This window comes from Tessaracoccus bendigoensis DSM 12906 (genome assembly GCF_900141915.1).
Lineage (GTDB): Bacteria > Actinomycetota > Actinomycetes > Propionibacteriales > Propionibacteriaceae > Arachnia > Arachnia bendigoensis.
On the sequence record NZ_FQZG01000018.1, the window covers coordinates 1 to 57,671 of the forward strand.

Genomic DNA, 57,671 nt, shown 5'->3' on the forward strand with positions numbered 1-57,671 from the left:
GGATCTACTGCTCAACGCGACGAATCCCGCATCGTCTGCTGACGATGCGGGATCGGCTTCAATGAACTCAAATCCTGCTCAAACCCGGGGCCAACCACCACCCCCCGGGAGAAGGCGTGGGGACGGCGACGTTGACGTCCCCACGCCGGGTCTTCAGAGGCGGGAGCGGAACTCCTCATGCTGACGCTTGACGGCGTCGGGCACCTTGGTGCCCATCCGGGCCAGGAAGACATCCGTATCGTCGGCCTCTGCGTTCAACGCCTCGGGATCGATCGCGAACAACGCCTCCCAATCCTCGCTGCTCACCCCGGCCGCCACATAATCGATGGCACCGTCGACCGGAACCAGCCCGAAGGGCGACTCCACCGCGTCCGTGCGACCCTCGATCCGCTCGGTGATCCACGCCAAGGCCCGGGAGTTCTCCGAGAACCCCGGCCACAGGAAACGACCGTCCTCACCGCGGCGGAACCAGTTCACCTGGAAGACCAGCGGCGCGTTGCCCGTATCGTTCAGCCTCTCGCCGACGTTGAGCCAGTGCTGCCAGTGGTCGGCCATGTGCGTGCCGGAGAACGGCAGCATCGCGAACGGATCGCGACGCAGCTCGCCCAGGACTCCTTCGGCGGCGGCGGTGCGCTCGGAGGCGAGCGTCGCACCCATGTAGACGCCGTGCTCCCAGTCGCGGGCCTGCGCCACGAGCGGCACGTTGGTGGCGCGACGACCGCCGAAGATGATCGCGTCGATGGGAACACCGGCCGGGTCATCCCAGGTGTCGGCGATCGAGGGGCACAGGTGCGCGGAGACGGTGAACCGGGAGTTGGGGTGGGCCGCCGGGCTCTCAGAGTCGGGGGTCCAGTCGCGGCCCAGCCAGTCGATCAGGTGCGACGGCGCCTCATCGGTGAGCCCCTCCCACCAGACGTCACCGTCGTCGGTCAGCGCGACATTGGTGAAGACGGTGTCGCGCTCGAGCGTCGCGATCGCCGTCGGGTTGGTGGAGTGACCGGTGCCGGGGGCCACGCCGAAGAAGCCGGCCTCCGGGTTGATGGCGCGCAGGCTGCCGTCCGGTCCGGGAGCGAGCCAGGCGATGTCGTCGCCGATGGTCTCGACGGTCCAGCCGGGGATCGAGGGCTGCAGCATCGCGAAGTTGGTCTTGCCGCAGGCGCTGGGGAAGCCGGCGGCCACGTGGAAGGAGCGACCCTCCGGGTTCGTCGCCTTCAGCAAGAGCATGTGCGCGGCCAGCCAGCCCTCGCGCTCACCGATCTTGGAGGCGATCCGCAGCGCGAACGCCTTCTTCGCCAGGATCGCGTTGCCGCCGTACGCCGAGCCGTACGACCAGATCTCGCGGCTCTCCGGGTAGTGGACGATGTACTTAGTCTCGTTGCACGGCCAGACGACGTCCTCCTCACCCGGCAGGAGCGGCGCGCCGATCGAATGGACGGCGGGCACCCACTCGGTGTCCGGGCCGATTTGGGCCAGCGCACCGGCCCCCATCCGGGTCATGGTGCCGGTGCTGAGCACCACGTAGGGCGAATCCGTGACCTGGACGCCGAGGCGGGCGAGCGGGCTGCCGACCGGGCCCATGGAGAACGGCACGACATACATGGTGCGGCCACGCATCGCGCCTTCGAAGAGCCCGTTCAGCGTCTCGCGCATCTCGGCGGGCGCGGCCCAGTTGTTGGTGGGGCCGGCATCGTCCTCGTGCTCGGAGCAGATGAAGGTGCGCGACTCAACCCTGGCGACGTCGCTCGGGTTCGACCTGGCCAGGTAGCTGTTGGGCCGCTTCTCGGGGTTGAGCTTGATGAGCGTGCCCGCCTCGACCGCCTCGTCGAGCATGCGCTGACGCTCCTCGTCGGACCCGTCACACCAGACGATCCGATCGGGCTGCGTCAGCTGGGCGATGTCCTCCACCCACTCGACGACGCTGGAATCGGCGTTGGCGGGTGCGTTGCCGGTGAATGTGACGGTGGCGGTCATGAGTTTCTCCAAACCTGGTGGGCGGGCGCTTCGCTGCGGGATGTACTCTTGCATTCACTCTAAGCAACTATCCCCGCATACACAGTGGTCAAACCTTGTGAAATTTGCCTCTTCTTCACGTATTGTGAACTGCATGGCTGATCTCTCGACGCTCGGACGCCGCATCCGGCATTTCCGCACCAAAGCAGGCTTGACGCTTGAAGAACTGGGAGACCTCACAGGAACCGCCCCCAGCCAGCTCTCCATGGTCGAGAACGGGCATCGCGAACCCCGCCTCTCCCTGCTGGAGTCGCTAGCGGCGGCGCTGAAGGTCTCGGCGTCCGACCTGTTGGCCGACGAACCCCCGACCCCGCGGGCCGCACTGGAGATCGAGTTGGAGAAGGCGCAGGCCTCGCCCACCTATCGGGAACTCGGGCTGCCTGTCCTTCGGCCCACCCGCTCCATGTCGGACGCGACGCTGGGAACGATCGTCGGCCTACACCGCGAGCTTGACCGTCGCGCCCGAATGTCGATCGCGACGACGGAGGAGGCCCGACGCGCCAACACCGCACACCGCGCGACCATGCGCGCCCGAAACAACCACCTCACCGAGATCGAACTGATCGCCGAGCAGGCGACCAAGGCCGTGAAGCACGCCTCGGGCGCGCTCACCCACCGCACCGTCGCGGAGATGGCGAAGCGGGTCGGGCTGAGCATCGTCCACACCGACGACCTGCCGCACTCGGCGCGCGCCGTGGTCGACCGCGAGGCCGGCCACATCTACATCCCGCCAGCCTCCATCCCCGGTGGCCACGGGCTCCGCTCTCTCGCGCTGCAGGCCGTGGCCAACACGGTGCTCGAGCACCACGAGCCGGTCGACTACGCCGACTTCCTGCGTCAGCGTCTGGAGGCCAGCTACTTCGCCGCGGCCTGCCTGATGCCGCGGGCCGCGTCGGTGGACTTCCTGGAACGCGCCAAGCGCGACCGCAACATCGCCATCGAGGACTTCCGGGACACCTTCGGCGTCACGCACGAGGCCGCGGCGCTCCGGTTCACCAACCTCGCCACGCAGTATCTGGGGATCACGCTGCACTACCTGCGCGTCGACGGCACCGGCGCCGTCGTCGGAGCCTACGAGAACGACGGGCTGCCGCTGCCCGAGGACGCGACCGGCTCGACCGAGGGCGAGGTGGTCTGCCGCTACTGGAGCGCCCGCCAGGCGTTCGCCCGGACGACGCGCACCAGCGAGCACTACCAGTACACGGACACCCCGGCCGGCACGTTCTTCGAGTCGACACAGACCGGCACCGGCGCCACCGCCGAGTTCTCCATCACGCTTGGGGTGCCCTACGCCGAGTCGAAGTGGTTCCGGGGCCGCGAATCACAGACGCGGACGGTGTCGACCTGCCCGGACGCGCGATGCTGTCGTCGGCCCGAGGACGGGTTGAAGGAGCGGTGGAGCGGCCGGGGTTGGGCGTCACCGCGGGTGCGCACGCACCTGTTCGCTCCCCTGCCGCAGGGCACCTACCCGGGCGTCGACGACCGGGAGTTGTACGAGTTCCTGGAGGCACATGCCCAGGACTGAATCCCAGCATGACACCCCTACGGAGACACCCTCACGTCTGCGCACCCTCGGATGTCGGGAAAAGTGCGGCGAGACGGGCGGCGAACGGAGCATCTCGAGATTTCGTCGTTGTGACCGCACTTATCCGCCACTTCGCAGGGGTTAGCCTCGGTTAGCCTCGGTTAGCCTCGGCCCTCTCGCAGCCACGCGAGGTCTGTCGTCGCCTGGCGACGTTGCACGGCTTCACGTTCGTGAAGGTCAGGACGCTTGGCGAGGTGCAAGGTGTAGGGCCGACCCTTTCGGATCGTGTGATGGGTGACCGGCAGTTCGGCCGCCTCAATGCGTTGATGGATGTGCTGGCGTCCGTCGGTTCGCAGGGGCCAGTCGAACTCGGTGGCGCCGCGGTCGGCCAGGAAGCCCCGCAGGGTCTCGCACAGGTCGCACCCGCAGCCGGACCACACGATCGACCAGTCATCGGCAGGTCGAGGCGGCGCTGCGAGCATCACCTCCAGCCGTTTGACGGCGTCCTCGACCAGCGAGGCGGGTGCGTCGCTGCCGAGGCGACGCAGCATCGGAAGCTCCAGATCAAGCACACCGTCACCGGTTGCGGCGAGGGTGGCGACGAACTCGTCGACCACCTCCGCCTCTGCCACCCTGAAAAGCGACTCCGCCGGTTCCACGATCGACGACACGTTAGCCGCCCAGGCCCTCGGACCTTCCACGAGTGCCAGACCGATCGAGCCCGAAAGGTTCGCCCAGATCCGTCGGCAGATGTCAGTGACGACGCCGTCCGCACCGGCCCGCCTCAGCGCCAGTGCCACGCCTGGCAGGGTGTCGGTCGCCCATTCCCAGCGTCCGAGTCGGTGCCCTCGGGTAGGGAACCACGAACCGATCAACCTCTGACTCCAGGGCCTTCCGTATCGGTTGACGACCGCGGCGAGCGCGGGTGCGTGCTCGGCGGTCAGCCCTTCGCTGCCCAGCGGGGCGAGGAGGTCGTGGGCCAATTCGGCGTCGTCAAGGGACTCGGCCACTGCCAGGAGCGGAGCAAGCAGCTGTCCGCCGACGCGGAGGAGGTTGACGACCGCACGCGCATCGGTTCGGGCCCGATCGAGGTCGTCACCATCTTTCAGCCGACCAATGAGCTCCGCGATCGCGTGTGGCAGGTCGGCCTCAGCGCGGGCGATGAAGTCCCGCTCCTTGGGCCAGAGGACGATCGCCGCCCGGCGGTACCAGCGGTCGACGGTGTTTCCGTAGTTGCCCATGTAGCCCTCGTACTCGGACTGGTACGGCGTCAACGAGTCGGTCGGCGTGACAGCGCAGACCTCGCCCTGATTGACTCCCAGCCGGATCGGCTCCCCGTCGCCGACCCCGGAACGCTTCCACCATCCCAGCGAGATCTCATCCTCGATCAGCTCACCCAAGTCGTACGACTCCGACGACCCGTCGTTGGCCAAGCTCTCATCGTCGTCGTACCGGTAGCGCCACGAACGGTGTTCCTCGTACGCGTTCCACGTCTGCCGGATCTCGGCGAGAGCCAGCGCGCTCAGGCAGTCGGCACGTCCAGCAGCCACGCGCAGCCTGTTCACCCATTCGACGTCACGCCCCTTGAGACGGCCCGCAGCCAGCCCGCGCTCGCTGTATTGGTGATCCAGCAGGACAACCAGGTGGTTGGGCACCGAAGTCACCTCAGTCGACCAACGTGGGGTCATCGGGGTGGCGAAGTGCTCGCCGACAAGGGACGCCAGTTCTTCGTCGGGGTCGATCTCCTCCTCGGATTCGCGGGTTACGAGCAGGTTGAACGTCAGCGTCACGCGGCGCCCTGAACGGACCGGAAGCACCTCGTGGATGCAGTCGGCGTAGAAGGCCACGAAGCCGATGGAATCCCGGGCGGAGTGGCGGTACGTCCGACTCTGCCCGCCGTGGCTGACCACCAGCTCGCCGCCGGTGTGGATTGAGGGCAGCGAGACCACCAGGGTCGCCACCATCTCGTCGTCCTTCTCGGAGTCCTGATGCGGGGCGAAAAACTGGTCGGGACCGTAGACGAGCAGCGCGTGCGGCTCGGCCCGCAGACGCGAACCCTGCGGCAACCCGAGCCCCTCATGGACTTCAAGCAGCACCGCTTCGAGCACCTGCTCCCATGCCCCACCCAGGCTGACCTGGTCGGCGGTGAGCTCCCAGGTGTCACGCACCGAGGGATCGGTCAGCGTCTCCTCACCGTGCCCGAACATGGCCGGGCGGGCGACCGACACCAGCATCCGCTCCTGGGCCGCTCCGATCGGGAGCTTCACCGGGCCGACTCCGTCGACCGCCAACGTCACGCCTGCGGCCGGTACCGTGGCCTCGGCGCTGAACGACCCCGTCGACTCGCCACCCTGCAACAACAGGGCGATCCTCTCCCGCGCTGGCTTGACCATGAGCTAGAACCTACCGGCAGGACGGCCGAGGCCAATCGTTTCGAAGCGGAGAACATCGGGTCGCGCTGCCGATCCATTGGGCGCCAACATCTCCCGCGGCCGCCAGATCGGTTGGCACTGCGCTCGGCCCCGATCTCGTCCGGGCCGTGCCTTCAGGCGAGAAGCGGAAGGTCGAGGTCGTAGGCCAGTACCACATCAGCACGATCGCGTCCGGGAGGTCCGCCCAGTCGTCGATTATGACGGCTCCGGCGCTCTGGACCACCACGATGGTGCGGGGGCTGGCCGCGCAGGCGGCACGGATGAGCGCGACATCTGCCGAGGGAAGCCGGAGGTCGCGGCGGTCGCCTCCCGCCTCCGGTTTGCCCTTGGCCACCTCCAGTCGCTGCATCATCGTGGCGTAGACGCGACGGTCCTCATCGGTGGCAGGCTCGGGGTAGAGACCCATCAGGTCGTCTCGCCCATAGACCCGGCCATTGACCCACTCCCCCTCCTCGGCGGCCGTGTAACCGACCACGACGACGGTGACGTCGGCACCCGCGGCGACCTCTGCCGCACGATCAAGGTCGCTGCCGTCGTGAGCATCGACCGTCGCCTGGGGGAGGCCTGACCGGATCCCGTCCAGGACGGTCACGACGCTCGGCGGATTCACGTTGGAGGACCCCTTGTCGCCCAGATTGACGGCATCGGCAAGCTTGCCGAGGACCGCGACCCTGCCGTCGAAACCTGCATCGATCGGAAGGGCTGGGTCACCTGCGACGTCCTCGTTACGCAGGAGCACCATAGAGTGCTGTGCGACCTTGCATGCCAACGCGCGGTGGGCGGGCCCGGCAATCAGGTCGGCGGATGGCTCGATCCGGTCGCGCTCGGCGTAGTACCTGAGCTGCGCGGTGAGGATGTGCACCACCGCCCGGCGGACGGCGTCGAAGCTTGTTCGTCCCTCGCGGATCTCAGCGGGTAGCCGGTCGGCACGCAACTGGGCGAACGGCGCTTCCAGGTCCATGCCCGCCTCAAGAGAGGCAGCCGCGTCGCGGATCGCCCAGATGAAATCACTAAGGACGAACCCGTCGAAGCCCCACTGGGTGCGCAGGATGTCGGTGAGCAGCTCGGTGCTCTCGCTCGCCCAATGCCCGTTTACCGAGTTGTAGGCGCACATGACGGCTTCTGCGCCCGCGTCAATGGCCTCCTTGAAGTGAGGCAGAAAGTCCTCGTGCATCGTGGTTTCGTCGCACGTGACGTCCACGTCGAAGCGGGCGTTCTCCATGGAGTTGAGCGCGAAGTGCTTTACGCAGGCCATGGCGTTTGGCTTCACACCGCGCACGAGGGCCGCGCCCATGCGACCCAACAGCACCGGCTGGTCGGAGTAGGTCTCCTGTGCCCGGCCCCATGCCGGGTGCCTCGGGAGATTGATGCAGACGCCACCGAAGAGGTTGCCGCCGCTCGCGCGAACCTCGACACCGATCGCGCGGCCGACCTCCTCCTCCAACGCTGGGTCCCATGAGGCACCGCGAGCCATCGAGACCGGGAATGCCGTCGTCGGCCCGACAACCGCACCCCTTGGGCCGTCGATGAACGAGATCTCCGGCACGCCCAGCCGGGGTACCCCCGACATCTCGAACGGCACGAAGTTGTAGCCGTGCTCCATGATGCGTCCGCGCCCGGGCCAGAAGGGCACGGTGCCATGCAGGCAGGCGAGCAACTCGGCCTCGGTCATCTCTGCGGCGAGGGTCTGAGCCGCCGCCCGGGCGTCAACGCCGGATCGAACGGCCTCTACCTGGGTGTCGAATGACGATGGTGTTGTCTGCATCTGCGCATCTCCTCATCGAGTCGCTAACTTTATACTTAGCGGGTGCTTAATTAAGCGTAGGCTCGACGGTGCACGGAAGTCAAGACATCGGTGGGGCAAGCCATCGGATAACGTGGGGCCACCAACAGCGAGAGGGGCGGCAAATGGTCGTGCGCGGGCGCGGTACGGGGACCAGGATGAGCCGGATGGATCGCCGAGCCCAGATCATTGAGGTCGCCACGACCCTGATCTCCGCAAACGGCTACTGGTCGGTCTCTCTTCACGACATCGGCGTGGAGTGCGGTATCACGGACGCCGCGGTCCTGCATCACTTCGGATCCAAGGAGAACCTGCTCCTCGCTGTCATGGAGCACAGGGACGAGGCCGACCGGTCGGCCCTGGCCGAGGCCCTGGACGTCCCACTGGAGCAACTGTATGAGTCGATCCCGGCGCTGGCCCTGGCCGACGTTTGTACCGCCATGGTGGGCCGCAACGCGCGACAGCCCGAGATCGTACGCCTGTACACCGTGCTGAGCGCCGAGTCGCTGCAGCCCGACCATCCGGTCCACGGGTACTTCCGGGAACGCGACCAACGCGCGGTACGGACGTTCGCTTCTGCCCGCGTACCGGGGGGCGGGACCCCGCGCTTGGCCCGCCTGGTGCTCGCGACGATGGATGGGCTGCAACTCCGGTGGCTCCGGGACCCAGACGGCGTCGATCTTGTCGGCGAGTGGGAGGCTGCGGCCGCTGCAATCATTCCGCGATAGGGGTGACGGGAGACTTACATGCGAGGCACCAGGGAAATCCAGCAGGTGAAGAGCGATAACACTGGTAGCCCGGACAAACCGCTGGTAACGAGGACGACCACGAAGGCGGTCAGCGCGGACACCAACGAAATAGCGCGACACCAGCGAAATACAGCAGGTAACGGGCAATAGCGCTGGTATCGCGGACAAACCGCTGGTGTCGCGCGACAACGCTGGTAACGCGGACAAACCGTTGGTGACCAGAACAAACCGCTGGTAGCCGCAGCGTCGGCCGACGGTTGCCGCGCCGTCCCAGGTGACGCGCGCGGGCGTCCAACCGCCAACGCGGCTCGGTCCACACCCGACACCCTGAACGACACGCGTGTGATTATCCCCAGTGTTGACAACCCTGTGGATAACCGTGTGTGCAGACCGTGGATATCCCCTCCCGGCTGTGGACGGCGCCCACGGACACGGTCAAGGCCCGCGCGGCTGCCGGATGTCCCCTGTGGACGGCGACTGCGACACACCGCTCAGGCTGGGTCGGCGTGCACCGCCGCCGAGTAGTTGCTGCACCCCACAGACCCACACGTGACCTGCCGTTTGCGGCCAGGCTCCTGACGGTTGCTGCTCGCCGGAGATTTGTCCCGCCTCACCTGGGCAATGATGAGTTCGTTCCTGATCGGACCCTCTGGTGCGGCGACTCGGAACCAGGCCAAGACCGTCGATGCCCCGAAGAGCACCGAGGCGAACAGACCGGCAGTCGGCGTGCTCCGGAACTCAAAGAGCACCCAGCCGCAGCCGACGAGAATCATCGCTGCGATGCTGAGGTCCACGACTACTCGCTGAAGCCTGGACGGCGAGAACGTCGCAAAGGCAGCCATCCTGATGACTGCGACGAAGTGCCCGACAAGGACGATGCTCAAGAAGCGCGCTCCGCCGCCGCCGATGAACACCGCCCCCAAAGCCAATGTAATAGGGACTACCAGCAGCACCGCCTCCCGGAGAGCCGGACCACGTCGAGATGCTGCCGGTTCAGAGATGCCTTCCGAAAGCCCAACGAAACGCTGGGCGACTGCCTTTAACACCCATACGCCCCCGGCCCCCAGGGCAAGAGCCACTCCGAGAACAAGGTGGACTAGAACAGTCACAAGGACCGCCCATGGCCCGGCATTTCCCGAATCCCCCCGGGCCATGACCATCAGCTCGAAGGACACCACCACCACGGCCAACAAGGCTGCCATCAATACCGGCGCTCCTCGGCTGATCCCTGCCTCAGCAACGCCGGATGAGGCAACAACCGGCAGGATCCAGAAGAGGAGGACCGCGGTGAAGATTGCCACTTCAACGCCGATCATGGCCATCCGCCACTCTCCCTGCAGACCGTGCGCGAAGAAGAGCGGTACCGCAGGCGTCAAGACCCAAGCGGCGCTCCAGCCAATGATCCACCAGCGTGAACTCGCGCGAATCCCGTCCAATCTCTTGTGGATCTTCCTCGTGAATGCCTCGTCAAGGATCGCTCGGAGGCTGTTGGAGCGTAGCTGATTCTGACCCACGACGATGAGCTGCGATCCCGACCACCCGACGCACAACACGGCGAGCGTCAGGAGGGTCAGCCTCTCCCCTTCACCTCCGACGCGTAAAGCCACCCCGGCCATTGCCCCAGCGAAGACGATGGCGGACATCGTGAGCGAGAACTCGACCCCCAACCGACCATCAAGGCGCCGTAGGTTGGTCAGCCTCGTCAAGACCACCCTGCCGTCAGCCCTGATGCCCTCAGCGTCCTGCTCATCGATCTGGGCCGAGGTCTGTCCAAGAGCCAGTGTCATCGCGACCATCAATGTAGCCAGGACGCCCAGCGCACCCAGAACCAGGGCCCCGTCCCGGTCCCCGTTGAACCAGTCAGGCGGGGCCTGAGTCACAACAAATGCAAACGCGGAAGCAGCCACCACAAAGGAGACAAGGACACCCAAGCCCGAGTCCCGTGCGCCGCGTTTCCCCGTCTCAGCAATGCAGTCGACGCAAAGGACGTAATCGGCCTCCCCATCAATGACGCGCCGACAGTTCGCGGACAGCTCAGGCACCTCGGGAACCTCTGCGTCCTCAGCCGAATGGGCCTCAGCGACTCCAGGCCGGACCCCCTCCGAGCCTGCCACCCCGGCCCCACGCCCACAGCTCAGGAGCCGATCGACCAAGCGCAACAACTTCATGGACCGGCACGCTACCCCCGGACCGGGATCAGACGAACCGGACCCAGTTCGGGCCCTTCCCCGTCTCAACCCGGTCAAGCTCGACCAGCCGCCCGGCGACTAACCGGTACAACGCCGCATGGCCGGACAACTCTCCGACCACGACGACGTGCACACCGTCCGGCGCGACCGTCAGGCTCCGCGGCTGCGGCTCCGTCCGATTAACCACCGTGTGCTGCGTCAGGTGACCCCTGGGGTCCAGTTCGACCGCCGTCACCGTCGATTCGGTCCGCTCGGTACACAACAACCACCGACCGTCGCCCGCCAGCGCCAAGTCTGCACCCCAGACGAGGTGCCCGTCCCTCGGGTTCAGCCCGTAGCCGCTCGTGCGGAGACCCGCATCGACGTCGAAGGCCGCCACGTCTTCCTCCCGTGTCAGACGGCCGCCCTCACTACGGTCGAACCTGATCGCCTCGCCGGTGAACTCAGTGATCAGGTACGCATTTCGGTCATCCGCGGAAAGCACCAGGTGTCGCGGGCCGGAACCGGGCGTCACCTTCACCGTCGGCGCCGAGAGTTCCACCAGTTCACCGGCCGACCCGAGGGAGAACTGCGCGATCAGGTCTTCACCCAAGGACACGAAGTAGGCGTTGCGGCCCAGCGGGTCGGTGACGGCGGCGTGCATGTTGCGATGTTCGAAACGCGACACCTCCCGGCCGACCTCGCCGTCGGAAATGCGCCAACTCGCGCCCCATCCTCCGTGGTAGGAGGCGCCGATGAGCGCGTGGGGGGTGATCGACAGGTAGGCCAGAGGATCGTCGACGTCGCGGCGACCCACCTCCGTCAGCGCGCCCGACTCCTTGTCAAGGGTCAGCGTGACGATCGCAGGCGACGGTTCCTTGGTCGCGCAGTAGACGAGGCTGCGGCGGGGGTTGATCGCGAACGTGCTGCAGCCAAGCCCCACCTCGGACACAACTTTGACGGCCAGGCGTTCGCCGTCGAGCTTCAGGGCAGAGATGGTGCCGCCCTTGTCGTTTCCAACCAGCAGGAGGTCTCCAGTCATGGCCCCATGCTAGCCAGCATCGTCAACGGGCGCGTGAAGGTGACTAACCAGGTGGGAGGTGGCCGATTCTCGACACCAGACACAGCAAAATCGACCACTCGTCGATTTTCACGACCCCGCTCGGAACCACCGAACCCCAGCCAGCAAGGCAGTGGCCGATCCTCGACACCAGACACAGCAAAATCGACCACTGGTCAATTCTCACAGCTCCAGCGGCGACGGCGACGGGCGACGGGCGACGGCGGCCGCGACGCGGGTCCTCCCCCACTTCACGAGTCATCCCCGGTCCCGCTCACCGATCAGCCCGGTCTGGCCCCGAAGTCCCTCACCAACGCCGGCGGGCCACCCCGGTACGGGCTCACCGACACCCTCGAGTGCCACTGGATCCCGGCGTGGTCGAGCGTCCACAACGTCACGCACGACGCGTCCAACTGGGCCTGCTGCGTGTGCTCGTAGACATACAACGTCTCACCGGTGGCCAGGTCCATCACCCGGGTCCGCAGCGTACCGATGTTGCGCAGCGACGTCCCCGGCGTCTGCGCCGACATCGCAATCATGATCCGGCTCACCTCCGGGTTCAGCGCACCGAAGTCGACCATGATCTGCGCCCGGTCCGGCCCGACCGACTGGCCGGGCGACAGGTACGTCAGGAACGCGCTGCGATCCGGGTTCGTACGGCGCTGCCGGTAGATGAAGTCCTGCTCGGTGGCCACCTTGTAGCCGACCCCGCTGCGGCGCACCAACAGCAGGGCGCACATGTCGATGTCCACGGAGATGTTGGTCCAGGTCGAGCCGATCAGCAGCCGCTGAACCGGCACGTTCCGATCAGTGACGAGCGGGACGGTGGCTCCCGCCAACAGTCGCTTCGCCATCAGCGCACCCCGATCTTCTTGGTCAACGCCGCCTGCAGCACGTCGAGCACCCTGAACGGCACGATCCCGCCCCGCCCGACGGTCGACGCGTTCGGCTCCGAACCCAGCGCCGACGTCGCGAACAGCCGGTATGGGATCTGCGCCTCCGCAGCCGCCGTCAGCAACATCCCGGCGCCCATCTGGCCGAGCAGGCCGTGCAACTCGTGTTGCAGCAGGTCCGCGTCCTGCCGATTGTCGAACTCGCTGACCATCGACGGGTCCCGTTGCAGCGTAGAGCCCGGCCGGTTGAAGATCGACTGCCAAGGTGAAGCCGACAGCTCACGCATCCGCTGCAACACGTCGAACTTGCTGAGCACGATGCCCAGCACCTGCTCCGGCCCGCCCTGCTGACGGTGCGCCGCGCGGGCGGCGAGCACAGAACGCAGCACCTCCAGGTCGTGCCCGGAACCGCGGGGCACCGTGACGACGCCCTCGAGCACCGCGGCGACCCCCGGCACCTTCAGCGGGTCGACCATCGAGACGATCAGGTCGGCGAACCCCAGGTATCTGAACTGCGCGTCCGACGGCGCCAGTGACTCAAAGTCCTCTCCCGCGGCGTCGATGATCGAAAGACACACTCTCTGGCCGCCGTATTCGAAGCTCCACATCAGGGGTTCGAGGCCCTGGTCACGCACCGGCGGCGTGGGGGGAAGCAGGTTGCGCTGCTCAAACAGCGGCTGCCTGTACTTGTGCTCGAAGCGGTCCTTGGTGGTACCCAAAGGATTCAGGAAGCTCTGGTGCCGTTCCCCGAGGAAGTATTCGAACTGGTCCATCATCACGCCGATGAGCACCGACTTGCCCGCCGTCCTGGCTCCAGTGATCGCGAGCGCCAGCGGTGTTGAGGCAAGCCATTCGACGGGCACATCGAACTTGCAGGACGGGCAGGCGCCCGTCGAGGTCACGGCCCGATAGCAACTGGGGCACACCGTCATGAGACCACCTTCGGGAAGAGGGCATCGGCCAGGTCGGGCGCCTGGGCGACCGCGGCCGCAAGGTCGGTCGTCGACACCAATCGCACGTTGTCGAGCGCAGCCAGCTCATCGAGCGCGGCCAACTCCTCGTCCCAGAACTGAACGGCGCGATCCTCAGGCCGCAGCCCGTGCCGTGAACGGCCGACCACAACCACCAGCATCGGGGTGGCCGACTCTGCCGCGAACGCCGTCAACTCCCGGTAATCGACCGGCACGCCGTCGAGCAGTAGCGCGACCCTGCGTCCCCCGGCCGCAGCCTGCCGCACCGCCCGGGTCACCCGCGGCCACGGGGCCGGGTCGTGGCCGAGCGTCTGGTCCCAGTCGATCGTCTCCACGTCCAGCTCCCCCACCACGTCACGCACCGGCTCGGTGGCGAGCAGCACCCCGCCCGGCAGGTTCCCGAACGCGGTGGCGGCGATCCCCGTCAACGTCTCCACGAACGACCCGATCCCGGGGCGACGCGCCTCCACCAGGATCGACGCCGAGGCGTCCAGCACGACCGCCCACGCCACGTCCGCTGTCGTCGCGTCCTGATGGTTGACGTGATAGGCGTACGCTCCTGGCCTCAGCCATGCCCTCGACCAGGCGCCCTCATCCGAGCGGCGCCCGTCGGCGAACACGTCGGTGAGCACCCCGTCGACGCCGAGCCGCACCAGCGTGACGTTGTGGTGTCCGCCGACCTCGGCCGCGGGTCGCACGATCTCGCTGCCCACACCCGCGGGGCTGCGGAACGACACCCCGATGCGGGTGCCGGAGGCGAACGGCAGCCCGGTCGACGACTTCGCGCCGATGAGCAGCTCCTTGCCAGGGACCACGACGACCTCGTTCGCCGAGACCCGGAACTGCGGCTCGACGACCTCACCTCCCGGCCCCGTCAGGAGCACCTGCGCCGGCCCGGTGGTGCTCAACCTGATCGATACCGCCCCGGACGGGGCCTGCGCGACTCCCCCCGGCGCAAGCTGCACGATTCCGGCCATCATCGGTCCTCTCGATCGGTGGCATGCGGCTGCAGAACCGCCGCAATGTCGCGCGCGGCCTGACGGAGTTCCTCCGGCTGCGCGGCGACCTGTTCAGTCAGCTGCCCCGAGAGCAGCAGTCCACGGACATCGATCCCGGCACGGCCGAGCGCGGCCGCGCCGACAAGCGCGGCCACCAGCGGATCCGCCTCACCCGTGTCAGGGCCGACGATCTCGGTCGGCATCGAATAGACGTCGAGGTCGGCTGCGGGAGAGGCACCGGGGGCAGGCAGCCCGACCTCTTCGGCCAGCGCGACCAACTCGTCCCAGCGGAGCACATCGTCGTTGACCGCGCCCAGCAGCTGCCGGATCGGGTCGACCCGGGCCAACTCCTGTGCACCGGGTGTCGTGAGCCACGCGGCCTGCAGGAAGATCAGTTCGTCGCGCACCATCAGCGGATGCCCGGCGGCGATGTAGCGCCTGATCATCTCGTCACGTTTGGTGAAGACGGCCTGGGCGACCTCCCGGTCGGCATAGACGAGGTCGACGGCTAGCCCCGTTATCCGGGACGCCGCCATCGACTGCCCGGTCGGGAGCAGCCAGTGCCCCGTCCGGGCCGCCTCCTCGGCGTCAAGCTGCCAACTGACGTCGATCTGGGGCAACCCGCGCAGCGACGCCGGGTCGAGGGGGGCGTCGACCGTCACCAGCACCGGCGTGGTCGCAAGCTGCTCCACCGCGGTGTGCGGATCCTCACCGATCCTGATGCGCACCTGCCCGGCCAGGTCGGAATCCAGCAACCAACTGAGTACCGAGACCCACCGTGCGGCCTCCTCGGTCGACGGCGCCACCAGCAACACCCGCCGCGTGTCGAGGAGGAGGGCGAAAGCGACGTCGACGATCCACCGGATCCGGGCGATCCGGCCGGGGTCGGCACGCAGCCACCTGGCGGTGTCGGCCCAGCCTCCGGGCGCGGTGAGCCGGTCGGGAAGTCGCGTCTCCGCGATCTGGCGTGGCCCGAATGGCGCCGCCCAGCCCTCCGCGAAGAACCAGTCGACGGGGCGCACCCCGTCCACGGCCTCGACCAGTGCACAGTGCGAGACGACGTTGCCGGGCCGACCGGTGTGGTCCGTGCCCGCCTCGGCGCTGCGACAGGCCGCGTACAGCGACCCCTGTGGGTCGCTCCGGAACCGGACGGCGCGGGTGGCCAACTGCCAAGCCGATGGGAACTGCGGCAACGTCACGGGGAGCGCGACGCTGGTCAGTGCCAGCAACGCCTTCCTGGTCTCGGGCGTTAGGTCCGGGGTCGCCTGCAGCGTGCCCCAGCCGCCGACGCTGCGCCCGGTGATCTGGTCGGCGCTGCCGTAGAGAAGCTGCTGCATCACACCGTCACCTCGAGCGTGCCGACCGGCGGGTCGAGCACCGCCACCGCGCCACAATCGGCCGGTGGCAGGTTCACGAACAGCCGAACGAACGCCAACGTCGGCCCGGCCGGCAGTTCGCCGACGAACGTGTGGATCCCGGCCCGCAGCGACACCACCGGTTGAGCCAGGAGCCTGCCGTCCTGCGGGTGCAGCGGGAGGCGCCCGAGCTGCCCGACGATCGCCAGTGGCGTGTCGTGCAGGTCGTCGTCGACCTGGGCGTAGATCCGGTAGCTTGCCGGGCGCGTTCCTGCCTGGGCGGGTGAGGAATCGGGACCGTAGGGCACCACCTGATACTGGAGCCGTGTGATGCCCGGATAGTCGAGCGAGGTCGCCTCGGAGTACATGGGCATGCCGTCGAGGTAGACCACGCCGTATAGATGGATGGCGCAGCCGTTGGACGGGAGCGTGCGGGTGATGCGCATGCCGCCCATGGTGATGTACTCGTCGCGGGTCAGCTGCGCGATCGGCTCAGACCCGGCCGGGTCGACACCCTGACCCCGCGGCCCCTGGTAGGCCTGCACCACCGTGACGCCCTCGGGCCACGAGAACGTGATGATCTCGGAGTCGACGCGCTCGACGATCGTCGCGTGGGTAGGGGCGTGCGGGGTGACCATCGAGACGGCCGGGCCGACCCACACCGACTCGTCCGAGACCCAGTGGACTGCGACAAAGTGCGCCCGAACCCAGCCAGGGTCGACGGCGTACCCGGTGATCGTCATCAGCCCGCCGAGATCGGTCGGCGGGCTGACGATCCGGAACTCTGGGGTCAGCCCCTGGCCCTCGACGATCTCCCTGGTGCGCGGCACGTCCTCGAGCCCGTGCGGCGGCCGTTCCGGGGTCGCGAACAGCACCACCCGCCCGTGCCTCGGTGCCAGCCACGAGATGTCGAAGGTGCCGGGGGTGCTGGTCGACCTGGCGACCGACACCTTGATCTGCTGCAGTTCGGGAATGACGTGGGCCTCCGCCGTGACGGGCCGCGACACCATCGAGGTCCCGTCCGCCAGCTCAGCGACGCAGAACGCCGCGTAGACGATGTCCTCCCCCATCGGCGGGTTGAGGTCACGGAAGCCGGTCACGGAGACCAGTTCCCGGTCCAGTTCGCGGTTTATGTCGTAGCTGACGGTGGCTCCCTTCCGGAACCGCTGGACCTCTACCCTGCTGCCTTCCGGCGTGCTCAGCAGCGCGACGACCGTCCGGTTCGCCGTCACCTGGACGGTGAGGCCGGAAGGGGGCCAGACGACCTGCGCGACCCCGACGAGCCGCGGCTGCGATCGGGTCGCGTCCAATAGTGAGTCACCCTGGTTGACCCAGACTGCCAGGTAGGTCACCGGGCCCGAGGGATGGATCTCCGCCGTTCCGGAGGTGGCCGTGGTGACACCGACCAGGCTGCCCAGCTCGGGTGCCCCGCTGGGCCAGTTCGATGCGGACTCGACGACCCGGTACAGCGTGACGGCGGCCCTGGTTGGGACGGGGCTCCAGAACAGCTGCACGCCGTCGTCGCCGAGTTCTGCGGAGAGGTGCCCGTAGGCCTCCGCGCCACCGTACGCCCAGGAGAAGGGCGCGAACTGTGGCGTGCGCTGCCAGACGAACGGGGGGAACGGGTCGGTCTCGATGGGTTCGGGCGGTGTCACCTGCTGCGCCGCGGGCTCCTCGGGTGCCGCCTGTTCCGGCTCGTCCTCCTCCGGGGCGCCGCTCAGCACGGCGGCGACCTCCGTGGCGTGGGCCCGCACCGGCGCCTGCGCGGAGAGCCGCGCCGCCACCGCCTCCACCTCGGCCCGGGTCGTCGCCCCGCTGGAGGCCAGCCGCGCCAGGTCCTGGTCCCCGATCTGCTGGACGGCACCGTCCGGGTGGACGGAACTCCACTCCAGCAGACGGCGGAAGCGATCCTCGGGGCTCTGGCTGAGCGTTGTCGGCTCGACTCCGGCAGGTTCCGCCTCCGCCTCAGCCACCTCCGCTTCGACGGGTTCGGCAGCTGCCCTGGCCGGTTCCGGCGGGCCGTCGAGCGTCGGCGCCAACTCGTTGAAGATGTTGAGCAGCGTGTCTCGGTTCTCCCACAGGATGTGTTCGGCGACGTTGCGCAGCCTGATATCGAGGTGCCCCCAGAGTTCGAGGTCGCGTTGCGACGGCATGGCCCCGCCCCGCGCCCTTGCCGCCTCGACCAACCACCGGGCCCGGTCTGATCCGCTGCTCACCAGGTCGCCCCAGGACGCTGCGTGCCGTTACCCTGGCCCGTACCCCACGGTGACGGCGGTTGCTGCCCGTTCGACTGCGGTGGCCCCTGCCACTGTGGTTGCGGAAGCTCCTGCTGCGGCGGTGCGGGCGCAGGGCGCACCTTCAACCCGAACGGGAGCACCAGCACCGAGACGTAGGCCGTGATCAGCGCCACGAGCGCGACCCAGCCACCCGGCCCGATGTAGACGGTGATTTCGGCGCCGGAGCGGGCCTCGTCGACGAAGAGCCCGGCAGGGCCGAACAGGTAGGTCGACGCTGCAAGGATGCCCCCGATGACTGCGACGAGGATCCCGGTGGCCAGCGCGACCGGCACCCCGCCGCGGAACAGCAACCCGATCGAGCTGAGCAGCAGGCCGAGGGCCAGCACCCAGATCAGGATGGCGATCACGACCACCTCGTTCGGCGAGTATACGAACGGCTGCCCGTCAGCTCCGGTGCCGCTGACCCAGGGCAGCCAGATCGAGACCAGCACCATGAGGCCGGCCACGAACAGCATGACCATCGAATAGCGGGCCGGGCCGGTGTTTCGGGGCTCCCCCGACGGCTGGTTCTTGAGGAAGAGCAACCCGAACCACGGCAGGAAGAACGCCGGCAGCAGGCCGTGCCACCAGGGTCGGCCCGAGCGCCGAGACAGCGCGATCCCGAACATCGCGGACGGCACCGCGTTGATCAGGTAGAAGATCACCACCGCGGTGAAAAAGTGTGCATTCAACCAGTCAGTCATGGCTTTCTCCCCCTACACGAAGCCGTCGGTCGACGGTCGGACCGGCACCGGACCATCATCGGGCGCGGGCGCCCCGGCGAACTGCCTGGCAGCGAAGGCGCCGCCGACCTGCACCACCACCAGTGCGACGTCGAGGCCGGTGGCCTCCTCCTGTGCCATGGTCTCACTCACCTGTCGGATGTCGACGACACCGCCTGCCGGGTTGAACATGCCTGGCTGGAATGAGCCGAGCACGCCAGATCGGTCGAGCCCCTCGATGAAGTCGGTGCGTGACACCTCGTGCGGCCGTCCGAGCGAGTCACGCACCATGACGCGGCTGAGGAGACGGTCCCTGGCCGCGTCGTCGCTGCGGGTGAGCTGCACGATCCGCTGCGCCGTCTCCGGCGGCAGGGGCCGGGTGGCGGAGGCTTCGGCGAGCGCGATGCTCCACCTGGTCAGCACCGGGACGCCGTCGATTGCCGGATCGTTGCCTAACAGATTCGGATCCTGTTGCAGCAGGTGGCGCAGGTTCCCCAGGCTGGGCGGCAGGTTCGCCTTGTTGGCGCTCCAGGCTTCTGAGAGCCACCCGACCCTGAACAGTTCCCCGCGCCAACGGTTCGCGACCTCCTCGACCGCCTCCCCGTCCGGCACCGCGACCCCGACCGCTAGGTTGAGGGGCATGCCTTGGCCGATGTGCAGGCGGCGTTCGGCCGAGGCCCCGGCGTGCCCCAGGGGGGCATGGATGAAGGCCCCGAACACCCTCGACCAGTCGAGATACTGCCGGTAAGCGCGGCTTATGCGCCGCAGATCCTCCAGCGCCTCGAGTCGGTGCCTGGTGGCATCCTCAAGCTCGGTGGTCGCCGCCCGGAGCCGGTTCAGCCAGGCGTACAACCTGGCCGAGGCCTTGACGTGCATCCAGGCGCCCACCCCGGCCCAACCGACGATGACCAGCATCGTCGTGAGGATCAGCCAGGGCCACGCGAACACGGAAAGCGCTCCGAGCGCCGCGAAGATCGCGAGCAGGGACACGGCCACCGCCGACATCACCCGCACGTTGCTTGCCAGGCGGTCCTGGTCTTCCTGGATGGCCTCCGGCGCAGGCGGCTGCGCGCTGAGCCGCTCCACGAGGGCCGTGAGGTCCTGCACCTCGGCGATCGTCGCCCGGTGCGCGTCTCCCAACCGGCGTCCGATGTGGCCCGAATAGGAGCCCCGCACCCGGGTGGCCCACTCGCGTAGCCGGTTCCGCTCGGTGCTGATGGCCTGCGCGAGATGCGGCTGGGCCTGCGCGAGGTGGTCGAGCCGCTCGAACAGCCGTCCGACGGCGATGTCGTCGCCCGCCTCGATCCGCCAGTTCGGGAGGAATGCGGCCAGGTTCGCGGGCAGGGTGAAGGCGTCGGAAGGGTCGGTGCCGACCCGGTCGGTCGTGCTGATCACCGCCCGCTGCGAACCGAGCGTCCACGGCGGCAGCTCCGGGGAGCGGTGTCCGCCGTCGAGGAGGGTGAGGCCGCCGGCGACGAAATCCTCCCAGAGCTGCGGCTTCTGCGGGACGGGTTCGAGCTCACCGCTCACGACCGTCCGCCGGAGGACCGAGTCGAGCGACTGCTCATACTCGGCCCAGGTGGCCGATGAGCCGTCTGCCCTCACGCCGCGCACCACGACGGCGAACCCCGAGTCCGCGCCTCCGAAGACCGCGTTCTGCACGGCACCCGCGGCGACTTGCGAAACGGAACGGTCGAAGGCGTCGAGCGCGTTCTTCGGGGCGTTGGCGAGGGCCGAAGCGGCGAAAGAGACAAACCGCTTCACTGCCTCCCACGCACCGATCTTCTGCTGTGGGGGCGGCGGGGTGCGGTGCCGGACGCGCGGCATGACGTCGGCGTGCTTGCCGAGCAGTTGTTCGGCCATCGCGACGGCTTTGGCGGCCTCGTCGTCGATCGACCGGGCGTAGCTGTTGTCCACGCGGGGCGTCGGATAACGGTCGTGTACCGAGACGAGGTGCGCGGCCAGCGCGTCCTGCACCGAACCCGACGACAGCGAGCGGCTGAACGCACGCACCGGCACGATCAGGCCGCCGCTGGGGGCCTGCCGGTCGTCGAATGGGGCCTTCTCCTGCCCAGGCCACAGCGCGGTGAGGGAGCAGAGCGTGCCGGTCAGGAGCAGCAGCCAGCGCGGGTCGTCGAGCGAGCGGGTCACTGGCGCCGACCCTTGCGAGGGTGCCACTGACTCCTCGGGTGAGATCGCCAGGTTGTTCCAGCCAAACAAGGTGAGCGCCCTGGTCGACCATTCGGCTCCCGGGCTGCCTGCCGACACGTTGAGCTGCACGGTGGGAGCGTCGGGCACGCTCTGCCTGACGGCCTCCAGCACCCCGGCGGCCTGCCGCTGGTCGACGGCGGTGGCGTCCTCGTCGACCACGCCGACCACCACGACCCTGATCCGCGTGACCCTGGTGTGCGCCAGATCCTGCTGCAACGCGACGGTGTCGACGCCGTCGCCCCCGAGCACGGCGGCAGGGATCGTCGGGTCGTCGGCCCGGACCGAATCGAGGTCGACGATGCGGCAGGGGCTGACCAACCCCTGCACCGTCCAGTCGTGCAGCACCGCCTGCAGCGCGACGGCCACCGGCCGCCGCGCCGCGATCACAACAACGTCAGACCCAGACCACGTCATGCTTGACTCCCTGATCGTCCACCCCTGCCGCCTGCGCCAGCTGCTTCAGCCGGTCGAGCGCCGGCAACGCCAGCGGCGCGAGCTCGGAGAACAGCGACATGCGGCGCATGCCGTCGACGTCGAGCCTGAGCTGCAGCGCCCTGACGGTGGCTTCGTCGCCTCCCCATTCGGCGGCCAGCATCCCCTTGAGCCCGTCGATCCAGTTGCAGGTCGCCTCGACCCTCGCCGCCGCCGTGTCGGCCGGGGTGGCGCCCGCGGGCACCGAGGTCAGCACCTGTGAAAGCCCGTCGCCTTCAAGGGTGACCCCTCCGAGGGTGAACGGCTGGTCATAGAATGCCGCGTGCAGCAGCGTCGTGCCGTTCAGGCTCTGGTCGGGCTTGGACTGCTCGTTGCTGTCGGCACCGTCGATCAGCAGCCGCAGCCCCTCGTAGGGGGCCAGCGGAGTCAGGTCCGGGTCGCCGACGCAGGCGACGAACGCCCGGGTGTGGCTCATCAGGACCCCCGCGAGCACGTCGTGTGGGGTGCGGATGGCGGTCTCCTCCGAGGTGAGCAGGTCCCCGAAGCGGACCCATCCACGCGGGGTGCGCACCTCGGCCGTGCCGTAGGCGTCCTGCCGGACGAGCCCGACCAGGCGCCCGAGATACCAGCCAGCGATGATCGTCTTGGCCTCCTCGGTCGACATCCCGAGCGCCGCGTAGAGGGGCCGGGTGCGCTTCCACTGCCACAGGTCCCGCTGCGCGGTGATGGGGGACGCGGCCCAGCGCGCGTTGATCGGTTCGAGCAGCGACGTGAAGCACATCGGCGAGACCTTCTGGTACGAGCCGAACACGTTGACCTTGCCAGCCGTCGACAACGCCCCGGACAGGGCCGTCTTGAAGTTGTCGATCGACGTGGACTCCAACTCGGGTTTGCCGCCAAGCTGGCTGACGACCTGGTCGGCGACCGGATGCGTCGCCTCGAGCGGGATCTCGGAGAACGAGTACACGAACCGGACATCCACGCCGTGGAGCCGCTTTGCCATGTCGATGTCGACACCGACGACGGGGCGGGCCTTGTCCATGGTCTCGATCAGCTTGGCGGCGAACCCGTCGTGACGCAGCTGCCGGTCGATCGGCGTGACCGCCGGGTCGTCGAGATAGTCGGAGATGGAGGCCCCGGCGAAGTTGGCGAACACGTCACCCACCGCCGCCAGGCGAAGGGTGGCGCGGCCGAGCAGGTCGACCGAGTCGAGCCGCAGCGAGTAGGAAGGCTTGGCCTCCGGGGTCGGGGTGCCGTCAGCCGCACGGTTGGGTAGCACCGAGGGTCGCCAATGGCTGACCTGCTGAAGCACGTCCTGCGCGACCTTCGAGCCGGTGGTCTCCCACCGCCCGGCGATCGCCTCCGCCCTGAGCTTGCCGAGGCCCTGCCGGTAGTCGGCGAACCCGCCGGCCGACGACACGACGTCGCTGCGGAACTGCGCCGGAAAATCGTCGGCCGTCGTGAGCAGCACCTCATTCTCGGCATGGTTGAAACGCTGCGGCACCCGCTCGGTCTCATCCGGCCAATCCGCGTAGACCGCGGAGTTCAGCTGCGCGAGGCCTGCCCCGCCCGAATCCCTGGCGCGTTCGACCTCGAGCGTGTGGAGCGAGTCGTTGGCGGCCTTCTCAAGCCCGCCGAGGACGTCGGTGGCGAAGGCGCGCAGCACCCCGGCCCCGACCCGCGCGCCCTCCCTGCGCAACACGTTCTCCATCGCGCCCTGCAACGACCGGGCGGCCAACTGGCCCAGCGGATGCGTGAAGTCGACGGGCTTCTTGCCGAGCAGTTGCGCCTGCTGCCCGACGCCCGAGTCGAGCGCGACGGGGTCGGCGGCGTCGGCGGTCCGACCTGCCTCGGCCAGCTGGCCGATGATCTGGTCCGCGAGCATCCGCACCCTGGTCATCAGCTCGCGGCCGTACGGCAGGCCGAAACCGGCCACCACGCGCAGGAACTCGGCCTTCACCGCCTCCTCGAGTTGGTAGGCCCACTGCTCACCCCAGGCGTAGGCGGCGTGCTGCAACTGGTAGCGGGCCTGTTCGCGCAGCGCCCCCACCGATGAGGCGACGGTGCTGACCCACTGGGCGGCCGGCGCCGAGCCGGAGTTGCCCATCATCGCGACCCCCGGCGCCGCCGCGTCGCGCGCCGCAGCCTCCCAGTGCGGCCGCGGGAAGGCGACCGACTGGAACCAGTCGGGGACCGGTTGCCCGAGCTGCGGTAGCCCAATTGCCACGAGTGAGGAGCCGATCTGGTTGTCCATCAGCATCCGGAGCTGGTCGTTTCCGGGCAGTTGGCTTGTCGGGTTCAGGTGCCCTTCCACCAGGTGGTCCGACGCGGTGCGCGACAGGCGCTGCGCGGCATAGTCGAGGTAGCGGTCGCGGCCGAGTGACAGGCTCGCGAACCCGAGCGACCCGAACGGCAGCGCGCGGCGGTCCGCACGCCAACCGAACCGGTTGGTCGTGGAGTCCAGCCACTGGGGGTTGCCGAGCATGAAGTCGACATACTGGCTGGTGGCTGCCTCGGACATCATGGTGCCGGCCAGCGCGCGGGCGATCCCGCGGTAGACGCCGTCGGAGGAGCCGTCGCCGAAGAAGGCACCGTCGCCGCCGATGCGCCGTCCGATCGGGAACACCCGTCCGAACGGCGGGTTGCCCGACGTGAACGGCACGCCCAACCGCTGGTAGGTCTCGCGGTCGAACGGCTCACTCAACCTGGTGATGGCCCCCAGGATCTCCGGCATGGCGCCCATCGCGTTGCCTTCGACGTTGGCGCGCTGGCCCGCGGTCAGTTCCGCGAACACGTCCGCGGTGAACATGAAACAGCCGATGTTCTGCGGCTTGACGCCAGGCAGCGAACCGAGCACGCGGCACACGTCGAGGAACATCGAGGCGCCGGAGCCTCCTGCCATCGAGCCGACCACGATCGGGATGATCACGTTGCTGGTCTGTTCCTTGCGGGGGATGTCGCCCCAGGCGTTGGGCGCGACCGCCCGCGCCTGCGATGCGACCAGCGTCTCGTGCAGCGTGGTCAGGCGCGGCAGCGTGAGCATGCGGCCGACGGCCCGGTACTGGCCGGCCCCGTTGTTGACGGGGATGCCGTTGGCCGTCTCCCTGTCGCGGGGCGCCCAGCCCATCAGTGGGGCGAAGTTGTTCCCCTTGGAACCGAGCTGCGCCTCGACTGCGTTGGCGGTGGCGAGGTAGGTGTTGGTCGGCGACGAGAACGACACGTACTGGCCGCCCAGGTCGCGGATGCTGCCGAGCGGCGCCGGCCCCTTGTCCGGGTCGACCGGCACGTCGATGTGTACGAACTGCCAGGCGTCCGGGAGGGAAGTGATGCCGCGGGCGCGCAGGTCGGCCCTCAACTGGTCGATCAGCAGTCGAACGGTGCGGCCGCCGGAGCCGCCGCAGCCGACAATCAGGAACCTACGCACAGGTGCTTCTCCTCGTTCGGATGTACTGGTCGATCACCAGGAGTTGGGCCCACCGGTCGGGCGCTGCCCACCGGGAGGATTCGCCCACGGATCGTTGACGGTCGGGTTCGTCGGTTGGGCCCACTGGTCGCCGGTCGGCGCCGAGGCACCGCCGCCCGCCCACGGATCGGCTGCGGGCGTCGGGGTGCCACCACCCCCTGCCCACGGGTCGGCAGAGGGCGCACCCTGCTCGGGCGGCAGGCCCGCACGCAGCTTGGCGACGGCGGTTCGGATGTTGGCCCGCACGTCCTCGAGCAGCTCGCTGAAGCCCGGGGAGCCTGGCGCGGTGAACACCGTCACCTCGACCGCACCGCCGACGGGGCGCTGCGGGTCGAGCGCGACCATCCAGTTGCCCTGCACCGCGAGCGGCAGCCTGGCGTTACCGCCGACCGACTGCAGACTCGTGCGGCCGCCTGCCGAGGGCCCTGGGGTGTCCACGACGACGTAGCCGGGCTCGGTCGGGGCCGCCCCCATCTTCGCCTTGAGGGTCTTTCCTGCGACGGTGACCTCACGGCGGTTGTTGGTCAGGTGCGCCACCGTCAGGTTTGCAACGTTCAACGGGACACCGTTGTCGGTGAAGGCGTGCGCGTCGTCGACCGGGCCGTAGGCGCTGCCCGCCAGAACGGCGGTGCCTGGGATCTTCGAGGTGAGGAACTTCACCAGGTAGAGGATCGCGACGGGGATCGCGACCCCGAGCAGCGTGATGAGGATCAGTGTCGACCACAGCACCGGCTGCGAAGCGGGGCGGCTCTGGCTGAGGTCGAAGGCGAGGTCTGCGACGACGGGCTCAGCGGACGAATCCGCCGCGGCCAGCGTCACCCTCGTCGACCCGATGAACGAGCCGTTGCCGAGGCCACCGGGGTCGAGCGTCAACTCCAGGCTGCCGGAGGTACACGACGCGCGGTCGGTCGCCGGTGAGGTGAGCTTGGCGTCGCCGAGGCCCTCGGGGTAGCCGGTGAACCTGGTCTCGTCGGACAGCCAGGCGCAGCCCGCACCTTCGAGGGGGACCTGGATGGTGACCGGGTCGGCGGTTTCGGTGTGGCCGAAGCTGACCTTGTCCGGCAGGGTCGGGAAGTCGGCTGGGGGCAGGATGTTCAGCGGGATCGACGCGTGCCTGGGTTCGAGCCGGGTACCGGGGATCGTCGTGCCACCCTCCTCCCACGACTGGGTCGTGACGTCGAGGGTCAGCACCAGTTCTGCAACCCCCGGGTTGAACCCGTCGAGGTCGAGCTCGATCGGGTCCTCCATGTCTGCCTTGACGAGGCCCGAGGCCAGCTGGGTCGTCTCCCCGCCGCTGATCAGCTTGACGCCGAGCACGGTCTGGTCCGAAAGGGTTGCGGGGTCGATGCGCTGTCCGAGTCGGTCGACGGTGCCGAGTTGGAGTTCGGCCGGGGCCTCCCCGATGCGCAGGTCGAGCTGATCCCGGTTGACCAGGACGGGCGAGATGTCGCCCTTCAGCGTGATCGAGGAGCGGGCCAGCTCGTCGCTCTGCTCGTCTGCGACGAACACGATGCCCCAAGGGCCGGCCCAGTTGTCGGGACTCTCGCGCGTGAGGTCGAGGGTCAGCACGCGCGGCGTGACCCATTCCCAGGTCAGCGTCGAGCCGCCGAGGTCGCGCTCCCCCGTGCCTTGCGTCAGCTCGATGTTCTCGCCGCTGCGGGTCTTGAGGTAGATGCGGGTGCCGTCGACCGGCGCCTTTGCGGTCGCATTGACCGCCCCGATGGAGCCGTCGAGGACGAAGGTTCGGGTGCCCTCAGGACACTCGGCGTCGACGCAGGGCTTGTTCTCTCCGCCTTCGCCGGTGTTGATGGCGGTGATGAAGTCGTAGATCAGGTCGTCGACCCCGGTCGCCATGATGAACTCGCCGGGGGTCGGGGAGGTGTTCTCACCACAACCGGCCCCGGTGCTGATCCCCTGCATCAGCTCAAAGCTCTCGGGTGGGGAGTCGACCGCCAGCCCGATGCCGATCGTGATGATGTCGAGGGACCGCAGCTGGTCGGCCAGCCCTCCGGCGCGGCAGAGGTCGTTCCGGCCGGCGGTCAGGGCGGCGTCGATGTCGGCTTCCGTCCGCAGCCGGTTGTCCGGCACCCAGGCCTTCGGGCCTCCCCACTTCTGCATCTCGGAGTCGTTGGCTCGCTGGTTGAGGTTGAACTCCCCGTCGGAGAACCACATCAGGAGGTTGCATGGCGTCTTCTGGTCCTGGGCGCGCGCCGAGAACTCCCTGCGCACCCCGTCCATCGCCGTCCAGTAGTCGGTGTCGACGCCGTCGATCTTGTTCGCGAACTGGTCGAGGTTGCCGTTGATGGTGCCGAGGTTGTCGGCGGTCAGCGGGGTCCAGCCGAGGGAGGGTTCGAAGGTGGTGCCGAAACCGGCGACGGCAACATCGACCTCGCCGGGCACGTCGGTCAGGGACTCGGCCAAGCGGGTGACGGTCGCCGAGGCCGCCTTCACGCGTCCGGCGTCAGGATCGGTGTTGAACAGCGAACCGGAAGTGTCGATCAGCATCAGGACGTTGCCTTGGCCACCACCGTTGATACAGGAGGCGAACCTCTCCACCGGCTGCAATTCCTCTGCGTGGGCCGGTGGCGCCCCGATGCCGCCGACGGCGACCAGAGCCCCGGCGACGGCCGCTCCGAACGCACCGCTCCAGCGCCTCACCGCCACGTCCCCCGGGCGACGTCGTTGGCGATGAACCAGGCACACAGCGTGACGGCCAGCAGAGCCACCACGATGAGGATGCGGCGGCCCCAGTCGGCCAGGCCTGACGGCGCATACCAACCCGATTCACGCTTCTTCGCATCGGTGACCGCGAACATGGCGACCGACCCGATGGCCAAGGGCCCAGCGAGAACCCAGCCGATCAGGCCGGTGGTCGCCGTGCGGCCGATCAGGACGATGACGAAGGCCGCGAGGGTCAGCAGGAGGCCTATCCCGAGCCAGGCCAGGGGCGGCCGGTTGGGCGTGACGAGCTCGATCTGCGGACCGCCACCGAAGCCGTCGGAGGCCTGACGATCGTCGTACCGCGTCGTGGGGGATGCCCAGCCGCCGGGCGGGGAACCCGGGCCGGAGGTCGCCCCGTGACCTGGCTCTGCCCAATTCATGGCCCCAATGTAGCCCAGCGGCTGAACAACATGCGTCGCTCAGTTCGAGAACCGGACGATGCTGTTGAACGTCCAAGCGGTCTTCGAGGGCCTCAGCCACCAAAGAGCAACCGCCAAACGAGCACGCAGCATGCCCAAGGCCTGGCAACACCACACGCCGTGACCAAACGTAAGTTCACAATTGGCAACCATGTTTCGTTGGACTTTGGATGTTGTGAGGTTGAGGCTGACCCTGCGATGGCGCCGACATTGAGGAGGAAGTGAGCCAAATGCGTATCCACTTGGGCGACGGCACCAGCACCGAGATCAGGTGAGCGCCTCGTGGACTGTGCGGCAGTTAGCTACGAGCAGCGCCAAGAACCTGGCGTCCACCCAGGGTGTCGCGCCGCGAGGTGGATCAGCGCACCCCAGGCAGTGTCGTCGTTGAGCGCCTGTGATGGATTTCATGTAGGTGAATGACGTGGTGTTCTGCAAGATCGTCCCCCCATAGCCGAAGGCGGTAGCCGAGTGGAGAGTAGATGCCCGAGGATGCCTCGTCTTCCCCATCGGCAAGAGGCAACGGCTGAGGTCGGGGGAGAGCGTGGGATCGGCCAGTTCGGGTCCGCCCGCGCTTGCCTGCTGAGCACTGACTTCGTCTTCTGTCACCAGACACCTCCTTCTGCTCGTCAACTCCAGGTTTCGCCGTCCCACATCACCGGCTCATCGTTGCCAGCACAGCGGTGCTCGAGCAGGAGGCGAAGAACGTCGAGGGCGGTGTCGGGCTCGGAGCCGGTCAGCCGGATGACCAGGCCGGACTCCTTGTCGACAATGTCCACGACTTCTGCAGCTTCGGCTGGCTGTTCGAGAACGGGCTGAAGCGTGTGCTTTGACGTCGCCCGGGTGGACTTCTTTCGTCCGCGCAGCCAGGCAAGTGCTGCCTTCACCACGGACAAGGCCCGGTCTGCTGCGATCTCGCCGAACCTCTGCGCGAAGCCCGTGCCAACGAGGGTCAGGCACGCCACAATGACCACAAGTGTCTCGGACCGTGTCTGCTGGGCCATTCCTTGCCGGACCGTCCAACCCCCGTCCTGCAAACGGATCGTAAGGTCTGCGCGGATCTCGTCGGACACGTCAGGGGCAAGAGACAGGAAGACGGTGGCGTCGTGGTTTGTGGACACGACGACAGTCTGCCAGAGCATGATGGGCACCATGGACGCGCTACGCCACCACCTGGAGTGGTCCCGTTCGCCCCGGCTCGTTCTAACCGACCCGCGGTCCGGGTGCGTGCCGGACTGGCTGGCGGACCTCTTGGTCGCAGCGGGTGACGACGGCCTTGCTGGGTTGACGGCAGTGTACCGGCAAGCAGAGCGTCGGGCGCACCAACGGGAAAACCGTGTTCTGCGCATTCGCGCTCTTCTGGCGGAGGCTTCGGTCGAGTTCGAGCGAACCGGCGTGACGCCTGCGGAGCCTCTCTACTACGTCGCAATGCAACACCGTCTGGCGCGCTCTGCCACAGCCGCTCACTACTGGATCGCCGTGCTGCTGAGCCGCGCCGACATAGCTCCCCTGTACCAAGCACGGCTATGGCGAGAACTCGCAGCCCTGCACGAGGTCGACGGTTCCTACGAAACAGGTCTGGCATGCATCAAGGAGTCCCTCGCCATATGCGCCCGGCATCCTGCTGATGGTGCACTGCAGGCCGCCGCCAGCCAATCGCACCTGCAACGATCGACGCTGCTGCGCCTCAGCGGTCGCTACGCCGAAGCGCGCCTAGCCATCGCGTCCGCTCAGGATGCGTCGGGGTCCTCTCCTGCCCCCTTTGTTCGAGGCCTCCTCGCCCTGAGAACCGCCGGGCTGGATTTGGTCATTGGCCACCTCGACGACGCCGAACGCCGCTACGCGGAAGCTGCTGAGCTGTTCGACGGGGTGAGCGCGAACAACCGGCGCTACGCGATTCTGCGGCAAGTCACATGCCTGCGCGGACAGGGGGACTGGGACGCAGCCGCCACCCTGGCCACCCGGCTCCTGGACGACGTGGCCGACGACCCGTACAGAACCGGGCAAGTGCTGCTGGAGCTCGCCGAGGTCGAGATCGAGCGCCGGAACGAGACCGGCCTCACGCTCGTCCTGGACCAAGCTGCACCTCTGCTCTCCGAGGGTGACGGAGTGGAGTCCCTCCGTTGGCGAACTCTCCTCGCGCGATCAGCTGTAGTTTTCCACAAGAGTGACGCCGCGACTGTTCAGCGAGCCCGAACGGCGCTGGGTGAGGTGCTTCAGATCGCCAGCAGACAGGGACGCGGTGACGTCACCCGCCTCCTTATGGCTCTGCACACGCTGGCCGAACTCTCCGCTGTCCACGAACTGCCCTTCACCTCGCTGCACGCGACGCGGGCTGCTGTTCTCGCCGCCGAGATCCAGCGCATCGCCATGACAAACACCGAAGATCGCTGGCAGATGAAGCGAACCCGCGAGGCGGTCTACTCGCTGGCCGCGCTCCTTCACACCCAGCACGGGCGGCACGCAGACACCGCCGCTGTGCTCGAGTTGGGTAAGGCCGACCTGATCGAATTGGCACTCGGCGACCCGGTGCTCTCCCTCCTTACCGAGAACCTCGCGCCGAGTCCACCCTTGGAGACCCAGAACGAGTTGGCCGAAGCGGTGGCGCTTCTAACCGATCTAACCGACTCCTTGTCCGACATCACGCTATCGGCAAGAACGATGCCTCCCCTGCCGGGTACCGCATTCCCTCCTGCAGGGTTCGATCAGAGCCTGACAATCGGCCTCATCGACGACGAGAGAGGCTGGACGGCGATCCGTGCCCTCGGTTCCCCAACAGCCACGTGGTCGTCCAGCACTGTCACGGCGCCAGCCAACGTGTCAACCCTCCTCACGCGCCTCGTGAGGTCCCCCGCCCCGAACCTCCGTGGGGTGTCGAACGACACCTGGCGACAACTCGGCCGGTTCCTGATCCCGAATGAGCTGGGCGACTCCCACAGCGGATCGCTCCTGGTCTCCCCAGACCCACGCCTATGGGGAATCCCTTGGTCCGCTCTTCCCCTGGGCGAGCGATACCTGGTGGATCGTGGCCCCCTGACCCTGACCCCCAGCCTCCTATCCCACAGCGCCCTCCAGCAGCGGAGGCCCGTGCCTCCACTCGGCTCTGGGCCCGTCAACACTCACCTGGACGACAGCCTGTGCGGCAGCGAGTTGGAGCGGGATGCGCTTCAACGCTGGAGCGAGTCCACCAGACCGCGGCCGGGTCTGCTCTACATCACCGGTCACGCTTCCTCTCCGGAATCCGCCATCGGCGCCGAGAGACTCGACTTCGACACTCTTTCGCGCGCACATCTCCCCGAGATCGTGATCCTGAACGGGTGCTGGACCGGAGCCTCGCGACCCGTCTACGGCCGAGACCCCTTCAGCCTCGCCGTCGGCGCCCTCATCGGAGGAGCGAAACACGCGATCGCTGGCAGCGGGCACATCGGCAGTGAGGCCTCCGCCCACATAGGTTCCGGGCTGCTCCGACACCTGGCCAAGGGCCTTGAGGTCGCCTCAGCCTTGCGTCAAGCCCAGATCACCGTGAGGGATGACCACCCCGAGGCCGGGCCCCTCGACTGGGGCGGCCTAGTCGCAGTGGGCTGACCCTCCCAACTCCTCATCAAGCGGTCCTTGGAGAACGTCCGCGGGCTACGCCCATTGCAGCAGGTCACCATCCAACTCGGCGGTCAACAACTCGACGCCGAACCCACCATCCCCAACAACATCGCCCAATTGCTCCCACGTTTGGGTCACTAAACGTGTGCAAGTCCGCTTGACGAACCGCGTCAAGACACCGCTGTCGACCCGAACAACGGCGGTGCGGGGCAGGAAGCCGGACCACCCGGTCGCGGATCCTCGTGGATGAGAGGTCGGAATCCGGCTCTTCACAATCGAGGGTGTAGTTGGGGTCTGAAGCCGCCGGTCTCGAGGAGGCTGCGGGCGATGTAGTTGGTGAGGTTCCTGAACCCCAGGGCGGAACCGCGGAGGTGTTCGAGGCGGCCGTTCAGCGCTTCGGTAGGGCCGTTCGACGTGCCGGGTCGGTCGAAGTAGGCCAGCACGTCGGTGGCGCGTTTCTTCAGGGTGCGTCCGAGGGTGATGACCTCACGTAGGGCGCCGGGGACCCCGCTGCTGATGCTGGCGATGAGCGCCTCCATGCGGGCGCGGCCGTTGGCTCGGTCGGGGTCGCGGTAGGCGGCGACCAGCTGCTGGTAGACGCCGTAGGTGGCCTCCAGTTGCACGTGGTCGTCGCCGGTGAACAAGGCGTCGAGGCGGGCTTGTTGTCGGGGGGTGAGGAGGTCGGCTCCGGTGTGGAGGGTGCGCCGTGCCCGGTACAGCGGATCCTGAGCGCGGCCGCGGTGGCCGTGGAGTTCCTGCTGGATCCGGCGCCGGCACTGGTCGAGGGCGTCACCGGCGAGCCTCACCACATGGAACGGATCCATGACCGCGGTGGCCTCAGGCAACTCTTCAGTGGTGGCGGTCTTGAAGCCGGTGAACCCATCCATGGCCACGACCTCCACGCCAGCCCGCCATGCCTCGGGTCGGGCAGCTAGCCACGTCTTGAACGTGCTCTTGGAGCGGCCCTCGACCATGTCCAGCAGGCGGGCTGGGCCGGTGCCATCCCTGATCGGGGTGAGGTCGATGATCACGGTGACGTACTTGTCGCCGTGACGGGTGTGCCGCCACACGTGCTCATCGACGCCGAGCACATGGACGCCGTCGAAACGCCGCGGATCGTTGATCAGGACCCGCTTGCCCTCGGCCAGGACGGCGTCGTTGGCGGTGTTCCACGACACTGCCAGCCCTTCGGCGATCCGGGCTACGGTCAGATGCGCGACCACGAGTCCTTCCAACGCCCACCGCAACGCCCGTCGGGACAACTTCGCCCGCGGCTCGGCGGCTCTGCTCATGTCCTGACGCCACACATGCCCGCACTCGCCGCAGCGGTAGCGACGCACGGTGACGAGCAAGATGGTGGGTCGCCAGCCGAACGGCTCGTGCGCCAGACGACGCACCACGGTGCCACGTGGCGTTCCCTCGCAGCCGCACCGCCGGCACCACTGGTCCGGCTCAACGACCCGGCAGGCCAACACGGCCCGCTTCGGCTCGATCTGTTGGCCGACGACCTCCAGGCCGAGCTCGTCGAGGCGGGTGAACGTGGTCAGGTTGGGGCGCGTGAAGGTAGCGTGAGGCACGTCGAGGTCTTCCGGATGGTGAGTGTGAGAACTTCCATCTTCGGGAGGCCTCGACCCTCATCCGCGGACCGACGCGCCGCCGTGATCACCCCGCCTTTACACCCTCAAATGTGATGAGCCCGGAATCCTCCGGTGCCGACCGCCGAGTCAGCTTCGATAGGTCTTCGGAGTTCGCCGCAATCGTGTGTGAAATCGGGTAGCCGAGAGCACGCGCACCTGTCCTACGCCGCGACCGCCTAGGGCGTCCAAGGCGCAAGCGTCGACGCCTCCCACGCGATGCACTCGGATACGACGAGCGCGGCAGGCGTCTACGTCGGCATGACCAGAGGCCGCAAGACGAACCGGCTCCACATCGTCGCCTCCGACATGACCGACGCACGAGCACAGTTCATCGAGGCGATGGAACGCGACTCCGCAGACCATGGCCTCGACCACGCCCCACCACGAGGGGCCGACACGCGGCCTCTGAGCATCACCAGCCGGTCGCGTCGGCCTGACGCTCACCGCAGCCCGGCAGGCGAGACACAGATGCTTCGGGCGATTGTCAGCCGTTCAACGTAGGCTTGGGAACATGACACCGGACCCCGCAACTCTGATCCGAGACGGCCTCGCGCTCGACGCCGATCAGCGCGCGGTCGTCGCGAACGCCCTGCTCGAAAGCCTCCATGACGCAGGCGACACGAGCGAGGTCGATGCGCTCTGGCGTGCTGAGGCTACGCGGCGACTGGCCGAGGTGCGCGCCGGTGCCGTCGAACTGGTGGATGCTGACGAGCACTACGACCGGTTGCGCGCCTCACTGACCGTATGACCCTGCCCCAGAGGGAGCACCCCGAAGCCGTCGATGAGTTCGACGCCGCCGTGCGCTGGTATGAAGAACAAGAACCAGGAATCGGCCTCACGCTCATCGACCGGGCACGGCAAGCCCGAAAAGACCTCGACCGCTGGCCGAACGCCGCACCACCGTTCACGACCGCTGACGACGGCACCATGATCCGCAGTAAAGCCGTTCGAGGGTACCCGTACCGCATCGTCTGCACCGTCGAGCCGGACATGATCCTGATCCTCGCCTACGCCCACGAGCGCCGCGAACCCGGATACTGGCTCCACCGACTGAACGACTGAGCCGTGCAGGGAAGACGCCCGGACCTGGGCCAGCGCCACAAGTCACCGATACTTTGCTCAGGAGAATCGGTTCAGTGACTACCTCGGACTCTCAGCGGCCCCAGTTGTCTCGTGACTTGACCGGCAGCGAGTTCTTACGGTGGTACTGGCTCAAGGACGAACTCATCGAGTTCGGCCGCGCTCTGGGTGTTCGGACGACTGGGGGCAAGGAACTACTGGCGCAGCGTCTCGCGGCCACGCTCGATGGGTTGCCGTTCACCGAACCGGCATTGCAAGGCTCAGCGAACAGTAAGCAACTCTCCGGCCCGCTGACCTCCTCGACGGTGATCCCAAAGGGCCAACGATGCAGTCAGGTGGTGCGTGGCTGGTTCACCGAGCAGGTGGGTGAGTGGTTCGGTTTCAACGGCGAGATGCGCGCGTTCTTCGCCAACACCGACGGCACGCAGACTCTGCAAGACGCCCTCGACCACTATCAGGCCACCCGCGACCAGGGGCAGAAGGTCATCGGCTCTCAGTTCGAGTACAACCGTTTTACACGAGCCTGGTACGAGGCGCGTCCGGACGGTTCGCGCAAGGAACTCCTCGAAGCCTGGCAGAACTACCGCAGCCTACCCGTGGACGAGCGAGGACGAATCTGACCCTCAGCGCCTCGGCACCGATGCCGTGGCGTCTAGTTGAGGCCCTCATGATTGCAATGCTCATGCGATCGGATTTGCTTGCGTCGCTCAGTTCGAGAACCGGACGATGCTGTTGAACGTCCAAGCGGTCTTCGAACTGAAGTTGTAGCCGCCCCCCGACCTCGCTACGGCCGACACGACCGTCGTCCTGGCGTAGGACCGGCATGCCCCCTTGCCCGTCAGCGCGGTGTCGCATTCGGTGCGCCACGAGCGGCCATCGGAGGCAACCCACTCCTTCGACTTCCCGCTCGGCGCGTTCCCCAGCGGATTGTTCTTCCACAGTTCGCGTTTGGAATCGAGGTAGGTGAGGTTGTTGAACGCCCAGCCCTCCTTGCGGACATAGCTCCCGCCCTGCAACACGGCCACGGTCGCCCAGATCTCGGTGCGACACCGAGTGGTCTGCGAGTAAGGTTCGCAGGCCGTCTTCCAGGCCCGTCCGCCGACGGAGTGCTGGCCGGGTGTCGTGTAGAGCTTGGCCGCGTCGATGGTGTCCGTGGAGGCGACGGTCGGACGAGCTTCGCCGCGCGAGGCCGCGTCGGTGCGGGCCAGGTCGGACGGGTGGATCAGGGTGTTGCTGACCTTGGGCACCGCGTAGCACGAGCGCCGCGCGTCGGCCACGATTGCGCCGTCAGAGTCGCGCGTCCAATAGCCGCAGTAGGACCCACCGGTGCTGTGGATCGTGTAGCCGCCGAGGGAGAGCCCGTCGATGGGCTTTTCGACACCGTTGCGCAAGAGAGTGAAATGCAGGTGGCGGAAGTTGCCCCTGCCGCAGGTCTCCGACCCGGGCATCGCGGTCATGCCGAGCTTGGTGCCCGCGCTGATCTTCTGTCCGACGCTCAGGCTGGTGATGGACTTGAGGTGGTAGTACTTCGTCTCCCAGCCGCCGGAGTGCGTGATCACCACCTGGCAGTTCGCCTGCACCTGCTTGACCACACCGTCGGCGGCGGCCACGACCGCCACCGAGACGCCTCCGGAGGCCCCCAGGTCGACAGAGCTGCGCACCCCGGTGCTGAAGGTGTGTGTGCCGCCACCCTGCACGGTGAGGCCCCAACCGATGGGCAGCGCCATCGGAAAATCAGGCAGTTCGGCCGCTCGTGCCGTCGGCGCGGCAGCAACGTTGGCTGCACCGATCAAGAGCGCGACAAATACTGCCAACAACGTCTTTCTCACGTTCGGTCTTCCCCTCGAGCGTTCGACATCTGGCTCGATCACCTTAACCGATACTGAGAGTTCCTGTATATAGCTGAGGATCTCTAATGTTTCACAAGTTGGTCTTGATTCCTCGCACCGTCGATCGACGACGCCCGGCACGCGCCGCTCAGGCCAGCTGGACCGCCCGGGTCGCGATGATCGCGATGAAGATCAGCACGACGGCGCCGATGAGCGGCCACTGGAGCTTGCGCTTGTCCTTCGGGAGGTAGACCAGGATCGCAGCAACGGCGGCACCGCCCAGCAGGCCACCGATGTGCCCCTGCCAGGAGACGTTGGCGATGGTGAAGGAGATGGCGACGTTGATCCCCAGCCACACCAGGATGTTGCGGATGTCGCCCTTGTAGCGGATGGAAAGCACCAACAACGCGCCCATCAGGCCGTAGATGGCACCCGAGGCGCCCACCGTCGTGCTGTACGGCTCCGAGAACAGCATCACGCCTGCCGAGCCGCCGAGCAGCGCCACGAGGTACACCGCCAACAGCCTGGTCCGGCCGAGCGCCTGCTCCAGGCTCGGCGCAAGCATCCACAGCACGAGCATGTTGAACAGGATGTGTACCACACCGACGTGGGTGAACCCTGAGGTGATGACCTGCCAGAACGCGCCGGAGGCCACGCCGTCGATCCAGGTCATGTTGTTGGTGACGCACAGGGCCTCGGTGAGGTCGTAGATCATGTTGTCCGGTGAGACGCACAGGCCCTGGGGCGATAGAGCGAACAGGTCGTAGACGCGGCTGGTGTAGCGCCCGGTCAGCAGGATCGCCACCCACACGGCGAGGTTGATCCCGATCAGCGCGATCGAGGTGCCGCGCGGGTTACGGCTGCGCGTCCCACCGTGTGGCAACTCGTTCTGCCTGGTCTCCTTCATGCCACGGGCCACGCACTCTGGGCACTGGAACCCGACCGACCCGGGAATCATGCACTGGGGACAGATTGGTCGCTCACAGCGTTGGCAGGTGATCCTGGTCGGTTGATCGGGGTGCCGGTAACAACTGGGAGCCACATCCATAGGCAGGAGGATACCGTCGAGGCCAATCGGGTCGACCCGCAGGCCGGTAGGTTGTGCGCATGGGCCACGGACACTCGCACGGCAACCACGGGGTGGTGGAGGTCGGGCAGCGCGCCCGCAACTACCTGCTCGGGATCCTTATCGCGTTCGGGGTGCTCTCGGTCGCCGGGATGATCTGGCTCTGGCCCACGTCAGCAGAGGTCGACGACGCGATGACCAGGGTGATCGACGCACCCGGCCTCACCTACGTCGACGCCACCGTCAGGTCGGTCGAGGACGGTTGCGAGTCATCTGTCGAGACGCCGTCGGGGACGGCGTCGTGCATCACGCTCGAGGTCGACTTCCTGAGCGGCCCGGAGGAGGGGCAGCAGCACCCCCTCGAACTCACCGGCGCCAACGTACACAGCGGGCTCCAGGTCGGCGACCGGATCGAGGTCGCCCGGGTCGACACCGCCGACGGCGTGCACTACAACTTCAGCGGCGTCAACCGCATGCCCGTGTTGATCGTGCTCGGCCTGCTGTTCACGGTGGCAGTGCTTGCCGTGGCCCGTTGGCGCGGATTGTTCGCGCTCGTCGGCCTGGTCGTTGCGGCCGGGGTGCTGATCGGCTTCATGCTGCCTGCGATCATCGTCGGCAAACCCGGCATGGCGGTGGCGCTCGCCGGGTCGACGGCGATCATGTTCGTCGTGCTCTACGTGGCTCACGGGGTCTCGCTGCGTACGTCGGCCGCGCTGGCCGGCACGCTCCTCGGGTTGGTGGTGACCACCGCGCTCGGTGCGATCGCCGTACGCGCGGCCAGGTTGTCCGGGTTCGCCGACGAGAACGAGTACGACCTCGCTCAGCTTGCCCCCGCGATCAACTTCCAGGATCTGCTGATGGTTGGCATCATCATCGGGGGGCTCGGAGTGCTCAACGACGTGACGATCACGCAGGCGTCCGCCGTCTGGGAGTTGCGGGCTGCGGCGCCCCAGTGGACGCGGGCGCAGGTGTTCGCGGCCGGGATGCGGATCGGGCGCGACCACATCGCGTCGACGATCTACACCATCGTGTTCGCCTATGCCGGTGCATCGTTGACCGTCCTGCTGCTACTCCACTTCACGACCAGGGAACCGCTGGCGCTGCTGTCGACCGAGATGTTCGCGGGCGAAGGCGTGCGCACGCTGGCGTCGGCGATTGGTCTGATCCTGGCGGTGCCGATCACGACGGGGATCGCGGCCATCACCGTCGGCCCGGCCAGGGTTCCGGCGACCGGCCCGGAGCACGGCGAATCCGAGTAACACCCCTGTGCCTGCGTGCACAAATCTCTCTATGCGTGGAGGCAGTCGCCATCCGGGGTCGCCTCGACGTATGGAGAGAACTGTGCACGGGCCGGGCCCTCAGGTCACCGACCTCGACCGGGGACCGGCAGCCCGAGCCAGCCCGACGTCGCGCCGTGGCCGTCGTTGACGCGCGTCACGCTCTCCAGCAGCGGATATCTGGCCCTCACCGCAGCCTCGATCCGGTCGTGGAGGGTCGCCCCGGCAGCCGGGCAGTCCTCGCAGGCACCCCCGAAGTCGAGCCGCAGCGACGTCGCGGTCGCACCTTCGACGGTGATGTGGCCGCCGTGCGAGGCGACGTAGCTCTTCAACTCGCCTTCCAGGACCTCCGTGGCGATGAGCCGCAGCAGCTCGGCCGAGCCCTCCTCAACCTCCCAGCCGTCCAACTCGAGCGAGACGCCGAGCGCGTCGCGGATCCGTGGGCCGTGCTCCGTCCACTTCTGCGCTCCATCGAGCCACGTCCAGACGCCGCCGCGTTCGACCAGCACCTTCGTCAGGACGCCGTACTCCAGCATCGGCCCGATGGTGCCTGGCGCGTTGACGACCCGTCCGACCGGCAGGTCGACCTCGGCGACCCAGCGCAGCGCAAACGGCTCGCCGTCGACGCGTTGGGGATGCAGGGTTGACTTCATCGGAGCTCCTTGTCAGACGAACAGGCCGACGACGGTGTGGGCGAGCAGCGCCATCAGCCAGGCCGCGACGCTGAGGTAGCCGAACGCGATCAGCGACCACTTCCAGGTGCCGGTCTCACGACGCATCACTCCTAGCGTTGCCATGCACTGCATGGCGTACACGAAGAAGATCAGGAGCGCCGCGATGGTGGGCGCGGTGAACACCGGTTCACCCTCGTGCGGGCCGCTGTCGTGCGTCATGGTCGCCAACGCCTCGGCCGGGTTTTCCGGATCGGACGCCGAAGCGATCTGCCCGAGCGTCGAAACGAACACCTCGCGGGCCGCCAGGGAGGACAGCACGCCGACGTTGACCCGCCAGTCGAAGCCGAGCGGCTCGAAGACCGGCTCGACGGCGTGCCCGATCCAGGCGGCGGCCGAATGGTCGAGCGTGTAGGCGGTGACGGCGACCTGGTCGGACGGATCGACCCCGGCCTCCAGCAGGTCGGAGGTGCTGCGCACCGGCAGGTTCAGCAGCGTCCACAACACGACGGTGGTGAGCAGGATGATCGACGTCACCTTACGCAGGAACGCCTTGCAGGAATCCCAAACCGAGATCCCGACGGTCTTGAGCTTGGGCAGCCGGTATGACGGCATCTCCATGTAGAAGGGCAACCCGACGCTTGAGCGTCCGATGACCCGTTTGAAGAACCAGGCGGCCGTCATGGCCGAGGCTGCGCCCAGCAGGTACAGCCCGAACATGATCGTGCCCTGAGCCCGGAACGGACCCCAGCCCAACTCGGGCGAGACGAGCATCCCGACCAGCAACACGTAGACGGGCAGCCGGGCCGAACACGTCATCAGCGGCGCGGCCATCATCGTCGCCAGGCGGTCCTTGGCCGACGGCAGGGTCCGGGTCGCCATGATCCCGGGGATGGCGCAGGCCAGCGAGCTGAGCAGCGCAACGAACGCGCGGCCCTCCAGCCCGGCCGTCGACATGATGCGGTCCATCAGATAGGCGGCGCGGGACAGGTACCCGGTTCCCTCCAGCAGCGAGATCAGCACGAACAGCAGCGCGATCTGCGGTAGGAACACCAGCACGCCGCCTACGCCGCCGATCAGCGCGTCGGCGACGAAGCTGGAGAGCCACCCGATCGGGATGTTGGTGCGCGCTATCTCACCGAGCCAGGCGAAGCCCTCCTCGATCCACCCCTGCAACGGGGCTGCGACCACGAAGATCGTCTGGAAGAACAGGTACATCGTGGCGAAGAAGATCACCGTGCCCCAGATGGGGTGCAGGAGGATGGAATCGAGTCTCCCGGTGCGGGAGTCGGGGTCGGGCTGTGAGTAGTGCGCCGACTTCAGGACCGACCCGGCCCAGCCGGTGACGGCGTCAGGCTCGGTTGGCGGCGCAAACGGCGGTTCGTCCCAGGACCCGGGATCGGCCAGTACCTCGCGCAACGCCTCGACGCCGCGCCTCTCGCCAGCGACCACCGGGATCACGTTGACGCCGAGCGCCCGGCTGAGGGCCTCGTGGTCGACCCGCCCGCCCCGTCGCACCAGTTCGTCTACGAACGTGAGCACCACCGCGGTCGGCAACCCGGCCTGCATGACCTGCGCCACGAGCCCGAGCCCGCGCCGCAGGTTGGTGGCGTCGATGACCAGCAGCACGCCGCTGAGCGAGTCGGCCTCGTCGAGCACGGCCGCGACGATCTCCTCGTCGGGGCTGATCGGGTCGAGCGAGTAGGCGCCCGGGAGATCCTCGACCACCACAGGCCCCGCGGTCGTCTCGACGGCGCCCTCATAGCGGGCAACGGTCACACCGGGATAGTTTCCGGTCTTGGCGCGGAGCCCGGTGAGTCCGTTGAACAGCGTCGTCTTTCCGGCGTTCGGCGACCCGACCAGGGCCACTCGCCCCACCCCCGGCTGCGTCGGCGCGGCTGGACCGTGGTGGTGGTGCGTCATGCGGCCACCAGGATGCGGTGTGCCTCGGCGCGGCGCAGCACGATTTCGATGCCGCCGACCCGGAACATCAGCGGGTCGCCGAGGGGTGCACGGCGCAGCCGCTCGACAGGCTCGCCAGGCACGAAACCGAGGTCGAACAGCCGACGGGTGACGACGTCGTCGGTGTCGAATCCGACGATGCAGGACGCCTCTCCCGCGGGTAGCGCGTCGAGCGCCTGGGTCGCCTGGGCGAGGGCCTGGGCCGTGATGCAGCGCCGGGAGGCGAATCGTTCCGCGAGGGTCATGAAAATAAGCTAACACCGCCTTGGCTATTGAAGCTCGTCGGGGTGAGGTAAGCCTCAGCTTGCCGCAGCATCGAAAGCCACCCGGAAGCGTCAGCCACAGCGGCAATCCAAGCGTCGACGGGCCTCTAGGGATGGACTATGCGGAGCCGGACCTTTGAAAATGGCCCGTTCGCGTGGAAAGCTGGTCAAGGTCGAAGGCGGTTCAACCCACGTGCCGACCTCTGGCGCCCTATCGAAGGGACCGACCATGGCACGTGGACACTTGGCCACAACCACGGTGATCGAACGAGAACAGCGCACCGAAGAGCTTTTCGACAAATTGACCCACACATCTGGTTCGGAAGCCAGACAAGGTGTGGTCGACACCATCGCGGAGACCAACCTGCCGATGAGCGACGCCTTGGCGCGTCGCTACGTCGGACGGGGTTGTGAACTCGATGACCTGATGCAGGTGGCAAGGGTTGGGCTGATGCTCGCCATCGACAGATTCCAACCCGACGCCGGGCGCAAGTTCGTGAGGTTCGCGGTGCCCACGATCACAGGCGAACTTAAGCGCTACTTCAGGGATGGCTCTTGGATGGTCAGGCCGCCTCGCCGGGTTCAGGAGCTGCGCCCGCAGGTGGAATCGGCCCGCAATGAGCTTGCACAGGAGTTGGGGAGAGAGCCCAGCGAAGCCGAATTGTCGGCCCGACTCCAGGCCAACCCGAAGCTCGTCCGGGAATGCCTCAACAGCACCACCAGCTTCCGGCCCGTCTCGCTCGATGCCCCGGTCCTCCGGAACTCGTGGGTGTCTTTGGGCGACAGCCTCGCCTCTGGGGAGCGTGAGCCGAGCACAGCGGTGGCCATGCTCGACCTGAGGGCAGCACTCGAATCGCTCTCCAAGCGGGAGAGGAAGGTCATCAGCTGGCGCTTCGTTGACGACCTCACCCAGTTGCAGATCGCCCAGCGCCTGGGTTGCTCGCAGATGCAGGTCTCACGGATCCTGAGACACGCCCTGAAACTCTTGCGCGCGTTCCTGGATTGACCCGGCGCCCTGCACGAGGTCGCTGTCCGGGTCGAGCCCCGTCTCGACAATCCGGGCGGCGAGGTCACGCAGCTTGACGTTGTGCCTCTGGCTCGCGGCTCTGAGTAGTTCGAATGCCGCACCGGGAAGGATGCGGCGGCGTTCGACCAGGACTCCAGTGGCCTGGCCCACCAGGCGGTGGCTTTCGATGGCCGCCTTGAGGTTGCCGAGGCGTTCGGCAACCTCCTCGGCGGTCATTAGCCTCGCCACGGCGGACGCGAAACTAGCAGCCAGCAGATCTGCGACCACCATCTCGTCCACGGAGACGCGGCGTGGGCGGGGGAACTGCACCCACGCCCTGCAGCGAGCATCGGATAGACGGGGGGCCAGGAGGATCCCCGGCCTGAGAGAAATCGAGTCGGTGCTCGGCTCTCCCGCCAACCCGATCCGCACGGTAAGCGGCAATTCACTGAGGCTCGTGTGCTCTCTTGGGTTGAGCAGTAGGTTCACGTCGCCGTCGGATAGTTGAATGGTGCAGTCGCCGTCAAAGAGAAGGTTGAAGCCGTGCTCGGCCACACCGACGAGTTCTGCCAGGTCGCCCACTTCAACAAAGGCCCGGCTCACCGAGGCAGCCGCCTCTCGGCGGTGTTGTGCCTCTCTTTCTCTTGTGGTCTCACGAAGCACACAGAGATAGGTGACGCCGAGGGTGCCGTGCTGAATCGGGGTTCCCCTCATACGGACCCACACGCTGGCGCCGTCGCGCGTTACGAAGACCAGTTCCTTTTCAGGGGTCGACCCAGCCATCACTTCCTTGTAGAAGCACTGTGCGCTGTGCCGGGCCTCCGATTCCTCCTCTGGGGGCCACCAGGGATACGGCGGGTGGAAGGGCCCATCCTCGAGTCGGTAGCCGAACAGATCGGTGAAGGCCTGGTTCATTTCCAGGACCAGACCATCGGCATCGCAGAGGACAATCCCATCGCGGATGGATTCCAGGATCGCTCGGCGCCACTCGGCCTCCGTCGCGTAGCTCAACGCACCATTCCCGTCGCCTTCAGGGGGCGGGCCGAACCCGGTCTCATGTGGTTGGTCTGCGGGTTGCCGCTTCACCCCCATGGTGCGGTCCTCTCTCGATGGAAAATCAAGATCCTGCCGAAACCTCCGAGACATATTATCACCGCCGATCAAGGTTTTGCTGCGTCTACCTTCGGGCATGAAGGATGGCCGACCAGCAAAGACTGATCGGCCATCGCCTCGCGACGGTGGGTGCCGGCGCTAGGTACTACGTCGACCGACGACAACGAAGTCAGTCGCCCGAATGGCGCCCCATACCCGTGCAATTAGGCGCGACGGGCCACTAGATATCCCGCCGCTGGGAGTGTTCCCCAGAGGCCCGCTCAGCTTCGGCTTCGAGTTCCTGACGGGCGCCTTCGGCTTCCAGGCGTTCATCGTCGGTCACGTCGGCGAATTTCTGCTTGAATTTGCCAGCCGCTCTGTTGACCGCCTCCTCGGCCTTGTCTCGGATGCCAGGCTCATCGTCTTGACCCTCTATCTCTTCCGAGGGGAACACGTTGGGGCCGCCAGGGGGTGGTACATCGTCCTCGCGATACAGCGAATCGTCCATATTGAGGTCCTCCTTGTGGGGTCGGTCCTTGTCATTGGGAGATGCAGTCATTTTTCTCTTTCTGCTCGGCTCAGGCGCGAGCGTAGCGCTCGGGGTCCATCAGGAACTGCTCACGGCAGGTCTCTGAACAGAAGCTGTACTCCTGGTCCCTGAATGTCTCTGACGGTGCGTCAGCTGGATTCACGTCCATGTTGCAGACGGGACAGGTTCTCAGATCGGCCATGTCACTCTCCTTGTCTGTTCTCTGGCTTGCGCTATCAGTACCCACCCGGTCGGGCGGCAAACCGTCCCGGTCCCGTGCGCGGGCGTGGCGGCACGGGTAGTTTTGGTTCATGGCCAGGATTTCGTCGCTGAAGCAAGCCAACCGCATCCTCATCCTCAGCGGCGCTGGCGTGTCCACCGCGGCCGGGATCCCCGACTTCCGAGGCCCGGACGGGCTCTGGACCCGTGACCCGTACGCGGAATTGGTGTCGAACCTCTCGTGGTACCTACGCGATGAGGATGTCCGCCGGGCCGCCTGGCGGCGCCGCGTCGACCCAGTGACATGGGCCGCCACCCCGACAGCTGCGCACCGGGCCATCGTCGGCCTGGAGAAGCAGGGAAGATTGCGGGCCGTGGTCACGCAGAACACCGACGGCCTGCAGCAGTTGGCTGGCTCCTCTCCGGACCTGGTGCACGAAGTACACGGCTCGATGCGCACCTGGCGCTGCGAGATGTGTGGCCGCACCGGCCCGATGGAGGAGATGATCACCCGCGTCAACGCCGGGGAGGAGGACCCACGCTGCATCCATTGCGGAGGGATCACCCGGGCGACAGTGATCCTCTTCGAGGAGGTCCTGGACGCCGACGTTCTTGAGGCCTCTGTGGAGGCGGCGGAAGACTGCGATGCGATCGTCGCCGTCGGGACGACGCTTAGTGTCTACCCCGTTGCGGCGTTATTCCCGTTGGCACGGAGGAACGGCGCGTATTCGGTCATCGTCAACGACTCCCCCACCGAATACGACGACGAGGCCGACGAGGTCATCCGGGGAGATCTGAACGAGACGCTGCCCGCCCTGCTCGGTGTCGGGGAGGGGTAGCCATGCCTCCCCCTGCCCGCCCCGGCACTTTCGACGTCCTTGCCGAACGCGTGCTCCAAGCCGTCGAGCAACTGCCGCGCGGATCGGTCGTCAGCTACGGCGACCTGGCCGAGCTCGTCGGCACCACCCCACGGATGGTGGGTGCTGTGATGTCCCAGTTTGGCTCCGAGGTCGCCTGGTGGCGCGTGGTCGGCCACGACGGCCGGCTCCCGGCGCACCTCCTTGACCGGGCGCGTCGTCACTGGGCTGACGAGTCGATCGCCTCGACGGAGAAGGGTTGCCGCATCGAGCGACACCGGGCGGACCTTGACGAATTGGCTGAGCGATACGCCGAGGCGGTTGACCAACTCGACAGAGATCGTTGAGCCTCGCTCCGGTTGCCCGCCAAACCTGTGTCCTTCTCAGAATTGAGAACGTCTGACCCCGGCATGTGGCACGATGAGATTAGTCAGAGCGGTCAAACCACGTGCCGACTTTGGCCCCTCATGAAGGGAAACCGCCATGGCACGTGGGCTCGATTCCACATCCACGGTGACAGAGCGTGAACAGCTCACCCGGGAACTCATCAACCGGCTGCAGTCCGAGGACGATCCGATGGCTCGTGAAGAACTCGTTGAGAAGCTCACGCGCACGAACCTGCCCCTGTGCGACTCGCTGGCCAATCGCTACGCGGGGCGGGGCATCGAGTTCGACGACCTGCAACAGGTGGCGCGGATGGGGCTGCTCCTTGCGATCGAACGCTTTCGTCCCGGCCCTGACCGTACGTTCGCCAAGTTCGCAGTGCCCACGATCCTGGGCGAACTCAAGCGGTACTTCCGAGATCATTCCTGGACCGTTCGCCCGCCGCGTGCCATCCAGGAGTTGAGGCCGCGGGTTGAGGCCACACGTACACGGCTGGCGCAGGAGCTCCGACGAGAACCCACCCAGTCCGAGTTGGCCGAGCTCCTTGAGGCAGACCCCGGAGACGTGAGTTCCTGCCTCGAGTCGTCGACGAGCTACCGGTCGATCTCGCTGGACGCACCGTTGCACCCGGGAACCGAGGTGAGCCTCGGCAATTCACTGGCCACTGCTGTCGGTCTCCACGAGGAGCTAGCAGCGCGGGTGGACCTTCAGCGGGCTCTAGCCAGGCTGCCTCGCCGGGACCAGCAAGTGGTCGTCTGGCGGTTCGGCGACGAACTGACACAGGCTGAGATCGCTGAACGCCTGGGTGTCTCTCAGATGCAGATCTCACGGGTCTTGCGTCGAGTCATCGAACGACTCCGATCCGACCTGAGCCCGGCGCTTGCGGGAGCAGCCTGATCTAGGCCGATCCGGGCCCTTCTGGGTCGAGACCCGATTCGATCACCCATTCGGCAAGCTCTCGGACCTTGATGTTGCGGTGTTGGCTTGCCCGTCGTAGACGGTCGAATGCCTCGTTCGGAAGGATGTGGTGGCGCTCCACCAGAATGCCTGTAGCCTGACCGACCACCCTGTGGCTCTCCACGGCCACCATGAGATTACCGAGCCGGTCGGAGGCTTCCACCTCGGTGGTGAGACGCTCGAAGCCAGCGGCGAACGCCGCAGCGAGCAGGTCGGCGGCGATCATCTCATCGACCGTGATCCTGCGCACGCGCGGAAACTGCACCCATGCCCGGCACGTGACGCTTGACGTCTGCGGCACAAGGAGGATCCCGGCCCTGAGTGCTTTCGTGTCGGGGTTGGGTTTGCCCGCGAGCCCCAACTCTACGGGCGGTGGCAGCGGCGCATGGCTATGTGGGAGGCGGGAGTTGAAGCTTCGTTGCTCGTCCCCCTCACCGAGTTGGATGGTGCAGTCGCCATCGAACAGGAGGCCGAACCCGTACTCGGCCGTTCCGATGAGATCATCGAGGTCCTCGGTGGTCGCGAATCGGTGGCTCACGTCCGCGGCAGCGGCCCGCCGCTCCTGGGCCACCCGTTGCCGCGTGATGTCACGCACCACACGTAGGTGGGTGACACCTCGCGCAGCGTGGTGGATCACAGCACCACTCGACTGCACCCACACCTTCGCGCGCTCCCGGTTGTAGAACGCGAACTCCGTCTCGGGCGTTCGCCCATTCAGAACGTCTTCAAAACTGGTTTGAATCTCACGTAGGGCCTCGGCATCCTCCTCAGCCGTCGGCCACCAGGGATAGGGCGGTCGCAGTGGCGCGTCCTCCATCCCATAGCCCATCAGATCGATGAAGGCCTGGTTCATCTCGACGACGACCCCGTCGGCATCGAAGAGCAACAACCCATCGCGCATTGACTCCATCGCGACACGACGCCATTCGGCGTCGATGGCCATGTGATCCACCATCGCGTCGGTCGGCGCGGACGGGAGGCCGACAGAAGGCAGCTGCGGAACGCCACCAAGAACAGTCACGTGACTCCTTCGGATCCGGTTCGACCCCGGGAAAGGCAATTGTGCCACTAATTGACGCCTCACCGCTCGGGTAGGAGCCCCGAGACTGGCACCGGTCACAGGCGCGACGCGGTGCCTGAGAAGCGACAGCGAACCCACCAGGAAAGAGCACAAACCACGACGGTGGCCGGGCGCCGCCCGCCCGGCCACCGACGTTGGGCTCGGAGCGGCTCAGCCGATCAGATGACGCAGTGCCGCCTGGTACAGCTCGACGTAGCGGTACTCGCGGGCACCCGCGGCGTCGGCGTCGAAGTCGGCGTCGGCCGCCCGGAAGTCGGCAAGCGACTCGCCTTCTGCGATCGTCGGCAACGCCAACTGGTCGACGGCGTTGGCACGCAGCAACGCGTCGACCGCCGGGTCGGCACGGAACGCCCTCGCCTTCTCCGCCAGCATCAGGTACATCTCCATGTTCGCTTTCGCCGAATCCCAGATCCCCTGCATGCCCTCGGTGCGCGAGGGCTTGTAGTCGAAGTGGACCGGGCCGTCGTAGCGCGGCGCATTGGGGGAGAACGGGAAGCCGTTGACTAGCAGGTCGACGGTGAAGAAGGCGCTGATCAGGTCGCCGTGGCCGAACACCAGGTCCTGGTCGTACTTCAGTCCCTTCTGCCCGTTGAGGTCGATGTGGAACAGCTTGTCGCTGAACAGCGCCTGCGCCAGGCCGTGCGTGTAGTTCAGGTTCGCCATCTGTTCGTGGCCGACCTCGGGGTTCAGTCCGACGATATCGCCATGGTCGAGGTCGGCGATCAGCCCGAGCGCATGCCCGATCGAAGGGAGGAAGATGTCACCGCGGGGCTCGTTCGGCTTCGGCTCAAGGCCGATCTTGAGGTCGTAGCCTTGCGACTTGATGTATCCCGCGACGGTGTCGAGGCCCTCCTTGTAACGCGCCAGGGCGGCGTACAGGTCCTTCGAGGAGTCGTACTCCGCTCCTTCGCGGCCTCCCCACATGACGAACGTCGAGGCGCCGCACTCGGCAGCGGTGTCGACGGCGTCCAGCACCTTGCGCAGGCCGAACCGGCGAGCCGAACGGTCGTTGGCGGTGAGCCCGCCGTCCTTGAAGCAGGGGTGCGAGAACGTGTTGGTCGTGACCATCTCGATCGTCAGGCCGGCCTTGGATGCGGCGTCCCGGAGCTGGTTGAGGCGGGAGGCTTTCAGCTCCGGAGACGCGTCGAACGGGTAGACGTCGTTGTCGTGGAACGTGATGCCCCAGGCGCCAAGCTCAGCCAGGCCATCGGCGTACTGCCAGGGGTCGAGCGCGGGGCGGGTGCTCGTGCCGAACGGGTCGGTGCCTGTCCAGCCGACGGTCCAGAGACCGAAGGAGAACTTGTCTTCAGGTGTCGGGGTGCGCATGAAACCTCCAGGTGGGTAAGCGGGCGGACGTCTTCGTCCGGTTTAGTTTTGACACAAGACTAAAGCGGTTGGGGTTTAGTGTCAACCTACAGAGCCAACTCATTGGAGGACAGATGACGGTGGATCCGGCGGCCATGCGAATGACCCAGTCCTCGGTGCGCGCCGCCAATCTGGCGCTGGTGCTGAGCCGGATCCCTGGGCAGCAGGGCACCATCTCGCGTGCCGACATCGCCGCACAGGTCGGAATGACGCGCTCCACGGTCTCGCGGCTGGTCGACGACCTGATCATGGGCGGGCTCGTCCGTGAAGGAGGAACGACAGCCGGAGCAAGGGGACGCCCAGCCGTGCCGCTCAGCCTGCAGAAGGGCACGGTCGTCTCGCTCGGGCTTGAGATCAACATCGAACGGATCGTGGCGACGGTGGTCGACCTCGCAGGCGAAATGATCGATGTCCAGCAGCGCGACCTCGACGTGCTGGGCCTCTCCCCCGCCGACGCGGTCGCCCTGCTGATGGAGTTAGCCAACACCGCCCTCGAATCCCGCCCCGACGGGGCCCGCCTCACCGGGGCCGTCCTGGCGCTGCCCGGCCTGCTCGACCGCACCGGCACCCGCGTACTCCGCGCGCCCAACTTGGGCTGGGAGGGGGTCTCACCGAGCGACTTCTGGGACCTCACCGTCGACGGCGACCCGGTTCCGCTCCGCTGCGCGAACGACGTCGACTGCTCGGCCCTCACCGTCCTTCGCGACGACCCCCAGGCATCGTTCATCTACGTCACCGGCGAGGTGGGGATCGGTTCGGCCATCGCCATCGACGGCGCGTTGCTGACCGGAAGAAGCGGATGGGCCGCCGAACTCGGCCACGTCTGCGTCGACCCGGACGGCGAACTCTGCGGGTGCGGCTCCGTCGGCTGCCTCGAGACGGTGGTCGGCGCACGGGCGCTGCTCGATCGCCACGGCTACCCGGACCTGGATTCACTGATCGCCGATGCCGAGTCCGGGCAGGACGCCGCAGTGACGGTGATCACCGAGGTCGCCGTCGCACTCGGCATCGCGCTGGGCGCCGCGCTCAACCTCCTGGACGTCGAGAACATCCGGCTCGGGGGGCACCTGGGCAGGTTGGAACCGTTGCTGCGCGACAGGCTCGCCGCCGAACTCGACCGTCGTGTCCTGTGGGCGCAGCATTCGGGTATCGAGACGCAGGTCGTCGAGGACGCACCGCTGCGGGCGGCGATGGGCGCGGGCCTTTCGGGGCTCGGCCGGGTCCTCACCGACCCGGCGAGCTGGATCGACCCGATTCTGGTCTGAATCAGGCGTCGAAGGTCGTCCGGCCAGTCGGCACCGGCACGTCGTGCCACCGGCCGTCCTCGGCGGACGCCGCGGCGGCGCTGACGATCCCCGCCGCCACCAGGCCGTCGGCGACGCTCGGCGCCAGCTGTCGCCCGGTCAGGATCGACTCCAGGAACAGCTTGGCCTCGATCGTCTTGAGGTCGTCGAAACTGAGCCCCATGCCCGCACCGGGCTGGAAACGGCCGAACTCACCGAAACCGGGCTCGGTCATGACCCGGGTGAACCCGTAGTGCAGTTCGCCGGACAGGCAGACCTCGACCTCGTTCATCCGCTCGAAGTTCCACCTCGCGGCCCCGAGGCTGCCTGAGAGCTCGAAGCCGTAGTCGCAACGCGACCCGATCGCGATGCGCGACGACTCGAAGGTGCCCATCGCACCGGACTGGAAGCGGGCCAGCACCGAGGCGTAGTCCTCGTTCTCGACCGGCAGCGGCGGCGCGTCCGAGTCGGCGGTGACGGAGTGGCCGACACCGCGGCCCGGTGCCGGTCGCTCGGTGATGAAGGTGCGCGTCGCCGAGGTGACCTCCACGATCGGCCCGACCAGGTACTGCGCCAGGTCGAAGCCGTGGCTGAGCAGGTCGCCGAGGACGCCGGTGCCGGCCATCTCCTTGACGAAGCGCCACGTGCGCGGCCCGTCGGGAGCCGCCGAATAGTCGGCGTTCAGCCAGACCCGGACCGACCTGATGTCGCCAAGTGCACCTTCCCTGACCAGGCGGCGCACGTGTGCCACGGCCGGCGCGTGCCGGTAGTTGAACCCGACCGCGGTGATCAGCCCTGCCGACTCGACGGCGTCGGCGATCTCCCGCGACTGGGCGACGCTGGCGCCCATCGGCTTCTCGATCCAGAACGGCTTTCCTGCCGCTGCGGCGGCGAGCGCGAACTCTCGATGCAGGAAGTTGGGCGCGCAGATGGAGACCGCATCGACGTCAGGGTGGTTCAGCACCGCCTGGATGTCGGCGGTCGTCTCCCGGTAGCCGAAGCGCTCCGCGGCAAGGTGTGCGTTGACCTCGATCGGGTCGGCGACGATCACGAGGTCGGGGTCGACTCCGAGGTCGGGCCAGGTTTCACGGACGGCGCGGTACGCGGTCGAGTGAAGCATCCCCATCCACCCGGCGGAGATCAGTCCGATTCCGATGCGACGACGGTCCGTCATGGGAGCGTTCCTTAATTCTTGAGGTCTGAGATGAGGACGGGGGCTCCAGAGGCCAGCGAACGGTTCGCAGCCTCGGCGATGTAGAGCGCTTCGAGTGCCTCGGCGGGCGTACACGCCTTACTGGGGGCACCTTCGAGCACGTCGAGGAAATGGGCGAGCTCGGCCACGTAGGCGCCCTCGAAACGCTCGTGGTAGACGAGGTATGGCTCCCCTTGGGCCCACGAAAGGGTCTCCTCTGCGGTCACGAGCGGAGCGCGATCGTCGAGCCCGACGAACATGCCGCCGTCGATCCCGAAGATCTCGAGGCGGACGTCGTGGCCTGCCCCGCTGTTTCGGCTCGCGCTGACCAGTGCGACCATCCCGTCGTCGTAGGTGACCAGGGAACTGCCGGAGTCGACGTCCCCGAGGTCGCCGAAGAAGGGCTCGCCCATGTTCGACCCCACGGTGTAGATGCTCACTGCCTGACGACCCGTCAGCCACGCGATCGCGTCGAAGTCGTGGCTGGAGCAGTCGCGGAACAACCCGCCGGACGTGGGCACATAGGCCGCCGACGGCGGCGCCGCGTCCAGGGTGGTCGCATGGAGGGTGTGCACCGGTCCGAACTCACCGGCCCGGTAGGCGGCACGGGCGCGGTTGTACCCGGCGTCGAACCGGCGCTGGAACCCGATCAGGACGGGTGCCTCCGGAACCTGGGCCGCGTGTTTGACCACCGCACGGGTCGCACCGATGTCGAGGGCGATGGGCTTCTCGCAAGGGCCGGGATCCCGGCGTCAAGTGCCCGGTGGATCAGATCGGCGTGGAAGGCGGTCTTCGCGGTGATCACCACCCCGTCGACATCCTGGCCAAAGGCCTCGTTCACCGAGACGGCGCGCGCCTTCGGCAGCTTCTCGGCGAGTTCGGCGGCGCGCCCGTCAACGAAGTCGGCGACGAGCAACTCCTCGACGCGTGGCATGGCGTCGAGGCGCGCGGCGTGGGCGGAGCCGATCAGGCCGGCCCCCATGAGCGCGATTCGCATTCGGTTGTCCTCTCGGTGCGGGGAGACAGCCACCCGACAGCAGCGTCGGCGACCAATCTGGATCGGTCCATTCCCTGTCCAACAACCCTATGACCGACACCGGGGAGCGTCAAGGACGACTATCCTGACCTCTCAGTGAGAAAGGGGGACACCGTGAGCACGCAGCCTGAGGGCAGACGTCCGACCATCCGCACGGTCGCCGACCGCGCGGGCGTTTCCAAGTCGCTGGTCTCGCTCGTCATCCGCAACTCACCCAACGTCAGCCCTGAGCGGCGCGCGGCGGTGCAGGTCGCCATGGACGAACTGGGCTACCGCCCCAACGCCTCGGCCAGGGCGCTCGCCGAGGACCGGACCAGGTTGATCGCGGTGTTGGTCAACGACCTGCGCAACCCCTGGTACATCCATGCGCTCGAGGGGATCAACGCCCTCCTGCACCGGCGCGACCTTCGGATGATGATCGGCGACCAGCGCCTCGACCTGTTGGGCGACGAGGTCCTGACCGCCGCATTCCTCGAAATGGACGTCGACGGCCTGGTCATCACAGGGTCGATGGTGCAGTCGGAACGCCTCATCCACACCGCGACGCACCTCCCCACCGTCGTGGTCGGCTCGCGGAGCCTGGCCCTCCCCCGCGGCGACCTGGTTTGCAACGACGACGAGCAGGGCTCACGCCTCGCGGTGGACCATCTGGTCGGGCACGGCCACCGGAGCATCGCCTTCTTGAACGCCCCGACCGATGCAGCAATCTTCCGCGAACAGGGATACCGCGACACGATCGCCGGACACGGGCTCGAAACCTTCGTCGACATGGACGACCCGTCCGAGGACGGTGGGTACCGGGCGACCGTCCGCCTGTTGACGGCGAATCCGCGGCTGACCGCGATCTTCGCCTACAACGACCTGATGGCGCTCGGCGCCCTCTCCGCCGCCGAGCAGTTGGGCCTCGACGTGCCGGGCGACCTTTCAATCGTCGGCTACGACGACACCACGATGGCCCAACTCAAGGCCATCTCGCTGACCACCGTCGACAACGCGAGCTACCGGATCGGGTACCGCGCCGCCGACCTGCTCGTCGACCGGATCGCGGCCCCCAGCCGGCCGCCGCAGACCTTGCTCTTGGAACCTCAGTTGGTCGTGCGCCGAACCACAGGTCCGGCGCCGACCGACTGACCACCGCAGCGGATGCGTCAGGACAGCTGCTCCTGGAAGTGGCTCTCCAACTTCTCCAGGGAGATGCCCCGCGTCTCTGGCACCTTCTTGTAGATGAACAAGATCGCCAGCAGCCCCACGGCCGCGAAGGCAAAGAACGTCCCGAAGCCGATCGCCTCTGTCAGGATCGGGAAGACCAGCGAGACGATCATGTTGGTGCCCCAGAGCAGAAAGACGGTCACTCCGAGCATGGCGCCACGCGACTTGAGCGGGAAGATCTCCGAGACCATCAGCCACACCAGCGGGCCTACGGTGCCCTGCATGATGAACACGAACACGACGATGATCAGCAGCAACAGCCAACGGCGCAGCTCGTTGTCAGTGGGTAGTTGGGTACCGACGACGCCAGCAAGGACGTGGCAGATGGTAGTGCCGGTGAACCCGAACAGCAGGATCGTGCGGCGGTTGAACCGGTCGATGACCCACTTCAGGGCGATCAGCATCGCGCTGACGGAGGCCACGCCGTTGAAGATGTTGACGATCAGCGCGACCTGATGGCTGAAGCCCGCGTCCTGCAGGACGAGTTCGCCGTAGTACATCATCGAATTGATGCCGGTGAGCTGCTGGCAGACGGCCAGGCCGATGCCGATGAACAGTAGGCGACGCATCCAGCGGACGCGGAGCACCTCGGCCAGGGTCCCCTCCTGTTCGGCGCGGGCGACGGCGGCCAGCGCGCGGACCTCGTCCATCTCCGCGACGGCCCGCTCCTCGCTGCGGACCTGTCGCAGCACGTCGAGGGCCTCCTGGTCGCGCCCCTTCAAGACGAGCCAACGCGGGCTCTCGGGCATCTTCAGCATGCCGAAGAACAACGCGATCGCCGGGAGCGCCGCCACCGTCATCATGTAGCGCCAGGTGTGAGCATCGGCCTGGAAGGCGTTGCCGATGATGGCGTTGATGACGAAGGCGAGGAACTGGCCGCCCACGATCATCAGTTCGTTGCGGCTGACGATCGAGCCGCGGTGTTCGAACGGCGCCACCTCACCCAGGTAGACCGGCACCGTCACCGACGCCCCACCGACCGCGAGCCCGAGGATGAATCGGAACGCGAGGAGGATGGCGTAGTTCGGTGCGAGTACACAGCCGATCGCAGCCACGAAGAAGATGACCGCGAGGTTGATGATGAGGCGGCGCCGCCCGTACCGGTCGGATAGCCGACCGCCCGTCACCGCGCCGATTGCGGCGCCGGCGAGCAGGATCGAGGTGATCAGACCGATCTGGGTCGCGCTCAACTCGGCACCGACGGCACCGGTGAGCGAAGGATCGGTCTTCATGAATCCGAGCGCCCCATTGAGGACGCCGGTGTCGTAGCCGAACAGCAGGCCACCGAAGGTCGCGATGACCGCGACCCAGCCCAGTCGCCGGTTGTACGACCCTTCGCCCAAAGGAGGGAGTTGACCCTCCAGCGCTTCTACCTTGCTTGACATGTTGCTCCTTTCACGGCCCGCCGCGGCGGGCCGTCCTATGAGGGCGCCTTCGGCGGTGCCACTCCCAGAAGATCTAGCAGTTGTCCTGACAATCACCCATCTGTGCAAGACGCTGGAACGAGCGTCCGTGCCGCGTTCCAACTTGCTGTCATAGGAAGCATAACCGAATCTGGACGAAAATGGAACGGTCCATGGACACATTCAATAAACTTTGTTCTGACAAGCTCCGGAGCGGTGTGGGGCGGCGACGTCGAGACCGGCACTGGGTCGGGTCGTGGCCGATCCTCGATGCCGGACGGGGGAAAACCGACCACTGGCCGATACTCGGGAGCCCAGCGTGCGGACCCCGCGACAGGTCAGCGCCCGTAGAACACCGTCCCACCAAGCAGTGGCCGATCCTCGACCCCAGACACAGCAAAACCGACCACTGGCCGATTCTCAGGAGCCCAGCGCGGGGACGACCGAACCAGCAAGGCAGTGGCCGATCCTCGACCCCAGACACAGCAAAACCGACCACTGGTCGATACTCGGGAACCCAGCGCGGGGACGACCGAACCCAACCAGCAAAGCAGTGGCCGATCCTCGACCCCAGACGGGGGAAAATCGACCACTGGTCGATTTTCGGGAGCCCGGTGTGCGGAGCGCGGAGCCCGACGCCCGGCGCCCGACGCGCGGAGCCCGACGCCCGGTCAGAGCCTACAGGCCGCCGTACCTCCGGGCAGTTCGTGACGGCGACGGGCGACCAGCCGGTAGCAGCGCTCCACCACCCACCGGATACCGGGCACCGTCATGGCCGCGCCCACGACGGGCCAAGGACCGCGCGAGGCGCGCAGGGTCCGCGCGATGGCCGCTCCCCCGACGAACACCCGCGTACCGTCGACCACGTGCAGCGACTCCTCACAGCGTTCCGCCGTCAGGCCGTGAACCGTCAGGTCGACGCGCTGGAACGGCTCGGCCGTGACCTCGGCCCGGAACCAGCGTCCCCGCATGACCCGCACCGATGCCGCGCAGAATCCGCAGTCGCCGTCGAAGAGGACAAGCGGCCTCGCCCCAGGCGGTGTCACTGTGGCCCATCCTCCACATCCGGAGGAGTCGTCTGGGCCTCGACGGCCGCGCCATCCTCGACGGCCGCGCCGTCCTCGACGTCACTGATCCGGCGTGCGCGGGCCCACCCCCACAGGGCGACACCAGCGAGCACCATCGGGATCGACAGCCACTGCCCCATGCTGAGACCCAGCCCGAGCAGTCCGAGGTAGGAGTCGGGCTCGCGCCAGAACTCGGCGACAAACCGGAAGAATCCGTAGCCGGCCAGGAAGAACCCCGTGACCTGTCCGCGATAGCGGGGCTTGCGTGCGTACAACCAGAGCAGGACGAACAGCAGGATGCCCTCGAGCAGCATCTGGTAAAGCTGCGACGGGTGCCTCGGCACGTCGCCGCCGGTCGGGAAGATCATCGCCCATGGGAGGCTGGCGGGCGCTTCGCGCCCCCACAGCTCGCCGTTGATGAAGTTGCCGAAACGGCCGGCCGCCAGGCCGATGGGAGCGGCTGGCACCAGGAAGTCGGCGACCTGCAGGAAGGGGCGCTTGCGTCGCCACGCGCACCAGGCGAGCGCGAGGGCAACGCCGATGGCGCCACCATGGAAGCTCATGCCACCGTCCCACACCTTGATGATGTCCAGCGGATTAGCGAGGTAGTGCGCGGGTTGGTAGAAGAGGCAGTAGCCGAGTCGACCACCGATCAGGACGCCAGCGATCGCGCCCAGCAGCAGGTCCTCGATGTCGGTTGCGCTCCACGGCTCAGGTTTGGTGATCGACCGGAACGGTTCGTGCCGCAGCCGCCTGCGCATCAGTACATAGGCCAGCGCGAAGGCCAGCAGGTACATGATGGCGTACCAGTGGATCTTCAATCCGAAGAGGTTGATGGCCACCGGATCGAAGTCGGGGAACGTCAGCACCAGTCTCGTCACGGGGTCAAGCTTGCCATGCCGCGCTGACGGTCAGTCGACGTCGGCGTCGTGGACGATGATGGCGACCTGGACCCGGTTGGTGGCGCCGAGCTTTTCAAGGATGCGGGTGACGTGTGCCTTGACGGTGGCGACGCTGAGATAGTGCGCACCGGCGATCTGGGCGTTGGTGCGGCCCTGCCCGATATCCAACGCGACGGCACGCTCCCGTTCGGTGAGGGCGTCGAGCGCGGCACGTGCCGATTCGCGTCTTCCCAGCTCGGCACGGTTGGTGGCGACCGCGATCACCTGGGCCGCCACCGACGGGCTGAGAGTGGGCTCACCGTCGGCGACCTTCCGGATGTCTTCCAACATCCGTTCCGGTGGGGTGTCCTTGAGTAGGAAGCCGGACGCGCCGACGCTGAGCGCCTTGAGGACCATGTCGTCGGCGTCGAAGGTGGTCAGGATTATCACCCTTGGCGGGTCCGGGAGCGCGACGACCCGTTCCGTGGCGACCAGGCCGTTGACCCGCGGCATCCTGATGTCCATCAGCACCACGTCGGGCCG

General features: G+C 67.3%; 48 protein-coding genes (1 of these 48 running past the window's edge). 14 read left to right on the plus strand and 34 right to left on the minus strand.

Features of this window, described 5'->3' with window-relative positions; translation table 11 throughout:
* Nucleotides 1–153 precede the first annotated feature (153 nt).
* Nucleotides 154–1,971 (minus strand): phosphoenolpyruvate carboxykinase (GTP), encoded by a 1,818-nt coding sequence (locus BUC15_RS06175; protein ID WP_073186666.1) that lies wholly within the window; start codon nt 1,969–1,971, stop codon nt 154–156.
* Nucleotides 1,972–2,104: 133 nt separating this feature from the next.
* On the opposite strand from BUC15_RS06175, the gene BUC15_RS06180 reads away from it, so the two are divergent.
* Nucleotides 2,105–3,535 (plus strand): helix-turn-helix domain-containing protein, encoded by a 1,431-nt coding sequence (locus BUC15_RS06180; protein ID WP_073186667.1) that lies wholly within the window; start codon nt 2,105–2,107, stop codon nt 3,533–3,535.
* A gap of 161 nt (nt 3,536–3,696) precedes the next feature.
* On the opposite strand, the gene BUC15_RS06185 is transcribed toward BUC15_RS06180, so the two are convergent.
* Together BUC15_RS06185 and BUC15_RS06190 are read right to left on the minus strand one after the other, a co-directional pair.
* The gene (locus BUC15_RS06185) at nt 3,697–5,928 is read right to left on the minus strand and encodes a 2OG-Fe(II) oxygenase (RefSeq protein ID WP_084189403.1); all 2,232 of its coding nucleotides are present in this window, start codon (nt 5,926–5,928) and stop codon (nt 3,697–3,699) included.
* A 10-nt stretch (nt 5,929–5,938) separates the two neighbouring features.
* Nucleotides 5,939–7,732, minus strand: a complete 1,794-nt coding sequence (locus BUC15_RS06190) for a glycoside hydrolase family 3 protein (protein WP_073186668.1) — start codon at nt 7,730–7,732, stop codon at nt 5,939–5,941.
* Nucleotides 7,733–7,917: 185 nt separating this feature from the next.
* On the opposite strand from BUC15_RS06190, the gene BUC15_RS06195 reads away from it, so the two are divergent.
* On the plus strand, nt 7,918–8,478 hold the full coding sequence (locus tag BUC15_RS06195; protein ID WP_217652133.1) for a TetR/AcrR family transcriptional regulator: 561 nt from the start codon (nt 7,918–7,920) through the stop codon (nt 8,476–8,478).
* A 512-nt stretch (nt 8,479–8,990) separates the two neighbouring features.
* Here the strand turns inward: BUC15_RS06195 and BUC15_RS06200 are convergent.
* From BUC15_RS06200 to BUC15_RS06260, 13 genes are all read right to left on the minus strand, one after another.
* Complete coding sequence (locus BUC15_RS06200; protein WP_139280118.1) at nt 8,991–10,541, minus strand: hypothetical protein; 1,551 nt, start codon at nt 10,539–10,541, stop codon at nt 8,991–8,993.
* A 154-nt stretch (nt 10,542–10,695) separates the two neighbouring features.
* Nucleotides 10,696–11,709 (minus strand): lactonase family protein, encoded by a 1,014-nt coding sequence (locus BUC15_RS06205; protein ID WP_073186671.1) that lies wholly within the window; start codon nt 11,707–11,709, stop codon nt 10,696–10,698.
* A gap of 299 nt (nt 11,710–12,008) precedes the next feature.
* Entirely contained in the window at nt 12,009–12,581 is a 573-nt protein-coding gene (locus BUC15_RS06210; protein ID WP_073186672.1) for a TerD family protein, read from the minus strand.
* On the minus strand, nt 12,581–13,552 hold the full coding sequence (locus tag BUC15_RS06215) for a TRAFAC clade GTPase domain-containing protein (RefSeq protein ID WP_139280119.1): 972 nt from the start codon (nt 13,550–13,552) through the stop codon (nt 12,581–12,583). The genes BUC15_RS06210 and BUC15_RS06215 overlap by 1 nt, the downstream gene beginning before the upstream one ends.
* Nucleotides 13,549–14,568, minus strand: a complete 1,020-nt coding sequence (locus BUC15_RS06220; RefSeq protein WP_073186674.1) for a hypothetical protein — start codon at nt 14,566–14,568, stop codon at nt 13,549–13,551. The genes BUC15_RS06215 and BUC15_RS06220 overlap by 4 nt, the downstream gene beginning before the upstream one ends.
* Nucleotides 14,568–15,926, minus strand: a complete 1,359-nt coding sequence (locus BUC15_RS06225; RefSeq protein ID WP_073186675.1) for a GAP1-N2 domain-containing protein — start codon at nt 15,924–15,926, stop codon at nt 14,568–14,570. The genes BUC15_RS06220 and BUC15_RS06225 overlap by 1 nt, the downstream gene beginning before the upstream one ends.
* Nucleotides 15,926–18,160, minus strand: coding sequence for a SaeA-related protein (locus tag BUC15_RS19845; protein ID WP_175558257.1), 2,235 nt, complete (start codon nt 18,158–18,160; stop codon nt 15,926–15,928). The genes BUC15_RS06225 and BUC15_RS19845 overlap by 1 nt, the downstream gene beginning before the upstream one ends.
* Nucleotides 18,157–18,924 carry a hypothetical protein gene (locus BUC15_RS06235; RefSeq protein WP_073186677.1) on the minus strand — a complete coding sequence of 256 codons (768 nt, stop codon included), beginning with the start codon at nt 18,922–18,924 and terminating at the stop codon, nt 18,157–18,159. Before BUC15_RS06235 ends, BUC15_RS19845 begins: the two co-directional genes overlap by 4 nt.
* A 12-nt stretch (nt 18,925–18,936) precedes the next feature.
* Nucleotides 18,937–21,567 (minus strand): hypothetical protein, encoded by a 2,631-nt coding sequence (locus BUC15_RS06240; RefSeq protein ID WP_073186678.1) that lies wholly within the window; start codon nt 21,565–21,567, stop codon nt 18,937–18,939.
* Nucleotides 21,548–25,009: a tubulin-like doman-containing protein gene (locus BUC15_RS06245; RefSeq protein WP_073186679.1), complete on the minus strand. Its 3,462-nt coding sequence runs from the start codon at nt 25,007–25,009 to the stop codon at nt 21,548–21,550. The genes BUC15_RS06240 and BUC15_RS06245 overlap by 20 nt, the downstream gene beginning before the upstream one ends.
* 33 nt (nt 25,010–25,042) lie before the next feature.
* Nucleotides 25,043–27,706, minus strand: coding sequence for a vWA domain-containing protein (locus BUC15_RS06250; RefSeq protein WP_139280120.1), 2,664 nt, complete (start codon nt 27,704–27,706; stop codon nt 25,043–25,045).
* A complete protein-coding gene (locus BUC15_RS06255; RefSeq protein ID WP_073186681.1) occupies nt 27,703–28,149 on the minus strand; it encodes a hypothetical protein in 447 nt (148 codons plus the stop codon). Before BUC15_RS06255 ends, BUC15_RS06250 begins: the two co-directional genes overlap by 4 nt.
* 665 nt (nt 28,150–28,814) lie before the next feature.
* Nucleotides 28,815–29,327, minus strand: coding sequence for a hypothetical protein (locus BUC15_RS06260; protein ID WP_175558258.1), 513 nt, complete (start codon nt 29,325–29,327; stop codon nt 28,815–28,817).
* Here BUC15_RS06260 and BUC15_RS06265 point away from each other — a divergent pair.
* The gene (locus BUC15_RS06265) at nt 29,326–31,770 is read left to right on the plus strand and encodes a CHAT domain-containing protein (protein ID WP_175558259.1); all 2,445 of its coding nucleotides are present in this window, start codon (nt 29,326–29,328) and stop codon (nt 31,768–31,770) included. The genes BUC15_RS06260 and BUC15_RS06265 overlap by 2 nt on opposite strands.
* Nucleotides 31,771–32,051: 281 nt before the next feature.
* Here the strand turns inward: BUC15_RS06265 and BUC15_RS06270 are convergent, their stop codons facing one another.
* Nucleotides 32,052–33,359 carry an ISL3 family transposase gene (locus tag BUC15_RS06270; RefSeq protein ID WP_073186684.1) on the minus strand — a complete coding sequence of 436 codons (1,308 nt, stop codon included), beginning with the start codon at nt 33,357–33,359 and terminating at the stop codon, nt 32,052–32,054.
* 276 nt (nt 33,360–33,635) lie between these two features.
* Between BUC15_RS06270 and BUC15_RS20325 the strand changes: the two genes are divergently transcribed.
* The 4 genes from BUC15_RS20325 (at nt 33,636) to BUC15_RS06290 (ending at nt 35,119) form a co-directional block, all read left to right on the plus strand.
* The gene (locus tag BUC15_RS20325; protein ID WP_217652134.1) at nt 33,636–33,920 is read left to right on the plus strand and encodes a hypothetical protein; all 285 of its coding nucleotides are present in this window, start codon (nt 33,636–33,638) and stop codon (nt 33,918–33,920) included.
* A gap of 10 nt (nt 33,921–33,930) precedes the next feature.
* A complete protein-coding gene (locus BUC15_RS06280) occupies nt 33,931–34,167 on the plus strand; it encodes an addiction module protein (RefSeq protein ID WP_073186685.1) in 237 nt (78 codons plus the stop codon).
* Nucleotides 34,164–34,481, plus strand: a complete 318-nt coding sequence (locus tag BUC15_RS06285; RefSeq protein WP_073186686.1) for a hypothetical protein — start codon at nt 34,164–34,166, stop codon at nt 34,479–34,481. Before BUC15_RS06280 ends, BUC15_RS06285 begins: the two co-directional genes overlap by 4 nt.
* 74 nt (nt 34,482–34,555) lie before the next feature.
* On the plus strand, nt 34,556–35,119 hold the full coding sequence (locus BUC15_RS06290; RefSeq protein WP_073186687.1) for a DUF6434 domain-containing protein: 564 nt from the start codon (nt 34,556–34,558) through the stop codon (nt 35,117–35,119).
* A gap of 87 nt (nt 35,120–35,206) precedes the next feature.
* Here the strand turns inward: BUC15_RS06290 and BUC15_RS06295 are convergent, their stop codons facing one another.
* Nucleotides 35,207–36,328 (minus strand): M23 family metallopeptidase, encoded by a 1,122-nt coding sequence (locus BUC15_RS06295; RefSeq protein WP_139280122.1) that lies wholly within the window; start codon nt 36,326–36,328, stop codon nt 35,207–35,209.
* A 148-nt stretch (nt 36,329–36,476) separates the two neighbouring features.
* Nucleotides 36,477–37,235: a rhomboid family intramembrane serine protease gene (locus BUC15_RS06300; protein WP_245787911.1), complete on the minus strand. Its 759-nt coding sequence runs from the start codon at nt 37,233–37,235 to the stop codon at nt 36,477–36,479.
* Between the two features lie 200 nt (nt 37,236–37,435).
* On the opposite strand from BUC15_RS06300, the gene BUC15_RS06305 reads away from it, so the two are divergent.
* The gene (locus BUC15_RS06305) at nt 37,436–38,653 is read left to right on the plus strand and encodes a YibE/F family protein (protein WP_073186690.1); all 1,218 of its coding nucleotides are present in this window, start codon (nt 37,436–37,438) and stop codon (nt 38,651–38,653) included.
* A gap of 104 nt (nt 38,654–38,757) precedes the next feature.
* On the opposite strand, the gene BUC15_RS06310 is transcribed toward BUC15_RS06305, so the two are convergent.
* The 3 genes from BUC15_RS06310 to BUC15_RS06320 are packed head-to-tail and all read right to left on the minus strand — an operon-like array spanning nt 38,758 to nt 41,549.
* The gene (locus tag BUC15_RS06310; RefSeq protein ID WP_073186691.1) at nt 38,758–39,324 is read right to left on the minus strand and encodes a NifU family protein; all 567 of its coding nucleotides are present in this window, start codon (nt 39,322–39,324) and stop codon (nt 38,758–38,760) included.
* A 12-nt stretch (nt 39,325–39,336) separates the two neighbouring features.
* Nucleotides 39,337–41,265: a ferrous iron transporter B gene (feoB, locus tag BUC15_RS06315; RefSeq protein WP_073186692.1), complete on the minus strand. Its 1,929-nt coding sequence runs from the start codon at nt 41,263–41,265 to the stop codon at nt 39,337–39,339.
* Complete coding sequence (locus tag BUC15_RS06320) at nt 41,262–41,549, minus strand: FeoA family protein (protein WP_084189407.1); 288 nt, start codon at nt 41,547–41,549, stop codon at nt 41,262–41,264. Before BUC15_RS06320 ends, feoB begins: the two co-directional genes overlap by 4 nt.
* Before the next feature lie 247 nt (nt 41,550–41,796).
* Here BUC15_RS06320 and BUC15_RS06325 point away from each other — a divergent pair, with 247 nt between their 5' ends.
* Nucleotides 41,797–42,573: a sigma-70 family RNA polymerase sigma factor gene (locus tag BUC15_RS06325; protein ID WP_073186710.1), complete on the plus strand. Its 777-nt coding sequence runs from the start codon at nt 41,797–41,799 to the stop codon at nt 42,571–42,573.
* Here BUC15_RS06325 and BUC15_RS06330 read toward each other — a convergent pair.
* The 3 genes from BUC15_RS06330 to BUC15_RS06340 form a co-directional block, all read right to left on the minus strand.
* Entirely contained in the window at nt 42,523–43,665 is a 1,143-nt protein-coding gene (locus BUC15_RS06330; RefSeq protein ID WP_073186693.1) for an ANTAR domain-containing protein, read from the minus strand. The two genes, BUC15_RS06325 and BUC15_RS06330, sit on opposite strands and share 51 nt — an antisense overlap.
* A gap of 241 nt (nt 43,666–43,906) precedes the next feature.
* Complete coding sequence (locus tag BUC15_RS06335; protein WP_073186694.1) at nt 43,907–44,173, minus strand: CsbD family protein; 267 nt, start codon at nt 44,171–44,173, stop codon at nt 43,907–43,909.
* A 70-nt stretch (nt 44,174–44,243) separates the two neighbouring features.
* Nucleotides 44,244–44,396: a YHS domain-containing protein gene (locus tag BUC15_RS06340; RefSeq protein WP_073186711.1), complete on the minus strand. Its 153-nt coding sequence runs from the start codon at nt 44,394–44,396 to the stop codon at nt 44,244–44,246.
* A gap of 109 nt (nt 44,397–44,505) precedes the next feature.
* Between BUC15_RS06340 and BUC15_RS06345 the strand changes: the two genes are divergently transcribed.
* The 3 genes from BUC15_RS06345 (at nt 44,506) to BUC15_RS06355 (ending at nt 46,551) form a co-directional block, all read left to right on the plus strand.
* Nucleotides 44,506–45,252, plus strand: coding sequence for an SIR2 family NAD-dependent protein deacylase (locus BUC15_RS06345; protein WP_073186695.1), 747 nt, complete (start codon nt 44,506–44,508; stop codon nt 45,250–45,252).
* Nucleotides 45,253–45,254: 2 nt separating this feature from the next.
* Nucleotides 45,255–45,617: an MGMT family protein gene (locus tag BUC15_RS06350; protein ID WP_073186696.1), complete on the plus strand. Its 363-nt coding sequence runs from the start codon at nt 45,255–45,257 to the stop codon at nt 45,615–45,617.
* Nucleotides 45,618–45,753: 136 nt separating this feature from the next.
* A complete protein-coding gene (locus BUC15_RS06355; RefSeq protein WP_073186697.1) occupies nt 45,754–46,551 on the plus strand; it encodes a sigma-70 family RNA polymerase sigma factor in 798 nt (265 codons plus the stop codon).
* A 1-nt stretch (nt 46,552) separates the two neighbouring features.
* On the opposite strand, the gene BUC15_RS06360 is transcribed toward BUC15_RS06355, so the two are convergent.
* Complete coding sequence (locus BUC15_RS06360) at nt 46,553–47,632, minus strand: ANTAR domain-containing protein (RefSeq protein ID WP_073186698.1); 1,080 nt, start codon at nt 47,630–47,632, stop codon at nt 46,553–46,555.
* 210 nt (nt 47,633–47,842) lie between these two features.
* Nucleotides 47,843–49,018, minus strand: coding sequence for a xylose isomerase (xylA, locus tag BUC15_RS06365; RefSeq protein WP_073186699.1), 1,176 nt, complete (start codon nt 49,016–49,018; stop codon nt 47,843–47,845).
* Nucleotides 49,019–49,131: 113 nt separating this feature from the next.
* Here xylA and BUC15_RS06370 point away from each other — a divergent pair, with 113 nt between their 5' ends.
* On the plus strand, nt 49,132–50,322 hold the full coding sequence (locus tag BUC15_RS06370; protein ID WP_073186700.1) for an ROK family transcriptional regulator: 1,191 nt from the start codon (nt 49,132–49,134) through the stop codon (nt 50,320–50,322).
* A 1-nt stretch (nt 50,323) separates the two neighbouring features.
* Here BUC15_RS06370 and BUC15_RS06375 read toward each other — a convergent pair whose 3' ends face one another.
* Genes BUC15_RS06375 through BUC15_RS20330 form a run of 3 tightly spaced genes read right to left on the minus strand, consistent with a single transcriptional unit; the run spans nt 50,324 to nt 52,529 of the window.
* The gene (locus BUC15_RS06375; RefSeq protein ID WP_073186701.1) at nt 50,324–51,514 is read right to left on the minus strand and encodes a Gfo/Idh/MocA family protein; all 1,191 of its coding nucleotides are present in this window, start codon (nt 51,512–51,514) and stop codon (nt 50,324–50,326) included.
* Between the two features lie 11 nt (nt 51,515–51,525).
* On the minus strand, nt 51,526–52,224 hold the full coding sequence (locus tag BUC15_RS06380; protein ID WP_217652135.1) for a Gfo/Idh/MocA family protein: 699 nt from the start codon (nt 52,222–52,224) through the stop codon (nt 51,526–51,528).
* A complete protein-coding gene (locus tag BUC15_RS20330) occupies nt 52,182–52,529 on the minus strand; it encodes a Gfo/Idh/MocA family oxidoreductase (RefSeq protein ID WP_217652136.1) in 348 nt (115 codons plus the stop codon). The genes BUC15_RS06380 and BUC15_RS20330 overlap by 43 nt, the downstream gene beginning before the upstream one ends.
* Before the next feature lie 153 nt (nt 52,530–52,682).
* On the opposite strand from BUC15_RS20330, the gene BUC15_RS06385 reads away from it, so the two are divergent.
* A complete protein-coding gene (locus BUC15_RS06385) occupies nt 52,683–53,699 on the plus strand; it encodes a LacI family DNA-binding transcriptional regulator (RefSeq protein WP_073186702.1) in 1,017 nt (338 codons plus the stop codon).
* Between the two features lie 17 nt (nt 53,700–53,716).
* Here BUC15_RS06385 and BUC15_RS06390 read toward each other — a convergent pair whose 3' ends face one another.
* The 4 genes from BUC15_RS06390 to BUC15_RS06405 all read right to left on the minus strand — a co-directional run.
* Nucleotides 53,717–55,162, minus strand: coding sequence for a sugar porter family MFS transporter (locus BUC15_RS06390; RefSeq protein WP_073186703.1), 1,446 nt, complete (start codon nt 55,160–55,162; stop codon nt 53,717–53,719).
* A gap of 689 nt (nt 55,163–55,851) precedes the next feature.
* Nucleotides 55,852–56,226 (minus strand): thiol-disulfide oxidoreductase DCC family protein, encoded by a 375-nt coding sequence (locus BUC15_RS06395; RefSeq protein WP_073186704.1) that lies wholly within the window; start codon nt 56,224–56,226, stop codon nt 55,852–55,854.
* A complete protein-coding gene (gene lgt, locus BUC15_RS06400; protein ID WP_217652137.1) occupies nt 56,223–57,128 on the minus strand; it encodes a prolipoprotein diacylglyceryl transferase in 906 nt (301 codons plus the stop codon). The genes BUC15_RS06395 and lgt overlap by 4 nt, the downstream gene beginning before the upstream one ends.
* Before the next feature lie 30 nt (nt 57,129–57,158).
* A protein-coding gene (locus BUC15_RS06405; protein WP_342741718.1) for a response regulator crosses the window boundary here: on the minus strand, nt 57,159–57,671 show its 3' portion. 141 nt of this gene lie beyond the right edge of the window; only the last 513 of its 654 coding nucleotides appear in the window; its start codon lies beyond the right edge, outside the window — the gene reads right to left on this strand; its stop codon occupies nt 57,159–57,161.

Excerpts from the sequence above, each read along its gene's own strand:
- BUC15_RS06335 (WP_073186694.1), bottom strand. The coding sequence starts at position 44,173 with ATGGACGATTCGCTGTATCGCGAGGACGATGTACCACCCCCTGGCGGC.
- BUC15_RS06305 (WP_073186690.1), top strand. The coding sequence starts at position 37,436 with ATGGGCCACGGACACTCGCACGGCAACCACGGGGTGGTGGAGGTCGGG.
- BUC15_RS06265 (WP_175558259.1), top strand. The coding sequence starts at position 29,326 with ATGATGGGCACCATGGACGCGCTACGCCACCACCTGGAGTGGTCCCGT.
- BUC15_RS06225 (WP_073186675.1), bottom strand. The coding sequence starts at position 15,926 with ATGCAGCAGCTTCTCTACGGCAGCGCCGACCAGATCACCGGGCGCAGC.
- BUC15_RS06185 (WP_084189403.1), bottom strand. The coding sequence starts at position 5,928 with ATGGTCAAGCCAGCGCGGGAGAGGATCGCCCTGTTGTTGCAGGGTGGC.
- BUC15_RS06180 (WP_073186667.1), top strand. The coding sequence starts at position 2,105 with ATGGCTGATCTCTCGACGCTCGGACGCCGCATCCGGCATTTCCGCACC.
- BUC15_RS06260 (WP_175558258.1), bottom strand. The coding sequence starts at position 29,327 with ATGCTCTGGCAGACTGTCGTCGTGTCCACAAACCACGACGCCACCGTC.
- BUC15_RS06390 (WP_073186703.1), bottom strand. The coding sequence starts at position 55,162 with ATGTCAAGCAAGGTAGAAGCGCTGGAGGGTCAACTCCCTCCTTTGGGC.
- BUC15_RS06300 (WP_245787911.1), bottom strand. The coding sequence starts at position 37,235 with ATGAAGGAGACCAGGCAGAACGAGTTGCCACACGGTGGGACGCGCAGC.
- BUC15_RS06355 (WP_073186697.1), top strand. The coding sequence starts at position 45,754 with ATGGCACGTGGGCTCGATTCCACATCCACGGTGACAGAGCGTGAACAG.
- feoB (WP_073186692.1), bottom strand. The coding sequence starts at position 41,265 with ATGACGCACCACCACCACGGTCCAGCCGCGCCGACGCAGCCGGGGGTG.
- BUC15_RS06235 (WP_073186677.1), bottom strand. The coding sequence starts at position 18,924 with ATGACTGACTGGTTGAATGCACACTTTTTCACCGCGGTGGTGATCTTC.
- BUC15_RS06240 (WP_073186678.1), bottom strand. The coding sequence starts at position 21,567 with ATGACGTGGTCTGGGTCTGACGTTGTTGTGATCGCGGCGCGGCGGCCG.
- BUC15_RS06210 (WP_073186672.1), bottom strand. The coding sequence starts at position 12,581 with ATGGCGAAGCGACTGTTGGCGGGAGCCACCGTCCCGCTCGTCACTGAT.
- xylA (WP_073186699.1), bottom strand. The coding sequence starts at position 49,018 with ATGCGCACCCCGACACCTGAAGACAAGTTCTCCTTCGGTCTCTGGACC.
- BUC15_RS06205 (WP_073186671.1), bottom strand. The coding sequence starts at position 11,709 with ATGACTGGAGACCTCCTGCTGGTTGGAAACGACAAGGGCGGCACCATC.
- BUC15_RS20330 (WP_217652136.1), bottom strand. The coding sequence starts at position 52,529 with ATGCGAATCGCGCTCATGGGGGCCGGCCTGATCGGCTCCGCCCACGCC.
- BUC15_RS06370 (WP_073186700.1), top strand. The coding sequence starts at position 49,132 with ATGACGGTGGATCCGGCGGCCATGCGAATGACCCAGTCCTCGGTGCGC.
- BUC15_RS06255 (WP_073186681.1), bottom strand. The coding sequence starts at position 28,149 with ATGAATTGGGCAGAGCCAGGTCACGGGGCGACCTCCGGCCCGGGTTCC.
- BUC15_RS06310 (WP_073186691.1), bottom strand. The coding sequence starts at position 39,324 with ATGAAGTCAACCCTGCATCCCCAACGCGTCGACGGCGAGCCGTTTGCG.
- BUC15_RS06280 (WP_073186685.1), top strand. The coding sequence starts at position 33,931 with ATGACACCGGACCCCGCAACTCTGATCCGAGACGGCCTCGCGCTCGAC.
- BUC15_RS06325 (WP_073186710.1), top strand. The coding sequence starts at position 41,797 with ATGGCACGTGGACACTTGGCCACAACCACGGTGATCGAACGAGAACAG.
- BUC15_RS06375 (WP_073186701.1), bottom strand. The coding sequence starts at position 51,514 with ATGACGGACCGTCGTCGCATCGGAATCGGACTGATCTCCGCCGGGTGG.
- BUC15_RS06220 (WP_073186674.1), bottom strand. The coding sequence starts at position 14,568 with ATGGCCGGAATCGTGCAGCTTGCGCCGGGGGGAGTCGCGCAGGCCCCG.
- BUC15_RS06350 (WP_073186696.1), top strand. The coding sequence starts at position 45,255 with ATGCCTCCCCCTGCCCGCCCCGGCACTTTCGACGTCCTTGCCGAACGC.
- BUC15_RS06340 (WP_073186711.1), bottom strand. The coding sequence starts at position 44,396 with ATGGCCGATCTGAGAACCTGTCCCGTCTGCAACATGGACGTGAATCCA.
- BUC15_RS06175 (WP_073186666.1), bottom strand. The coding sequence starts at position 1,971 with ATGACCGCCACCGTCACATTCACCGGCAACGCACCCGCCAACGCCGAT.
- BUC15_RS06190 (WP_073186668.1), bottom strand. The coding sequence starts at position 7,732 with ATGCAGACAACACCATCGTCATTCGACACCCAGGTAGAGGCCGTTCGA.
- BUC15_RS06345 (WP_073186695.1), top strand. The coding sequence starts at position 44,506 with ATGGCCAGGATTTCGTCGCTGAAGCAAGCCAACCGCATCCTCATCCTC.
- BUC15_RS06215 (WP_139280119.1), bottom strand. The coding sequence starts at position 13,552 with ATGACGGTGTGCCCCAGTTGCTATCGGGCCGTGACCTCGACGGGCGCC.
- BUC15_RS06195 (WP_217652133.1), top strand. The coding sequence starts at position 7,918 with ATGGATCGCCGAGCCCAGATCATTGAGGTCGCCACGACCCTGATCTCC.
- BUC15_RS20325 (WP_217652134.1), top strand. The coding sequence starts at position 33,636 with ATGCACTCGGATACGACGAGCGCGGCAGGCGTCTACGTCGGCATGACC.
- BUC15_RS06285 (WP_073186686.1), top strand. The coding sequence starts at position 34,164 with ATGACCCTGCCCCAGAGGGAGCACCCCGAAGCCGTCGATGAGTTCGAC.
- BUC15_RS06330 (WP_073186693.1), bottom strand. The coding sequence starts at position 43,665 with ATGGGGGTGAAGCGGCAACCCGCAGACCAACCACATGAGACCGGGTTC.
- BUC15_RS06320 (WP_084189407.1), bottom strand. The coding sequence starts at position 41,549 with ATGACCCTCGCGGAACGATTCGCCTCCCGGCGCTGCATCACGGCCCAG.